Annotated in this window: 54 protein-coding genes, 1 tRNA gene and 3 pseudogenes (2 of these 58 only partly in view); 32 read left to right on the forward strand and 26 right to left on the reverse strand. The window is 60.0% G+C overall.

The window, feature by feature from the left end; translation table 11 throughout:
• A protein-coding gene (ggt, locus tag RGR602_RS17055; protein WP_039846060.1) for a gamma-glutamyltransferase crosses the window boundary here: on the forward strand, positions 1–393 show its 3' end. It extends 1353 nt beyond the left edge of the window; 393 of the gene's 1746 nt are visible here — the last part of the coding sequence; the start codon falls outside the window, past its left edge; it ends in the stop codon at positions 391–393.
• A gap of 91 nt (positions 394–484) precedes the next feature.
• Here the strand turns inward: ggt and RGR602_RS17060 are convergent, their stop codons facing one another.
• Positions 485–1075 (reverse strand): hypothetical protein, encoded by a 591-nt coding sequence (locus RGR602_RS17060; RefSeq protein WP_223843955.1) that lies wholly within the window; start codon positions 1073–1075, stop codon positions 485–487.
• A 190-nt stretch (positions 1076–1265) separates the two neighbouring features.
• Here RGR602_RS17060 and RGR602_RS17065 point away from each other — a divergent pair, with 190 nt between their 5' ends.
• Positions 1266–2336: a helix-turn-helix domain-containing protein gene (locus RGR602_RS17065; RefSeq protein WP_039846061.1), complete on the forward strand. Its 1071-nt coding sequence runs from the start codon at positions 1266–1268 to the stop codon at positions 2334–2336.
• A 70-nt stretch (positions 2337–2406) separates the two neighbouring features.
• Entirely contained in the window at positions 2407–3381 is a 975-nt protein-coding gene (locus tag RGR602_RS17070) for a threonine ammonia-lyase (protein WP_039846986.1), read from the forward strand.
• Between the two features lie 17 nt (positions 3382–3398).
• Here the strand turns inward: RGR602_RS17070 and RGR602_RS17075 are convergent, their stop codons facing one another.
• On the reverse strand, positions 3399–4316 hold the full coding sequence (locus RGR602_RS17075) for a LysR substrate-binding domain-containing protein (RefSeq protein ID WP_039846062.1): 918 nt from the start codon (positions 4314–4316) through the stop codon (positions 3399–3401).
• Between the two features lie 115 nt (positions 4317–4431).
• On the opposite strand from RGR602_RS17075, the pseudogene RGR602_RS17080 reads away from it, so the two are divergent.
• Together RGR602_RS17080 and RGR602_RS17085 are read left to right on the forward strand one after the other, a co-directional pair.
• Positions 4432–4859 (forward strand): annotated as a pseudogene (locus RGR602_RS17080) (tautomerase family protein).
• A complete protein-coding gene (locus tag RGR602_RS17085; protein ID WP_039846063.1) occupies positions 4856–5404 on the forward strand; it encodes a DUF4865 family protein in 549 nt (182 codons plus the stop codon). Before RGR602_RS17080 ends, RGR602_RS17085 begins: the two are co-directional and overlap by 4 nt.
• A 1-nt stretch (position 5405) precedes the next feature.
• On the opposite strand, the gene RGR602_RS17090 is transcribed toward RGR602_RS17085, so the two are convergent.
• From RGR602_RS17090 to RGR602_RS17100, 3 genes are all read right to left on the reverse strand, one after another.
• Positions 5406–6041: a LysE family translocator gene (locus RGR602_RS17090; protein WP_039846064.1), complete on the reverse strand. Its 636-nt coding sequence runs from the start codon at positions 6039–6041 to the stop codon at positions 5406–5408.
• 118 nt (positions 6042–6159) lie between these two features.
• Positions 6160–7599: a pyruvate kinase gene (gene pyk, locus RGR602_RS17095; protein WP_039846065.1), complete on the reverse strand. Its 1440-nt coding sequence runs from the start codon at positions 7597–7599 to the stop codon at positions 6160–6162.
• A complete protein-coding gene (locus RGR602_RS17100; protein ID WP_022715823.1) occupies positions 7599–8066 on the reverse strand; it encodes a DUF1036 domain-containing protein in 468 nt (155 codons plus the stop codon). Before RGR602_RS17100 ends, pyk begins: the two co-directional genes overlap by 1 nt.
• Positions 8067–8281: 215 nt before the next feature.
• Between RGR602_RS17100 and RGR602_RS17105 the strand changes: the two genes are divergently transcribed.
• From RGR602_RS17105 to RGR602_RS17120, 4 genes are all read left to right on the forward strand, one after another.
• On the forward strand, positions 8282–9073 hold the full coding sequence (locus RGR602_RS17105) for an N-formylglutamate amidohydrolase (RefSeq protein WP_039846987.1): 792 nt from the start codon (positions 8282–8284) through the stop codon (positions 9071–9073).
• Between the two features lie 11 nt (positions 9074–9084).
• Positions 9085–9390 (forward strand): DUF1244 domain-containing protein, encoded by a 306-nt coding sequence (locus RGR602_RS17110; protein ID WP_039846988.1) that lies wholly within the window; start codon positions 9085–9087, stop codon positions 9388–9390.
• 90 nt (positions 9391–9480) lie between these two features.
• The gene (locus tag RGR602_RS17115) at positions 9481–9744 is read left to right on the forward strand and encodes a DUF2312 domain-containing protein (protein ID WP_003585771.1); all 264 of its coding nucleotides are present in this window, start codon (positions 9481–9483) and stop codon (positions 9742–9744) included.
• A gap of 354 nt (positions 9745–10098) precedes the next feature.
• Positions 10099–10920, forward strand: coding sequence for an alpha/beta fold hydrolase (locus tag RGR602_RS17120; protein ID WP_039846066.1), 822 nt, complete (start codon positions 10099–10101; stop codon positions 10918–10920).
• A gap of 110 nt (positions 10921–11030) precedes the next feature.
• On the opposite strand, the gene RGR602_RS17125 is transcribed toward RGR602_RS17120, so the two are convergent.
• The 3 genes and pseudogenes from RGR602_RS17125 to RGR602_RS17130 all read right to left on the reverse strand — a co-directional run.
• On the reverse strand, positions 11031–12860 hold the full coding sequence (locus RGR602_RS17125; protein ID WP_039846067.1) for a DUF882 domain-containing protein: 1830 nt from the start codon (positions 12858–12860) through the stop codon (positions 11031–11033).
• Between the two features lie 180 nt (positions 12861–13040).
• Positions 13041–13256, reverse strand: a pseudogene (locus tag RGR602_RS39745) (helix-turn-helix domain-containing protein); the annotation flags it as partial.
• 74 nt (positions 13257–13330) lie between these two features.
• Positions 13331–14588, reverse strand: a pseudogene (locus RGR602_RS17130) (sigma-54-dependent transcriptional regulator); the annotation flags it as partial.
• A gap of 207 nt (positions 14589–14795) precedes the next feature.
• Here RGR602_RS17130 and RGR602_RS17135 point away from each other — a divergent pair.
• From RGR602_RS17135 to RGR602_RS17185, 10 genes are all read left to right on the forward strand, one after another.
• Positions 14796–16649 carry a M3 family oligoendopeptidase gene (locus RGR602_RS17135; RefSeq protein WP_039846069.1) on the forward strand — a complete coding sequence of 618 codons (1854 nt, stop codon included), beginning with the start codon at positions 14796–14798 and terminating at the stop codon, positions 16647–16649.
• Between the two features lie 288 nt (positions 16650–16937).
• A complete protein-coding gene (locus RGR602_RS17145; RefSeq protein WP_039846989.1) occupies positions 16938–18098 on the forward strand; it encodes an aminodeoxychorismate synthase component I in 1161 nt (386 codons plus the stop codon).
• The gene (locus RGR602_RS17150; protein ID WP_039846071.1) at positions 18095–18721 is read left to right on the forward strand and encodes an aminotransferase class IV family protein; all 627 of its coding nucleotides are present in this window, start codon (positions 18095–18097) and stop codon (positions 18719–18721) included. Before RGR602_RS17145 ends, RGR602_RS17150 begins: the two co-directional genes overlap by 4 nt.
• 88 nt (positions 18722–18809) lie before the next feature.
• Entirely contained in the window at positions 18810–19094 is a 285-nt protein-coding gene (locus RGR602_RS17155) for a YciI family protein (RefSeq protein ID WP_039846072.1), read from the forward strand.
• A gap of 209 nt (positions 19095–19303) precedes the next feature.
• A complete protein-coding gene (locus RGR602_RS17160) occupies positions 19304–20758 on the forward strand; it encodes a homospermidine synthase (protein WP_039846073.1) in 1455 nt (484 codons plus the stop codon).
• A 169-nt stretch (positions 20759–20927) separates the two neighbouring features.
• On the forward strand, positions 20928–21290 hold the full coding sequence (gene omp10, locus RGR602_RS17165; protein WP_039846074.1) for an outer membrane lipoprotein Omp10: 363 nt from the start codon (positions 20928–20930) through the stop codon (positions 21288–21290).
• Positions 21291–21497: 207 nt separating this feature from the next.
• Positions 21498–23357, forward strand: a complete 1860-nt coding sequence (locus RGR602_RS17170; RefSeq protein WP_039846075.1) for a 5'-nucleotidase C-terminal domain-containing protein — start codon at positions 21498–21500, stop codon at positions 23355–23357.
• A gap of 123 nt (positions 23358–23480) precedes the next feature.
• Positions 23481–24515, forward strand: coding sequence for a ferrochelatase (gene hemH / locus RGR602_RS17175; RefSeq protein ID WP_039846076.1), 1035 nt, complete (start codon positions 23481–23483; stop codon positions 24513–24515).
• Between the two features lie 127 nt (positions 24516–24642).
• On the forward strand, positions 24643–25653 hold the full coding sequence (locus RGR602_RS17180; protein ID WP_039846077.1) for an SPFH domain-containing protein: 1011 nt from the start codon (positions 24643–24645) through the stop codon (positions 25651–25653).
• Between the two features lie 3 nt (positions 25654–25656).
• On the forward strand, positions 25657–26112 hold the full coding sequence (locus tag RGR602_RS17185; RefSeq protein WP_039846078.1) for an NfeD family protein: 456 nt from the start codon (positions 25657–25659) through the stop codon (positions 26110–26112).
• On the opposite strand, the gene RGR602_RS17190 is transcribed toward RGR602_RS17185, so the two are convergent.
• A complete protein-coding gene (locus RGR602_RS17190; RefSeq protein WP_039846079.1) occupies positions 26113–27105 on the reverse strand; it encodes a KpsF/GutQ family sugar-phosphate isomerase in 993 nt (330 codons plus the stop codon).
• Positions 27106–27250: 145 nt separating this feature from the next.
• Between RGR602_RS17190 and RGR602_RS17195 the strand changes: the two genes are divergently transcribed.
• Entirely contained in the window at positions 27251–28795 is a 1545-nt protein-coding gene (locus tag RGR602_RS17195) for an outer membrane beta-barrel protein (RefSeq protein ID WP_039846080.1), read from the forward strand.
• A 2-nt stretch (positions 28796–28797) separates the two neighbouring features.
• Here RGR602_RS17195 and galU read toward each other — a convergent pair whose 3' ends face one another.
• Positions 28798–29685 (reverse strand): UTP--glucose-1-phosphate uridylyltransferase GalU, encoded by an 888-nt coding sequence (gene galU / locus RGR602_RS17200; RefSeq protein ID WP_039846081.1) that lies wholly within the window; start codon positions 29683–29685, stop codon positions 28798–28800.
• A gap of 203 nt (positions 29686–29888) precedes the next feature.
• Here galU and RGR602_RS17205 point away from each other — a divergent pair, with 203 nt between their 5' ends.
• Both RGR602_RS17205 and RGR602_RS17210 read left to right on the forward strand, forming a co-directional pair.
• Positions 29889–31112: a lytic murein transglycosylase gene (locus RGR602_RS17205; protein ID WP_039846082.1), complete on the forward strand. Its 1224-nt coding sequence runs from the start codon at positions 29889–29891 to the stop codon at positions 31110–31112.
• Positions 31113–31200: 88 nt separating this feature from the next.
• Positions 31201–32412, forward strand: coding sequence for an SGNH/GDSL hydrolase family protein (locus tag RGR602_RS17210; RefSeq protein ID WP_039846990.1), 1212 nt, complete (start codon positions 31201–31203; stop codon positions 32410–32412).
• 177 nt (positions 32413–32589) lie between these two features.
• On the opposite strand, the gene RGR602_RS17215 is transcribed toward RGR602_RS17210, so the two are convergent.
• From RGR602_RS17215 to gltB, 3 genes are all read right to left on the reverse strand, one after another.
• Positions 32590–34044: a glutamate synthase subunit beta gene (locus tag RGR602_RS17215; protein ID WP_039846083.1), complete on the reverse strand. Its 1455-nt coding sequence runs from the start codon at positions 34042–34044 to the stop codon at positions 32590–32592.
• Between the two features lie 19 nt (positions 34045–34063).
• Positions 34064–34237, reverse strand: coding sequence for a hypothetical protein (locus RGR602_RS37295; protein WP_166677315.1), 174 nt, complete (start codon positions 34235–34237; stop codon positions 34064–34066).
• A 64-nt stretch (positions 34238–34301) separates the two neighbouring features.
• Positions 34302–39023, reverse strand: a complete 4722-nt coding sequence (gene gltB, locus RGR602_RS17220; protein WP_039846084.1) for a glutamate synthase large subunit — start codon at positions 39021–39023, stop codon at positions 34302–34304.
• A 524-nt stretch (positions 39024–39547) separates the two neighbouring features.
• Between gltB and RGR602_RS17225 the strand changes: the two genes are divergently transcribed.
• A complete protein-coding gene (locus RGR602_RS17225) occupies positions 39548–40600 on the forward strand; it encodes a threonine aldolase family protein (RefSeq protein WP_039846991.1) in 1053 nt (350 codons plus the stop codon).
• Between the two features lie 13 nt (positions 40601–40613).
• Here RGR602_RS17225 and RGR602_RS39235 read toward each other — a convergent pair whose 3' ends face one another.
• Entirely contained in the window at positions 40614–40742 is a 129-nt protein-coding gene (locus tag RGR602_RS39235; RefSeq protein ID WP_267285075.1) for a hypothetical protein, read from the reverse strand.
• Positions 40743–40953: 211 nt separating this feature from the next.
• Between RGR602_RS39235 and RGR602_RS17230 the strand changes: the two genes are divergently transcribed.
• Complete coding sequence (locus RGR602_RS17230; RefSeq protein ID WP_039846085.1) at positions 40954–41442, forward strand: BA14K family protein; 489 nt, start codon at positions 40954–40956, stop codon at positions 41440–41442.
• A gap of 57 nt (positions 41443–41499) precedes the next feature.
• Here the strand turns inward: RGR602_RS17230 and RGR602_RS17235 are convergent, their stop codons facing one another.
• Positions 41500–42363 carry a LysR family transcriptional regulator gene (locus RGR602_RS17235; RefSeq protein ID WP_039846992.1) on the reverse strand — a complete coding sequence of 288 codons (864 nt, stop codon included), beginning with the start codon at positions 42361–42363 and terminating at the stop codon, positions 41500–41502.
• A gap of 93 nt (positions 42364–42456) precedes the next feature.
• On the opposite strand from RGR602_RS17235, the gene RGR602_RS17240 reads away from it, so the two are divergent.
• A complete protein-coding gene (locus RGR602_RS17240; protein WP_039846086.1) occupies positions 42457–43461 on the forward strand; it encodes a bile acid:sodium symporter family protein in 1005 nt (334 codons plus the stop codon).
• A gap of 71 nt (positions 43462–43532) precedes the next feature.
• On the opposite strand, the gene RGR602_RS17245 is transcribed toward RGR602_RS17240, so the two are convergent.
• Positions 43533–44000, reverse strand: a complete 468-nt coding sequence (locus tag RGR602_RS17245) for an Hsp20 family protein (RefSeq protein WP_039846087.1) — start codon at positions 43998–44000, stop codon at positions 43533–43535.
• 404 nt (positions 44001–44404) lie between these two features.
• On the opposite strand from RGR602_RS17245, the gene RGR602_RS17250 reads away from it, so the two are divergent.
• Positions 44405–45379, forward strand: coding sequence for an alpha/beta fold hydrolase (locus RGR602_RS17250; RefSeq protein WP_039846088.1), 975 nt, complete (start codon positions 44405–44407; stop codon positions 45377–45379).
• A 12-nt stretch (positions 45380–45391) separates the two neighbouring features.
• Here RGR602_RS17250 and hisN read toward each other — a convergent pair whose 3' ends face one another.
• Positions 45392–46165: a histidinol-phosphatase gene (gene hisN / locus RGR602_RS17255; RefSeq protein ID WP_039846089.1), complete on the reverse strand. Its 774-nt coding sequence runs from the start codon at positions 46163–46165 to the stop codon at positions 45392–45394.
• 251 nt (positions 46166–46416) lie between these two features.
• Entirely contained in the window at positions 46417–47298 is an 882-nt protein-coding gene (locus RGR602_RS17260) for an N-formylglutamate amidohydrolase (protein ID WP_039846090.1), read from the reverse strand.
• A 190-nt stretch (positions 47299–47488) separates the two neighbouring features.
• On the opposite strand from RGR602_RS17260, the gene cpdR1 reads away from it, so the two are divergent.
• Both cpdR1 and RGR602_RS17270 read left to right on the forward strand, forming a co-directional pair.
• Positions 47489–47851, forward strand: coding sequence for a response regulator CpdR1 (gene cpdR1 / locus RGR602_RS17265; RefSeq protein WP_003542883.1), 363 nt, complete (start codon positions 47489–47491; stop codon positions 47849–47851).
• Between the two features lie 84 nt (positions 47852–47935).
• Positions 47936–48010, forward strand: a tRNA-Val gene (locus RGR602_RS17270).
• A gap of 147 nt (positions 48011–48157) precedes the next feature.
• Here the strand turns inward: RGR602_RS17270 and RGR602_RS39240 are convergent.
• The gene (locus RGR602_RS39240; RefSeq protein WP_022715855.1) at positions 48158–48292 is read right to left on the reverse strand and encodes a hypothetical protein; all 135 of its coding nucleotides are present in this window, start codon (positions 48290–48292) and stop codon (positions 48158–48160) included.
• 315 nt (positions 48293–48607) lie between these two features.
• Between RGR602_RS39240 and RGR602_RS17275 the strand changes: the two genes are divergently transcribed.
• Together RGR602_RS17275 and RGR602_RS17280 are read left to right on the forward strand one after the other, a co-directional pair.
• Positions 48608–48805, forward strand: a complete 198-nt coding sequence (locus tag RGR602_RS17275) for a CrpP-related protein (RefSeq protein ID WP_063855995.1) — start codon at positions 48608–48610, stop codon at positions 48803–48805.
• A 194-nt stretch (positions 48806–48999) separates the two neighbouring features.
• Complete coding sequence (locus tag RGR602_RS17280) at positions 49000–49476, forward strand: hypothetical protein (protein WP_039846091.1); 477 nt, start codon at positions 49000–49002, stop codon at positions 49474–49476.
• A 3-nt stretch (positions 49477–49479) separates the two neighbouring features.
• Here RGR602_RS17280 and RGR602_RS17285 read toward each other — a convergent pair whose 3' ends face one another.
• Entirely contained in the window at positions 49480–50178 is a 699-nt protein-coding gene (locus RGR602_RS17285; RefSeq protein WP_039846092.1) for a hypothetical protein, read from the reverse strand.
• Between the two features lie 152 nt (positions 50179–50330).
• Here RGR602_RS17285 and RGR602_RS17290 point away from each other — a divergent pair, with 152 nt between their 5' ends.
• Entirely contained in the window at positions 50331–50849 is a 519-nt protein-coding gene (locus RGR602_RS17290; protein WP_039846093.1) for an MgtC/SapB family protein, read from the forward strand.
• A gap of 42 nt (positions 50850–50891) precedes the next feature.
• Here RGR602_RS17290 and RGR602_RS17295 read toward each other — a convergent pair whose 3' ends face one another.
• Both RGR602_RS17295 and RGR602_RS17300 read right to left on the reverse strand, forming a co-directional pair.
• On the reverse strand, positions 50892–51074 hold the full coding sequence (locus tag RGR602_RS17295; protein ID WP_039846094.1) for a hypothetical protein: 183 nt from the start codon (positions 51072–51074) through the stop codon (positions 50892–50894).
• A 71-nt stretch (positions 51075–51145) separates the two neighbouring features.
• Positions 51146–51382: a hypothetical protein gene (locus RGR602_RS17300; protein ID WP_039846095.1), complete on the reverse strand. Its 237-nt coding sequence runs from the start codon at positions 51380–51382 to the stop codon at positions 51146–51148.
• Between the two features lie 407 nt (positions 51383–51789).
• Between RGR602_RS17300 and RGR602_RS17305 the strand changes: the two genes are divergently transcribed.
• Positions 51790–52911: a DUF475 domain-containing protein gene (locus RGR602_RS17305; RefSeq protein WP_039846096.1), complete on the forward strand. Its 1122-nt coding sequence runs from the start codon at positions 51790–51792 to the stop codon at positions 52909–52911.
• Between the two features lie 105 nt (positions 52912–53016).
• On the opposite strand, the gene RGR602_RS37300 is transcribed toward RGR602_RS17305, so the two are convergent.
• From RGR602_RS37300 to RGR602_RS17320, 4 genes are all read right to left on the reverse strand, one after another.
• Positions 53017–53187: a hypothetical protein gene (locus RGR602_RS37300; RefSeq protein ID WP_166677317.1), complete on the reverse strand. Its 171-nt coding sequence runs from the start codon at positions 53185–53187 to the stop codon at positions 53017–53019.
• A 153-nt stretch (positions 53188–53340) separates the two neighbouring features.
• A complete protein-coding gene (locus tag RGR602_RS17310) occupies positions 53341–54858 on the reverse strand; it encodes a tripartite tricarboxylate transporter permease (RefSeq protein ID WP_039846994.1) in 1518 nt (505 codons plus the stop codon).
• A gap of 11 nt (positions 54859–54869) precedes the next feature.
• A complete protein-coding gene (locus RGR602_RS17315) occupies positions 54870–55361 on the reverse strand; it encodes a tripartite tricarboxylate transporter TctB family protein (RefSeq protein ID WP_022715865.1) in 492 nt (163 codons plus the stop codon).
• Positions 55358–56151 carry the 3' portion of a Bug family tripartite tricarboxylate transporter substrate binding protein gene (locus RGR602_RS17320; RefSeq protein ID WP_039846097.1) on the reverse strand. It continues 151 nt past the right edge of the window, so only the last 794 of its 945 coding nucleotides appear in the window; its start codon lies beyond the right edge, outside the window — the gene reads right to left on this strand; the stop codon is at positions 55358–55360. The genes RGR602_RS17315 and RGR602_RS17320 overlap by 4 nt, the downstream gene beginning before the upstream one ends.

Consider the following 56151-nt stretch of genomic DNA (forward strand, 5'->3'; position numbering starts at 1 on the left):
AGCCCGACGATCATCTCCAGGGACGGCAAGCCCTTCATGGTGATCGGCAGCCCCGGCGGCTCGCGCATCATCACCATCACTCTGGAAGCGATCCTGAACGTCATCGATTTCGGCATGGACATCAGCCAGGCCGTCAATGCACCGCGCATCCATCATCAATGGCAGCCGGACAGGATCTACCTCGAACCCTATACCCTTTCTCCGGATACGATAAAGACGCTCGCCGCCATGGGCTACAGCTTCGACGATGGCAGTGGTCCGCCCCAATGGGGCCAGGCGGCTGGCATCCTTGTCGGCGGCAAGAGCCTTGCCGATATCGGGAAGGGTGGCGGCGCACGCTATTATGGTGCGATGGATAGCCGCGCCACCGAGGGTGCGGCAAAGGGATATTGAGCGCCGGCTGGGCTACCGGATCCGGGCGCGTACATAATCTCCTTTGATGTTCACCAGCGGGCGCGTGCCCGGGACGCTTGGAACGAGGCTGTCAATGTAGGACGCCTTGGCGGTCACGGTGCAATCGACTGGGACATCCTTGCCCTATCGGAGATAGCCATCGAGCGACTGCGCGGCGATCTCGATCTTTTCGTCGCGTTTCGGCATCGTAGGTGAGGTTTGCGCGAACGGCAGCGCCGGAGATATCGACGCTGGAAGCGTGGCCGTCGAGTGTGATGTCCGCCGCCTTTCCCGATGTGCCAAGACTTGCCACGTCGCCGTTCAGTTTCGCCACGAATACCTCTTGCTCGATGCGCACGGCGCTGCCGAGCGGGACATTCGCCGATATTTCCGGCGAGCAATCGGCAATGTCGCTCCAGGCCGACATCGCTACGTCGATCGTCAATGTCGCTCCGTCAATTTCTGCCCGGCTTTCGTCCTTGCAGAGATTGAAGAACCAGCTCGAATACCAGGATGAAAACCAGCCGCTCAGGCGGCCGCTGGTTGCTGCACGATCGGGCTCATCGGATTTCGTGGTGATCTTGATTGAGCTTGCATCGCCAATGATCACGATCGTGCGGATGCTGGAAACATCAAGGGTCTCGCCGAGCGGCCTCACATCAGCGAAACTGGATATCAGCACATGAAAAACAGGGGAATGGACAGGACTATCGACATTGCTTTTTCCTTAATGGTGCCGTCGAAAAGACCGGCCATATCAGGTTGCCTTCAGTCCTCGTTGTTGAGACCTGAATCATGATCCGGGTCGCCTGCAATTGCGATCAGGGCCACTGTCGTGCTGATATCGAGCCATCGAACCCGGACGCCGCCTCATGATCTTTGTTCCGCTTCCCTTCGTCGTTGCCCTGCTGCTCTTCATCGTCCAGATCCGCCTGCTGCGGCAGGAGGACTGGCGTGCGCCGGAAAAGCGGCCGTTCCTGCTTCTCATCGGCATCTACGCGCTGCAGTCCGTGCTGATCGGAATTCGCTGGGGCTACGACGTCCTCGCGATCATGCCGGTACAAGCCATTCTGGCAGCGACGATTGCTGCACTCGCCTGGGTTAGCTTCCGGAGCCTCACGCTGGAAGGGCCGCGCTCATTCGCTCACTTGTGGCCTCACGCCCTTCCAGCGGTTCTAATCGCCGCCCTGCTGGTATTTTGGCGCGAGCCGATGGGCGTTGCCTTGATCTTCATCTTCCTTGGCTATGGAGCGGCCCTGCTCTGGCTCGCGCGCCATGGCCCGGACGGGCTTATCGCATCGCGGCTGGACGGCGCGCTACTTTCCTACCGTTCGCTCCTGATCACCGCAGCGGCGCTCATTGCTGCCGCAGTCGCCGATATCTACATCAGCCTGGATTTCGACCGCACCGGCGGCACACATGGCGGTGCCATCGTGGCGCTCGGCAACGTCATCACGCTCCTCGTTCTCGGGGGCGCCGCGTCCATCGCCAGCGGCGCCCAACCGGCGGAGGAGCAGAGCCTGGAAACACCGCCCGCCCCGCCGCTAATGCCGACGGAAGAGGACGGCGCAGTTGCCGCCTCCCTCGATGCACTGATGCAATCGCGCGAGATCTATCGCGATCCCGAGCTCAACCTTAACCGTATTGCGCGAAAGATGAGCCTGCCTGCCCGCCGCGTATCGATTGCCGTCAACCGTATCCACGGCGTCAGCGTCTCGCAATATGTCAATGAGTTCCGCATCCGTTCGGCCTGCGATCAACTGATCAAGACGGATGAACCGGTGACGCGCGTGATGTTCGATTCCGGCTTCATCAGCAAATCGAACTTCAATCGCGAGTTCCTGCGCGTGACCGGCACGAGCCCGACCGACTTCCGGCGCCGGCGCATCATCGGCATGGCTGACACCGCTGATGCGAAAGTGCCGGCTTTTGTGTCACGGTGACAAAGTCCGCGTTCACAAGTGAAGGCGGGCATCATATTCATGGATGAACTATCAGCCGAAAGAGCTCATAATGGCCAGCATTGAAATGATCGTCGCCGCTCGCGCCCGTCTCCGGGGCCATGCACGGCGAACGCCGCTTCTTTCTTCCCCATTCCTCAACGAGATCGCCCGAAGGCATGTCTTCGTGAAGGCGGAATGTCTGCAGCATTCGGGCTCGTTCAAGTTTCGCGGCGGCTGGTCGGCCGTTTCCGGCCTTGATCCTACAGTACGTGCGAAAGGCGTTATCGCCTTTTCGTCCGGCAACCACGCGCAGGGCGTCGCCCTTGCCGCAAAGCTTCACGGCATTCCCTCCGTTATCATCATGCCGTCCGACGCCCCGGCGCTGAAGATCGACAATACCCGCGCTTTTGGTGCCGAAGTCGTACTTTACGACCGCGCAAATGGGGATCGCGATGCGATCGGCGCCCGGTTTTCGGCTGAGCGCGGCCTCACTCTGATCAGGCCTTTCGACGAGCCGTTGGTGATTGCCGGCCAGGGCACGACGGGGCTTGAAATTGCCGAACAGGCAGAAGAGGAAGGCGTGAAGTCGGCAGAAGTGCTTGTTCCCTGCGGCGGCGGCGGGCTGACGTCCGGCATCGCGCTGGCGCTCGAAGCAAGTGCGCCGGGCTTTACCGTGCGGCCCTGCGAGCCGAAAGACTTCGACGACACCACGCGTTCACTTTCCTCCGGCAGGATCGAACGCAACGCGGCGATGACGGGCACGATCTGCGATGCAATCATGACACCGGAACCCGGCATGATCACCTTCCCGATCCTGCAGCGGCTCGCAGGGGCGGGCATTGTCGTCACCGACGACGAGGCGCTGCGCGCCATGGCGCTCGCGTTCAAACGGCTGAAGATCGTCGTCGAGCCCGGCGGGGCGGTTGCGCTTGCCGCTGCGCTTTTCCATGGCGAGGCCCTGGAAAGCGACACCGTCATCGCCGTGACCTCAGGCGGCAATGTCGAGGCGGATATCTTTGCCGCCGCTCTCGAGAAATACGGCTAACGCGGCGAAGTTAACGCCTACGCATTCTCCGATACCCGTTGCGGCAAGAAGTCCGAGATTGCCTCGCTGACAGCCCGCAGCAAGATCGAAGCGAGCCGTGCCGTCGCCGGATCAGGGTCAGCTTCGGAGCGGTGAAGCACGAGGCCCAACGACGGCAGCTCCGGCAACCCCAGTTCCGCAGGCTTCAGCGGCCTGACCTTTGCCGGCAAGCCGATCGGCGTGCGTATTGTCACCCCCAACCCGGCCGCGGTCGCTGCCCACAGCCCGCCGAGGCTCGGGCTGACGAAGGCAAGCCGCCAGGCAATATTGGCCCTGTCCAGCGCATTCGTCGCGGCGGTTCGCAGAAGACAGGGCGCCTCCAGCGAGGCGAGTGGCAGCGGCTCTCTGCTTGCGGCATTCCAGCCGGGCTCTCCTGCGGCAGGACCGATCCAGCGCATCGGCACCTCGCCGATCTTTTCGCAATGGGCGGTCAGCGTTGCATCGCTCCAAGCGAGCGCCAGATCGAGTTTCCCCGTTGTGACCCGCTCGAGCAGTTCCGCGTTGCGGACGACTCGCGCCTCGATCCGCACCTTCGGATGGGCGCGGGCGAAACGGCCGAGAACATCGGGAAGCAGATTTTCGCCGAAGTCCTCTTGTAGGCCAAGCCGCACCCAGCCTTCCAACTCGACGTTTTGGACGGCCACTGCCGCTTCGTCGTTAAGGTCAAGCAGCCGTCGGGTGTAGGCGAGCATCGTCTCGCCGGCCTCCGTCAACGCCAGGCCACGGCCAGCCTTGCGGAAAATCGGCGTACCGGCCTGCTCCTCCAGTTTCTTGAGCTGTGCGCTGACGGCCGAGGTGGAGCGCCCAAGCCGGTCCGCCGCCTTTGCAAAGTTCCCGAGTTCCATTCCGGTCGCGAAGGTTCGCAGTACATCGAGGTCGAAGACCATCCTACGCATTGCTTAATCCCATTTTTCAGGACAATTAATCCACAAAATTCTGATTTTCAGCATCATCGTGGCGTGCGAGGATTATGAAGTCAAGGTTGGATTAGCAAGGAAAAGGAGGCTCCAAATGCCTTTCGTTCGAATCTCTCTGCTGAAGGCAAGTCGCCGGATTATCTCCGTGCGCTCTCAGACAACATTCATCGTGCCATGGTCGAGACGTTCGACGTCCCTCCGAATGACCGCTTTCAGGTCATTCATCAGCATGAGCCTGGTGAACTGATCTTCGACCGCCACTATCTCGGGGGCCCGCGTTCGGACGATTTCGTGCTCTTTTCCATCACCGCGGGCAAGCCCCGCACGACCGGGATGCGCAAGGCCTTTTACCGGCGTGCGGCCGATCTGCTTGGGCAGTCTCCGGGCCTGAGATCTGAAGATGTGATGATCGTGGTCAATACCACCTCTCCGGAAGAATGGTCATTCGCCAATGGCGAAGCCTCGATGACGGAACCAGGTTGGCAAATCCGAGCGCGCGCGCCGATGGAGCCATCCCGATGATCGCCATGCAATACGGCTTCACGCTGCCGGCGGATTATGACATGACGATCATCGATCGCCGGATCCGTGACAAGGGGCCAATGCTGGACGGCTTTTCGAATCTTGGCTTCAAGGCCTACCTCAGCGCCCGCAAGGGCGAATTCGGCAGCCGGGAGAACCTCTATGCTCCATTCTATCTTTGGAGGCAGCCGGAAGGCGCCAGCGATTTCCTCACCGGGCCCGGTTTCGAAGGGCTGACGCAGTCTTTCGGCTGGCCGAAGGTAAGGCACTGGCTGGTATGGAATGCCGAGGTCGCGGACTTGCGAGCCGCAAAGTTTGCAAGCTGCGATATTCTGCCGATCCCGGCCTACGCGCCGCTTGCCGAAATCCGCAGGGAGGAGGTCACGCGGTCACATGCTGAAGCAGCGCGACGCGGCGTGCTGGCCTCGATATCCGCCTTCGAGCCGTCCGGCTGGAGCCTTGTGCGCTTCACGCTTTTTCGCGACATGCCGTTGATCTCCAACGGAGACCAGATCTATCGCGTCGGCCATGTCTCCTTGCCCTAGGTCAGGTGGTCGCGCGCCGATAAAATGCCAATGACCCGGCAAGCGCGATGAGTGCGCCGCCGCTGATACGATCAAGCCACATGGCGCCGGAATTCTTGAGCAGGCGGACAGCCTGCGCACCGAAGACGGCGTATCCGAACATGATCACGAAATCGATCGAGGCGAAGATGACGGCAAGCACCGCATACTGAGCAGGCTGCGGTAGCGCAGGATCGATGAACTGCGGCAGGAAAGCCGAGAAGAATAGGTAGCCCTTGGGATTCGTGACTGCCACCATGAAGCTTTTCAGCCCGATCGAAAAGGCTGAAGCGGCGCTGCCGGCGCTTTCCACCTTCATTGCCGTTTCGATCGTCCCTTGAGAGCGCAGCATCATGATGCCGAGAAAGGCAAGATAGGCGGCACCCAAATATTTCAGCACGGAGAACCAGAATTCGGAGGCCGCAAGCAGCGCGCCGAGGCCGATCGCCACAGCACCGATCAGAACGAAATCCGAAAGCACGGCACCGAGCATGCCGGCAATCGCCCGGCGAGTGCCGTAACGCGAACCGTTGGTCAGCGCCAGGAGCACGGTCGGCCCCGGCGTTGCGATACCGACAAAGGAAACGGCAGCGAAAGCAAGAAGCGTGACGATATCCATAAGTCCCTCCAGAGCTCGGATATCGGAAGCTTGCATTTGCCGGGACCGCGATCAAGCCGAAAACGAAAAACCCGTTTCCTTCCGGGGCAGCGAGCTGGTTCGAGCCAACGCGAACGGATCACATGCCGCTTTGGCCGTCCGAGCCGATATAGGCGATGCGGAGCATATTGGTGGCGCCCGGCGTTCCGAGCGGCACGCCGGCCGAGATGATGATACGGTCGCCCGGCTTGCCGAAACCTTCGCCGGCGACGATGCGGCAGGCCCGGTTGACCATGTCGTCGAGATCGGTCGCGTCATGCGTGACGACACAGTGCAGGCCCCAGACGATCGCCAGCCGGCGGGCTGTCTTGATGATCGGCGAGAGTGCCAGCACCGGCACCTGCGGGCGCTCGCGCGAAGCGCGCAGGCCCGTCGTGCCAGACGAGGTGTAACAAACGATCGCCGAAAGCTTCAGCGTCTCGGCAATCTGGCGGGCGGCGAGAGAAATCGCATCGGCACCGGTTGCTTCCGGCTGGGCGCGCTGGGCATAGATGATGCCCGGATAATGAGGTTCGCGCTCGATGGCGCTGGCAATCGACGCCATCGTCGCAACGGCTTCGACCGGATAGTCGCCCGAGGCGGATTCAGCCGAAAGCATGACGGCATCGGCGCCTTCGAAAACGGCGGTCGCGACGTCCGAGACTTCGGCGCGTGTCGGCACCGGCGCGGAGATCATCGATTCCAGCATCTGGGTTGCGACGACGACCGGCTTGCCGGAGCGGCGGCAGGCGCGGATCAACTGCTTTTGGATGCCCGGAACGGATTCGAGCGGCATCTCGACGCCGAGATCGCCGCGGGCGACCATCAAGGCATCCGAGAGTTCGATGATTTCTTCGATGCGCTCGATTGCCTGGGGCTTCTCGATCTTCGACATCAGGCCGACCCGACCCCTGGCGATCTTGCGGACCTCCGCGAGATCTTCCGGGCGCTGGACGAAAGAGAGCGCGACCCAGTCGACGTCATCGGTCGCCAGAACGGCATCGAGATCGGTACGGTCCTTGTCCGTCAAAACGCCGACGCCCAGCAGTGTGTCGGGAAGGCTGATGCCTTTGCGGTCCGATATCTTCGTGCCGGAAATGACCGTCGTAACGATGCTCTTTCCGTCGCACCTTTCGGCACGCAATGCGAGCTTGCCATCATCGATCAGCAGACGGTGGCCGGGTTTGACGGCTTCAAGAATTTCCGGATGCGGCAGGAAGACACGGCTTTCATCGCCGGGTGCGTCATTGTTGTCGAGCGTAAAGGTCTGGCCCGGCTTTAGTTCAACCTTGGTTTCCGCAAACTTGCCGACACGAAGCTTCGGTCCCTGCAAATCGGCCAGGATGCCGATCGGACGACCGGAGCGGGCTTCGACCGCGCGAATACGCTGGATCAGAGTGCGCATCACGTCATGGCTTGCATGGCTCATGTTGATACGGAAAACGTCGGCACCGGCCTGGTGCAGCTTTTCGATCATCGCTTCTTCGCTCGAGGCGGGGCCGAGCGTTGCGAGGATTTTCACTTTGCGGTTACGCTTCATCAATTCGGACTTTCTTGCGTGCCGGGAGTGTCGGAAAGTTGGACCATCCAGCTGCCTTGGCGGCCCGTGTCATATTCCTTGAATCCCATCCTCTGATAACCGCGGGCATAGCAGTCCTGCACGCCCGCGATCTTGAACTCGTTTTCCGCCACGCACATCTGGATGTCGCCCGTCCAACGTCCCCCCCGGGCGGCATCCTCTGCGTAGAGGTAATAGTATCGCGACTGCAATTCTCCTTCGATCAGCGTCGCGCAGGTCGTTGCCGGGACCTGCCACCAACCTTCAGTGATCCACCCGTCCTTGGCACGGTATCCAATCGCCACACCCACAAGGTTCTGCGTGCCGTTGCAGACGCGAAAATCGGCACGCGCAACATCGGCAGCGAAAAACGGTGAGAGGGCAGCGAATGCAAATAAGGCGAAACGGGCAATCCCGGACCGGGTGAGGAAACTTGGTGCGGCTTGCATCAACACGGCTTCCGAATGGCTCCCACGGTTATTCGTTGTCCGTGCCTTCTTGCGCCGCCATCAAACGAATGTCAACGCGATGCTAATCGATTATATTCCTTTCTAACCTGCTCGTGATCACTGACTTGCCGCGGGCTGGTGCGCATTGCGCTTGAACCTGAAGCATGCGCATGCGATCAGTGACGGCGAGCGCCATGACGATCGGCAATTCCCTGATGAGTCCCTTCCAATCCTTCGAAATTCTACCTGGAAATCATGACAGCGGCATGGTGATTCTGGGCGATCACGCGATGAACCGCCTGCCTGAACGGTATGGTAGGCTCGGGCTTGCCGAATCCGCCTTCTCCCGCCATATCGCCTATGACATAGGCATCGAAGGCCTGGTGCGGGAGCTTTCCGCGAGGCTGGGGGTACCGGCCGTTCTTGGCGGCTTTTCGCGGCTTTTAATCGACCCGAACCGCGGCGAGGACGACCCGACGCTGATCATGAAAATTTCCGACGGCGCGATCATTCCTGGCAATCATCCGATCACAGATGAGGAGTGGAACTATCGCATCGAGGCGTTCCACCGTCCCTATCACAATGCCGTTGCCGAGACGATCGACAAGGTCGCCAACGCGACCGGCAACGCGCCCCTCGTGCTCTCGCTTCATTCCTATACGCCTGCCTGGAAAGGCGTACCGCGGCCATGGCATGCCGCCGTCCTCTGGGACAGCGACCGCCGCGCCGTCGCCCCTCTGCTTGACATGCTGAGCCGCGATCCCGATCTCGTGGTTGGCGACAACGAACCGTATGACGGCGCACTCAAAGGCGATACGATGTACCGGCACTGCATGGTCACCGGCATACCGCATGCGCTCGTCGAGATCCGTCAGGACCTGATCAGAAACGAGGCCGGCATTTGCGAATGGGCCGAACGCCTGGCTCCGCTCTTCGCGGCCATGAATGCCGATCCGGCGCTGCACGAATACGATGTCCATGTGTCGCGCACCGGCCCTTACGAATGAAGGAGAGCGAGATGACCGCACACAGCAAGGAAGAGCAGACCGAATTCGAAGCTGCCGCCTTCCGCCGCCTTGTCGCGCATTTGCGCGAACGGAGCGACGTTCAGAATGTCGACCTGATGAATCTCGCGGGTTTTTGCCGCAACTGCCTGTCGAACTGGTATCGCCAAGCCGCCGAGGCTGCGGGCGTGCCGCTGTCGAAGGACGAATCGCGCGAGATTATCTACGGCATGCCGTACGAAGACTGGAAAAACCTGCACCAGAACGAGGCCTCGGACGCACAAAAAACTGCATTTGAACTGAACAAGCCGCACAAATAGCTTCATGACGCCCGATTGGACTTGACCGCGGCGCAGCTTCGCGGCAGTCACTCCCCACCGAATTCAAGACGAGAAAATCAGGAGAACACGATGTCCGATGCTCATGGCGTCGCCCGCGATCAGCTTCGCGCTTTCATCGAGCGCATTGAACGGCTGGAAGAAGAAAAGAAGACCATCGCCGACGATATCAAGGACGTCTACGGCGAGGCAAAGGGCATGGGTTTCGACACCAAGATCCTGAAGAAGGTCGTCGCCCTTCGCAAGAAGGACGAGCAAGAGCGCATGGAAGAGGAAGCCATCCTCGATACCTATCTGCACGCGCTCGGCATGATCGAGTCCCCGCCGGAAGGCTGAGGATTGCCGTTGGCAGTTTTCAAGCCGCCGGATTACCCCGGCGGCTTTTTTGAATCATGCTTTAGAATTAGCCCGCTTTTTCCCATTGTGGTTTGCATCCGGCGCGATAATATCCCTCCGCCGCATACTGGAGCCGCGTCCGGTTCCGCTTAATTTTCAGTTATTTGGCTTAATGGTAGCGAGCCGCTGCCGGTCTTTTCTCAACGCTGCTGCGCGTCGCGGGCACAATGCATGCATTCCTATTCACACATGCGCGAAGCCGCGAGCTTCGCTCACTCCCATCCGACGCCTCACGCACGGCGCCGAGATCAAAGCCGAAGCGAAAATCAACCCTGCTCAAGAGGAACTCAAATCATGTCGATGATTACCACGAAGGACGGAACGGAGATTTTCTACAAGGATTGGGGCAAGGGCCAGCCTATTCTTTTCTCCCACGGCTGGCCGCTCTCGGCCGATGCCTGGGATGCGCAGATGGTCTTCTTCGGCAATAACGGCTACCGCGTCATCGCACACGACCGTCGCAGCCACGGCCGTTCGAGCCAGACCTGGGACGGCAACCACATGGACCAGTACGCCGACGACCTGGCCGAACTGATCGAAACGCTCGACCTCAAGGACCTGATCATGATCGGCCACTCCACGGGTGGCGGCGAAGTCACCCATTACCTCGGCCGCCACGGCACGAAACGCGTCGCCAAGGTCGTGCTGGTGGGCGCCGTGCCGCCGCTGATGGTCAAGACGGACAAGAATCCCGGCGGCTTACCGCTTGAAGTCTTTGATGGCATCCGCAAGGGCACGCTCGAAAACCGCTCGCAGTTCTACAAGGATCTCGTGACGCCCTTCTACAGCTTTAATCGCGATGGCGCGACGTTCTCCGAAGGCATTCGCGACAATTTCTGGATGCAGGGAATGATGGGCGGATTGAAGGGGCAGCTGGATTGCATCCACGAATTCTCCGAGGTCGATTACACCGACGACCTCAAGAAGATCGACAAGCCGACGCTCATCATTCATGGCGACGATGATCAGATCGTGCCGATCGGTGCTTCCGCATTGGAGTCCTCGAAGATCGTGGAGGGCTCTGTTCTCAAGATCTATCCGGGCGCTCCCCACGGTCTTGCTGAGACGCATACCGACCGCTTCAACAAGGACGTACTCGACTTCCTGAAGGCCTGATCCTTCGGGCCATCAATCCTCCGCCTGAAGTGCGGGAGGATGTGCCCAGCGCATAAACAAAGACCGCCGGAATTTCTCCGGCGGCCTGTCGTTCATTTTGATTGATTCGCTCAGTTCGTATTGAACTTGCGCACTTCCATGAAGTTCACCGCCGAGCCACTGAAGCGGGCCGGGTCGATGGAAGCTGTCTTGACGTTGAAGCCTTCGGCGTAGACGGCGGTCGGCTGGGCGCGAAGCGTCTGGCTGACGAAACGGGGTGCCTTGACCGGCTTCGTGATCATCTCCATGCGAGAATTGGTCAGCGCCCACTGCGAAATTATCTTCTGGGTCAGCCTCGGCTCGGTACGGACCGTCGCGCGGCTTGCGTCGGCAGCGGCAGCAGCCTCCTTCGTCGGGCGCCCGCCCTTGGTTGCAACCCCATTGGCAGCGGAGTCTTCGGACGTCTGCTGTAGGTCGAAGGCGTCGCCGAAGCTTGCGGATTTGACAGGAGCGAGCGCGGCAAGTTGCACCGGCGCCTTATTCTCAGCCGGCTTGGCCGCAGGCATCGCTGCGCTGATGGCCTGCTCGACGGTGGCCGGCGCAAGGGCAGCCACCCGCCTATCGACTGCATTGTTCTGATCAAGCGCTTGAGCCAGTGCCGGAGAAAGCCGGTCCGTTTCGGCTTCGGCTTCGTCCGCATCCGCTTGTGGATCGATTGCTGCCGCCGCAAGCAGATTTTCGGCGACCGCCGGACGTTCGGCCGGGGTTGGAACCATCGGACCGTTGGATGCGAATTCCGCATCACCCGGCGCGTTGCGCGGGCCAAGCAGCGAGGGAACCGGAACGTGATAGGCGCTGAGATCGGCGAACTGCTGCGGCTGGCCCTGCTCTTCGGTGGCAGCGGCAAGTGCCTGCTGTGCAGCATTGCCGGAATTCGGCGAAACGAGGGCATTTGCAACTTCGCCGCCGGCAAGCTGACCGGCAAAGGCTGGACGAACCTGCGGCACCGGTGCATTCACGGCGGCAACCTCAGTCGGCTGCGGCTCGGCTGCGGCAGCAGGCGCTTCGGCCTTCGGCGGCGTTGCCCTTGCAACGGCGACCGGAGCGGAATCCTCCGCGCTATCCTCTTCCTCGTCTGCGCCGCCGCCAAAGAGTGCAGCGAACAATGTCTTCGGCTTTCTCGTCTCGGCATCGCCGCCGCTTGCCATGACAAGCTGATTGGTGCTCACCCGGCGCTTATAGTCGGCCATCGCCTGCTGGTAGCCCGGCAGGGGCTTGCCGTCCGACGGGATATGAATGGTGTTGCCGTTCGGGAAAAGCTGCGCCAGTTCCTGGCGGCTCATGCGCGGCCAGGCGCGAACGCCGCCGACATCCATGTGCACGAAGGGAGAACCGGACTTCGGATAGAAGCCAACGCCGCCGACCTGCATTTTCATGCCAATCGCACGCAGCTTTGCAAGCTTCACATCCGGAATGAAGAAGTCCATCGCCTTGCCGAGCATATGCTGGCTCTTCTCGGCAACACCGGAATTGCGCGAACGGGACTTGAGCATCGAATTGGTGGCGGGCGAACGGAAGCCGCAGACAACGTTGATGTAGTCCCTGGAACCGCTCTGGCGGTAGACTTCCCAGATCAGATCGAAAAGATGGGGGTCCATCTTCGTCGGCTGGTTCTTGCGCCAGTCGCGAAGGAATCGGTTCAGCTGCCCAAGACCCTTCGGGTCGAACCTGCCATTGCGTTTGTAGGTGATGACGGCCTTTTCGCCGGTATGGATGAAGTAGAGTTTCAGACTGCGCGTTTCGCCCGCTGCCTCGGACGGCGTACCAACGAATACTGGTGAGGAAACCGCGAGTGCGAGAAGGACAGCCAAGGCCGTCCTAACCGCCTTTCCGCCAATGTCGGCGCACACTGTACGCCAGCTCAAGCGCGAAGGCTTGGTGTTCTCATTCAGATCCGGCAAACTCAATCCCCGTCAGACTGCCCAGGTCCCCGAACTGTCCCAATGACTGTCAATTGCGGTGACACGATGGCAAAAATGCCACACACGATCAACCTTTTCTTTACATAGTCAACGATCGACTAACAAGTGGTTTATATCGGGTAACAAAACATGCTTGCGGGAATATTAATGGAACGCCGCTTATGCCGCATCTTTCTGGGGATTGTCGGGATCGATGCCGTAATCCTTGAGCTTTCTGTAAAGCGTTGAGCGTCCGATGCCGAGCTTTCTGGCCACTTGACTCATCTGGCCGCGATAGAATTTAAGCGCGAATCGAATCAATTCTTCCTCGACATCGGCAAGTTTGCGCACCTCGCCCGCCGGATTGACGCTTGCGATCGCATTCTCCGGCATCTCGTCGTGCTGCCCGCGCGACTCGCTCGCAGAGACCTGCGGAACGTGAAATTCCGCAAACTCCACCTCGTGCTCGCGAAATGTATTGTCGGCAACCAGCGCCAGGTGATCGACCACGTCATATTGCGGCAGCTGGGCAGCGATCTGCGGAAAATCCGATTCGCTGAGCTCGTGGCCCTCGGCGAGCACGACGGCACGGAAGATCGCGTTCTCGAGCTGGCGGATGTTGCCCGGCCAGTCATAGGCCGTCAGCAATGCCAATGCACCCGCGCTGACCGTCATGCGATGGCCATTTTTCTGTTCGGACGAGAAGCGGTCGGCAAAGACGCGCACCAGGTTCGGAATGTCCTCCTTGCGCTTGCGCAGCGCCGGAATGGTGATCGGAAAGACATTGAGGCGATAATAGAGATCTTCGCGGAAGTGGCCGTTTTTCACTTCCTCGATCAGGTCCTTGTTCGTCGCAGAAATGAGCCGGACGTTGACCTTGTGCGCCGTGCGTGCGCCGACGGTCTCGACTTCGCCCTGCTGCACGGCTCGCAGCAGCTTGACCTGCACGTCGAGCGGCAGATCGCCGATTTCATCGAGGAAGATCGTGCCGCCGTCGGCCTCCATGAACTTGCCCGTATGGCGCTCGGTTGCACCGGTGAACGCGCCCTTTTCATGGCCGAAGAGGATGCTCTCGACGAGGTTGTGCGGAATGGCGCCGCAGTTCACCGTGACGAAGGGCTTGCCCGAGCGGTCGCCGCCGGACTGGATGGCACGCGCAACCAGCTCCTTGCCGACGCCGGACTCGCCTTCGAGGACGACCGGGATGTTGGATTGCGCCGCTCGCTGCGCCAGATCGATGACGCGGATCATCGCCGGGCTTGCCGAAACAATGTCGTCGAAGCCGACGAGGCCGGAGCGCGAACGGCGGCCCGAGCGGGCCCGCACTTCACGCTGGTCCAGCTTCATTGCATTGGCGATCGAGGTTGCGATGCGCTCCGGTGAAACGGGCTTGACCACGAAATCGAAGGCGCCGGCACGCATGGCCTGCACTACCGTTTCAATGCCGCCCTGCCCGGTCTGCACGATCACCGGGATCTGCGTGCCGAGTTCATGGAGCGCTTCGAGGAATTCGAGGCCGGTCATTTCCGGCATCATCAGGTCGAGAAGGATGACATTGAACAGACCACTGTCACGCTTGACCATCTCCAGGCCGATGCGGCCGTTCTCAGCCTGATGGACGACATGCCCGTGGCGCTCGATTGCGTTCTTCAGCAGACGGCGTTGTACCGGGTCGTCCTCGACCACGAGAATCTGCCCTGCACCCTTGAGCTCACTATAACCGGTCATTGTCGCCTCACTTCATGCGAAACCTGCGGGCACTCTGGCAGAAAGGCTTGAACATCCAGTTTTGAGAAATAATTGCATTTTAACGATTGTGGCGATACCGAATCCGTATCGAAGCGGGGCCTCCAGCATCCCGAAAGCCCCTTGATACGGGGCCTTCCGGCGCTTAGACAGTCAGACCTGTTCGAAATGAGGAAGAGGAACCAAGCCATGAATTTCGTGCTCCCCGGCGCCGGTCTTAATTTTTCGGCAACAGTTGCCTCGGCCGCGGCTGATCCGGCGCTCGGCGACCTCCCGATCTGGAAGCTGCAGGATCTCTACCCTTCCGCCACCTCGACCGCCTTCACCAGCGACATGGAAAAGGCGGGCCGCAACGCGCTCGCCTTCGAGGAAAAATGGAAAGGCAAACTTGCCGATGCGGCGGCCCAAATAGGCGCTGGAGGCATCGGCGAGGCGCTGAAGGAATACGAGGCGCTGGACGATCTCATCGGCCGTCTCGGCTCTTTTGCCGGCCTCACCTATTTCTCGGATACGACCAACCCGGTCAACGGCAAGCTCTACGGCGACGTCCAGGCGAAGATCACCGAATTCTCCGGCCACCTTCTCTTCTTCGCGCTGGAGCTGAACCGCATCGACGACGCGGTGATGGATGCATGCATGGCAAACGACCCTGAGGCCGGCCATTACCGCCCCTGGCTGATCGACCTGCGAAAGGACAAGCCCTACCAGCTGGAAGACAAGCTGGAACAGCTCTTTCTCGAAAAGTCGATGACGAGTGCGGCTGCGTTCAATCGCCTCTTCGACGAGACCATGGCCGAGCTCCGCTACAATATCGACGGCGAGAAGGTGCCGCTCGAAGTCGCGCTCAATCTTTTGCAGGACAAGGATCCGGAAGCGCGCCGCAAGGCGGCAATGGCGCTCGCCGAAACCTTCAAGGCGAATATCCGCACCTTCACGTTGATCACCAATACGCTTGCCAAGGACAAGGATATTTCCGATCGCTGGCGCGGCTTCGAGGATATCGCCGACAGCCGTCATCTGGCAAACCGCGTCGAGCGCGACGTGGTCGATGCGCTGGCAGCTGCCGTCAAGCAGGCCTATCCGCGCCTGTCGCACCGCTATTACAAGATGAAGGCGAAGTGGCTCGGAATGGACCAGATGAATTTCTGGGACCGCAATGCGCCCTTGCCGGAAACCTCCAATGCAGTGATTTCCTGGGGCGAAGCGAAGGACACCGTTCTTTCGGCCTACGGCAATTTCGCGCCGGAAATGGCAGCCATCGCCAAGCGCTTCTTCGACGAGCAGTGGATCGACGCGCCCGTGCGTCCCGGAAAGGCGCCCGGCGCCTTCTCTCACCCCACGGTTCCCTCAGCGCACCCCTATGTGCTGGTCAACTACATGGGCAAACCGCGGGATGTCATGACGCTTGCCCATGAACTCGGCCACGGCGTTCATCAGGTGCTGGCGGGCGCACAGGGCGCGCTGATGTGCCAGACCCCGCTGACGCTTGCCGAAACCGCATCCGTCTTCGGCGAGATGCTGACCTTCCGCGCACTGCTTGACAAGACGACGGACAAGCGCGAGCGCAAGGCGATGCTCGCCCAAAAGGTCGAAGACATGATCAACACCGTCGTGCGCCAGATCGCCTTTTACGAATTCGAACGCGAGCTTCACACGGCCCGCAAGGCAGGCGAACTGACCGCCGAGGATATCGGCGAACTCTGGCTTTCGGTTCAGTCGGAAAGCCTCGGTCCGGCGATCAGGATCTCCGAGGGATACGAGACCTACTGGGCCTATATCCCCCACTTCATCCACTCGCCCTTCTATGTCTACGCCTATGCCTTCGGAGACTGCCTGGTGAACTCGCTCTATGCCGTCTACCGGAAAGCCGACAAGGACTTCCAGGACAAATATTTCGAGCTTCTCAGGGCCGGCGGCACCAAGCATCACTCTGAACTCCTGAAGCCTTTCGGCCTCGACGCCACCGATCCGTCGTTCTGGAGCAAGGGCCTGTCGATGATTGAGGGGCTGATCGATGAATTGGAAGCGCTTGATAAGGCTTAAGACGCAACTCAAGGTCAGGGGCTAGCCGAAGGCCCTGACCTTGAGCTTCGGCCGTCGGTGCAAGCAGCCAGGCATTGCGCAACGCTTACGAGGAACGATGAAGGTAATCCCTTCTCCCTCATTCCCGTGCTTGTCACAGGAATCCAGTGGGCCCAAGGCCTTGGGCGCGGGAGACTCTTTGAAACGAAAAAAGTCATTCGCGACGCGGATGCGCCGGGACTGGAACCCTGTGACAAGCACGGGAATGAGGAAATCGGGGGCGACCGATCTCAGCAAATGGGAGCGCGGATGACAATTTCTCGGTCTTGCATCCTCTTCCGCGACGACACGACCGGCGAAGTCATGCTCTTCGCCGATCCCGCCGAGATCATCATCGCCCGGACGCGTGCCGAATTCTTCGCCGGCCTCGCACGGATGGAGACGGCCAAGACGGAAGGAAAGTGGCTGGCAGGATATCTGTCTTACGAAGCGGGCTATCTCTTCGAGGAAAAACTCGCAGGCTTCGTGCAAGAGAACAGGCAGACGCCATTGCTCTGCTTCGGCATCTTCGACGCCCCAAAGAAGGATGGGCATCCGCTCGCGCAGCCGAAACAGCGTCTCGACAACGAGGAATTCCTAAAAGCGCCCAAAGCCGCTTGGGCATTCCCCGCATACAAAGAGCGCTTCGAGCGATTGCATCGTTATCTGCGCCAGGGCGATTGCTATCAAGCAAACCTCACCATGCCCATCGAAGCACGTTGGAATGGAGATCCGCGCGCGGCCTTCTGGTCGCTGATTGAACGTCAGCCGGTGAAATACGGTGCGCTGATCGATCTCGGCGGCCCCGTCATCCTGTCCCGCTCTCCCGAGCTCTTCTTCCGGACGGACGAGGAAGGCTGGATCGAGACGCATCCGATGAAAGGCACCGCCAAGCGCGGCGCCGATGCGGCCGAAGATGAAGCCATTGTCGCGGCGATGCGGCACGATATGAAGACACAGGCGGAAAACCGGATGATCGTCGACCTGCTTCGCAACGACATCTCGCGCATCACGAAGGTCGGTACGCTCGATGTTCCGAAGCTCTTCGAGATCGAGACCTACCCCACACTGCACCAAATGGTAAGCCATGTGCAGGCGAAACTTCTTCTTGACCTTTCCATCCTCGATATCTTCGCCGCCCTCTTCCCTTGCGGCTCGATCACCGGCGCACCGAAGCTCAGCGCCATGCACATCCTGCATGAACTCGAAGACACGCCACGCGACGCCTACTGCGGCGCGATCGGCATGATCTCTCCGGCAGGCGCCATGCGCTTTTCGGTTGCGATCCGCACGATCAGCCTTTTTGACGATGGCAAGGCAATCTTCAATGTCGGTGGCGGCATCGTCTTCGATTCCACTGCGGAAGCCGAATATGAAGAATGCCTTCTCAAGGCGCGCTTTGCGATCGGTGACCAGGAAATCGCGCGATGAGCGACTTCTCGCTGATTGAGACATTGCGGTTCGAACCGGGGACCGGCTTCATGCGCCTGCGGCTTCATCTTGCCCGTCTGACGCGCTCGGCCCGGCGGATCGGCTTTGCCGAGCCGCGACATGCGCTCGATGAGCTCAATGCCTCCGTCCAAGGCGCGACGGGCGCTCTGCGCATCCGGCTGACCTTCGATGCGCAGGGCCGCATAGAAGTCACGACCGCGCCTTTCACACCGCTTGCGCCAGGCACGGTGTGGAGCATCCGCATCGCTTCGACCCGCCTCGACAGCGCCGACAAGCTGCTGCGGATCAAGACCACCCGCCGCACGGTCTACGAAGCCGCCCGCGCCGAATACACGCCGCAGCAGGCGGACGAAGTGCTAATGCTGAACGAACGCGGTGACGTCTGCGAAGGCACGATCACTTCAGTCTTCCTCGGCGATGCTTCCGGCATCCTTCGCACCCCGCCGATTTCCTGCGGCCTGCTCGCTGGCGTGCTGCGCACCGACTTGATCTGTCAGCGCAAAGCCCGCGTCGGTCGCATCCGCCTGGACGATTTGCACAACGCCCAGATCTACGTTGGAAATTCGCTTCGCGGCCTCATCCCCGCACGGCTTGTCATCTAAGCCGCGCAACTCCTCAAAAGAAGATGGATGGCAACGTTCCAATCGAATATTCAACAGGTTCGCAACTATAGGGCGGAAGGATTTTGCCATGTTCATACTGGCGCTCACCTATGTGAAGCCGAACGAAGAGGCCGATAAGCACATGGAGCCGCATATGGCCTGGGTCAAGGAAGGCTATGCCAAAGGCTGGTTCCTTGCTTCCGGCCGCAAGGTTCCCCGCACCGGCGGCGTCATCCTCGCTATCGGCAGTCGTGCCGAGATCGAGACCTGTGTCGCCGCCGATCCATTCATAGTTCACGGCATTGCAAGATATGAGATCACAGAAGTCGCGGTGACGACGGTGGCCGCCGGGCTGGATATCCTGAAAAACTAGAGTCTCTTACAAAGGGGCTGACGCTGCACAGGGCCGACCTCGTTGCGGAGCTTGCCCATGTTCGCTCGCTGATAAATCCATTTCCGGCCCAAACGCTCTTTATTGTGACGCCGATTTATGGTTAGAGCCGGTCACCTCGCATTTCTCGCGCCATTGCAGAAGAATTCTTAAAGGTTCATCGCCTTCGTCACCTTCCATAGGAGAAAAGAATGACGGAACAGACCCACCCGGTATATGCCGAAATTACCGGTCCGATCGTGATGATCGGCTTTGGCTCCATCGGCCGCGGCACGCTGCCGCTGATCGAGCGCCACTTCAAATTCGACAAGAGCCGGATGGTTGTCATCGACCCGCGTGACGAGCCGGCCGACATGGAGATCCTGAAGAAGTACGGTGTCCTCCACATCAAAGAATACGTGACGAAGGACAACTACAAGGATCTCCTGAAGCCGCTTCTGACCAAAGGCGGCGGTCAAGGCTTCTGCGTCAATCTCTCGGTCGATACCGGCTCGCTCGACATCATGAAGCTCTGCCGCAAGCTCGACGTACTCTATATCGACACCGTCGTGGAACCCTGGCTCGGCTTCTATTTCGACAAGAACATGAAGAACGCCGATCGCACCAATTATGCGCTGCGCGAAACCGTCCGCAAGGAAAAGGCGAAGAACCCTGGCGGTGCTACCGCCGTTTCCACCTGCGGCGCAAACCCGGGCATGGTGTCCTGGTTCGTCAAGCAGGCGCTCGTCAACCTCGCCAACGAAATCGGCGTGAAGTTCGACGAGCCGGATCAGCACGACCGTGAAGGCTGGGCGAAGCTGATGAAGAAGGTCGGCGTCAAGGGCATCCACATTGCCGAACGCGACACGCAGCGCACCAAGCATCCGAAGCCGCTCAACGTCTTTTGGAATACCTGGTCGGTCGAAGGCTTCATCTCCGAAGGCATGCAGCCCGCAGAGCTCGGTTGGGGTACCCATGAAAACTGGATGCCGAAGAACGCCAAGAAGCAGAAGAAGGGCTGCAAGGCCGCGATCTATCTCGAGCAGCCGGGCGCCAATACCCGCGTGCGCACCTGGTGCCCGACGCCTGGTCCGCAATATGGTTTCCTTGTCACTCACAACGAGTCGATTTCGATCGCCGATTATTTCACGGTCCGCGACAAGGATGGCGAAGTCACGTTCCGCCCGACCTGCCACTATGCCTACCATCCGGCCAACGACGCGATCCTGTCGCTGCATGAGATGTTCGGTAACGGCGGCACGTCGCAGCCGGTCCACCACGTTCTCGACGAAGACGAGCTGGAGGACGGCATCGACGAACTCGGTGTGCTCCTCTACGGCCACGAGAAGAACGCCTATTGGTTCGGCTCGCGCCTGTCGCTCGAAGAAACCCGCCGCATCGCGCCCTATCAGAATGCGACCGGCCTGCAGGTGACCTCTGCGGTTCTCGCAGGCATGGTCTGGGCGCTCGAACATCCGAAGGCTGGTATCGTCGAAGCCGACGAGATCGACTACAAGCGCTGCCTAGAAGTGCAGCTGCCTTATCTCGGCCCGGTCGAAGGTCACTACACCGACTGGACGCCGCTTAATGGTCGCCCGGGCCTCTTCCCGGAAGACATCGACACCAAGGATCCCTGGCAGTTCAAGAACATCCTGGTTCGTTCGTAACCGGGCATTCAAATGCGCATCGATGCCCGCCGAAATGCGGGCATTTTTGTAACGCCTGCCGCGTAATTTCGCTTCATCGTTGCAGGAGGCTTGCCATGGCGGCGGGCTCGCGCCATGTTTTTCGAGAATTTCGCGGATAGAGTCCGCTCCGAATCGCCGGGAGAACCATATGACGTTCAGAAACATTCTCGTGCTTGCGGGTGCAGCAGCAGCGCTTGCCGCCTGCGTCTCAGACCGCCCCATGCCGGTAGCGACACGCGCTGCGCCGACCGGCGTCGAGGGTTCCTGGTCCGATCCGAACGGCATCATTTCTACCTTCCAGGCAGGCACCTTCACCACCCGCACGACCGACAGCAACCAGCTGCTCGCGTCCGGCACCTATATCAACACCTCGCCGTCACTGGTCGAAATCAGCATGACATCGCTGGTTCGCAAGACGCAGTCGAAGGTCAATTGCGCGCTCGTCAACCAAAGTCAGCTGAACTGCACCTCGGATGCAGGTTCGCAATTCACGTTGACGCGCCGCATGTAATTTCCCCCGCTTTCGATGAAGAAGCTCTCCTTTGCGGGAGCTTTTTTCGTTTCTGCCTCTTGGAAGGCACCCCGAGAACACCAGCTTTTTTGCACTTGCGGTCGGTCATCGTTGATGAAAACATCCGCACGCCGGGTAGCCGCCAAACGATTAAGGGAAGGACGAAGTCAGGGGTACGGGGCTTCGCCATTAAATCAGGAGAACAGTATGACCAAGTCATTTAGCTTCGGTCTGTTGACCGCATCGATGCTGGCGCTTAGCGCTGGCGCGGCCTTTGCGGACTACCAGCTCAATATTCTTCATATCAATGATTTCCATTCACGCATCGAGTCGATCAACAAGTTCGATTCCACCTGCTCGGCGGAGGACGAAGGCAAGAATGCGTGCTTCGGCGGCGCCGCCCGCTTGAAGACCGCCATCGACCAGCGCCGCCAGGCGCTCTCCGGCCAGAACGTCCTGCTTTTGAACGCCGGCGACAACTTTCAGGGTTCGCTCTTCTACACGACCTACAAAGGTACTGCGGAAGCCGAGATGCTGAACGCCATGAAGTTCGATGTCATGACCGTCGGCAACCATGAATTTGACGACAGCGAGGACGGCCTCGCCGCCTTCCTCGACAAGGTCCAGTTCCCGGTTATTTCCGCAAACGTCCTTGCCGCCGACGGCTCGAAGCTCGGCGATCGCATCAAGCCTTCGCTGGTGCTCGATGTCGGCGGACAGAAGATCGGCCTCGTCGGCGCCGTGGCCAATGACACCGAAGAGCTTTCCTCTCCCGGCCCCAAAGTGATGATTGCCGAGGACGTCCAGACGATCAGCGCGGCCGTCCAGGAATTGAAGGCCCAGGGCATCAACAAGATCATCGCGCTTACCCATGTCGGCTATCCGCGAGATCTCGCAGCCATCGCCAAGATTCCGGATGTCGATGTCGTCGTTGGCGGCCACTCGCACAGCCTGCTTTCGAACACCGATCCGAAGGCGGAGGGCCCTTACCCGACGATGGTGGACAATCCGGGCGGCTACAAGGTGCCCGTCGTGCAGGCGGCATCCTACAGCAAATATCTCGGTGATCTGGTCGTCGACTTCGATGACAGCGGCGTCGTCAAGAGCGCCAAGGGCGATCCGATCCTGATCGACTCCTCCTTTACGCCCGACCCTGCCCTTGTTGCCCGTATCCAGGAACTGGCGAAACCGATCGAAGAACTCCGCAAGAAGGTCATCGGCTCGTCCGAAGCCCCGATCGAGGGCGACCGCACCGTTTGCCGCGTCAAGGAGTGCTCGATGGGCAACCTCGTTGCCGATGCCATGCTCGATCGCACGAAGAACCAGGGCATACAGATCGCCATCCAGAACGGGGGCGGCCTTCGCGCCTCGATCGACGGCGGCGATATCACCCAGGGCGAAGTCATCACCGTGCTGCCGTTCCAGAACACGCTGGCCACCTTCCAGCTGACGGGCGCAGACATCGTCACGGCGCTAGAAAACGGTGTCAGCCAGATCGATGAGGGCGCCGGCCGCTTCGCGCAGGTCGCTGGCCTGAAATACAGCTTCGACAAGTCGAAGCCGGCGGGCAGCCGTGTCAGCGGCGTTGAGGTCAAGGAGGGCGACAACTTCGCACCGATCGATCCGGCCAAGACCTACGGCGTCGTCACCAACAATTTCATGCGCGCCGGCGGGGATGGCTATTCGATCTTCGAAACAGCCGGCAAGAATGCCTATGACTTCGGTCCGGATCTCGCCGACGTGACGGTCGAATATCTGGCGGCCCATAACCCTTACAAGCCCTACACCGACGGCCGCATAGCGCAAGCCGCCCCGGCTGCGACCGCTGCACCTGCCGCGCCGGCTGCTCCATCCGCTCAAGCTCCAGACGCAACTGCGCCAGCTGCCAGCGCACCGGCTTCGGCGACGCCTGCAGGCCATGTCATCGCCCCAGGTGATACCCTTTGGGATCTTGCCAAGCAGTTTTACGGCGATGGCGAGCTCTGGAAGAAAATCTCCGAAGCCAACGGCAATCCCGATCCGCGTCGCCTGATGGTCGGCAAGGAGCTGCAGGTTCCCGCAAAGTAAGGCAATTGTCTGGATGTTGAAGACCGGTCCGGGGTTCCCCGGGCCGGTTTTTCCACTTATAGGGATAGACCACCGCGCCGGCTGCCTATGAGCGGGAAGGGACTATCAAACGTTGGGGCCAAGATGACCATTGCACCTTCATACCTCCCGGCGGAGCATCCTCCGGTCAAATTCGGCAAGGTCGGAGTCCTTCTCGTCAATCTCGGCACGCCCGACGGCACCGACTACACGTCGATGCGGCGCTATCTGCGCGAATTCCTGACCGACAGGCGCGTCATCGAATGGTCACCGTTGAAATGGTACCCGATCCTCTTCGGCATCGTCCTGAACACCCGTCCGCAGAAGGTCGGCAAGGCTTACGAGACGATCTGGAACAAGGATAAGAACGAGAGCTTCCTGCGCACCTATACGCGCAACCAGTCCGATCTCATGGCCGCGCGTCTGAAGGACCTGCCGAATGTAAAGGTAGACTGGGCCATGCGTTACGGCACGCCCTCGATCGCTTCGCGCATCAACGCGCTGAAAGACGAAGGCTGCGACCGCATCGTTCTTTTCCCGCTCTATCCGCAATATGCGGCAGCGACGACCGCCACGGTCAACGACAAGGCATTCCGGCATCTCTTGAAGATGCGCTGGCAGCCGGCATTGCGCACGGTGCCGGACTATCACGACGACGAGACCTATATCGAAGCGCTCGCCAGTTCGGTGACAAAGCATCTTGCGGGGCTCGACTGGGAACCGGAGGTGATCCTCGCCTCGTTTCACGGCATCCCGCTCTCCTATTCCGAGCAGGGCGATCCCTACTTCTACCAATGCCAGGAGACGGGGCGCTTGCTTCGCGAAACGCTCGGGCTTGCGAAGGAGAAGTTCATGATCACCTTCCAGTCCCGCTTTGGGCCGGAAGAATGGCTGCAGCCCTATACCGACAAGACGGTCGAAAAGCTGGCGCAGGACGGCGTCAAACGCATCGCCGTTCTCAATCCCGGTTTCGTCTCCGACTGCCTGGAAACACTGGAAGAGATTGCCGAGCAGGCGGCCCATTCCTTTCATGAAAACGGTGGCGAGAAGTTTGCGCATATTCCATGCCTCAACGACAGTGAAGACGGGATGCGCGTGCTGGAAAAGGTCGTGCGCCGCGAACTGCTGGGTTGGGTCTGAGACGGACGTCTGCTGCCAGCCGCGCCCGGGTCTTCGTCCTGCTGCCTAAAACCTTGGCGTGCGCTTGTGAATATCCCGCTCGTTGAATAGGATCGCCGCGATCATGGGCGGTGAAGGAGAAAGCGTGATGATTTTAGGCGGGTTCGATATCGTCGTTATTGCTCTCGTCGTCTTCGTCATCCTTGTGCTTTTTGCAGGCATCAAGACGGTGCCGCAGGGCTATCGCTATACGATCGAGCGCTTCGGCCGCTATACGCGCACACTGGAGCCGGGCCTCAACATCATCACGCCCTTCATCGAGCGCATCGGCGCCCGCATGAATGTGATGGAGCAGGTGCTCGACGTCCCCACTCAGGAAGTCATCACCCGGGACAACGCCTCGGTCGCCGCCGATGCTGTCGCCTTCTATCAGGTCCTGAATGCCGCGCAGGCCGCCTATCAGGTCTCCAATCTCGAAAACGCCGTTCTTAACCTGACGATGACCAATATCCGTTCCGTCATGGGCTCTATGGACCTCGACGAGCTTCTGTCCAACCGCGATGCGATCAATGACCGGCTGCTGCGGGTTGTCGATGATGCCGTGCAGCCTTGGGGCATCAAGGTCACCCGTATCGAGATCAAGGACATCCGTCCGCCGACCGATCTCGTCGACGCCATGGCGCGGCAAATGAAGGCCGAGCGTGAGAAGCGTGCCCAGATTCTGGAAGCCGAAGGTTCGCGCAACGCTCAGATCCTTCGCGCCGAAGGTGCCAAGCAATCGGCGATCCTGGAGGCAGAAGGCCAGCGCGAGGCAGCGTTCCGCGAAGCGGAGGCCCGAGAGCGTCTGGCCGAGGCGGAAGCCAAGGCGACAAAGATGGTCTCCGAGGCGATCGCCGCCGGCGACGTGCAGGCGATCAACTATTTCGTCGCGCAGAAATATACAGAGGCGCTGTCTGCCATCGGTACGGCCGGGAATTCCAAGATTGTCCTGATGCCGATGGAGGCCACATCCATTATCGGCTCGCTGAGCGGTATCGGTGCCATCGCTAAAGAGGTCTTCGGCGACGGCAATAGTCCGCCCTCGCCCCCGCGGCCGCGCCAAGTGCCGCCGCGCACGACCCCGCCGGTCAATCCCTTCAACCAGGCCCCGGAGCGCTGACGAATGCTGACACGCGTCGTTGCCGAACTGGGACCATGGACCTGGTGGATTGTGGGCCTGGCGCTGCTTGCCGCCGAAATGATGGTGCCGGGCTTTTTCCTCGTCTGGATCGGTCTTGCCGCGCTCGCCGTCGGCGTTCTGTCGCTGCTGCTTTGGAATGCCACCTTCTGGATCTGGGAAACGCAGCTCATCGTTTTTGCCATCCTGGCCGTTGCTGCGACATTCCTTGGCCGCCGGCTGACGCTTCGCCATGATGCGACGGACGAACCCTTCCTCAATCAGCGGGGCGCAAGTCTCGTCGGCCGGACGGCAACGCTCTTAGAACCGATCGCCGAAGGCCGCGGCCGCATTCGCATCGATGATACGATCTGGCGGGTGACGGGCCCGAACCTCCCCATTGGAACGCAGGTGAAGGTGGTCGCAAGCAACGGGCGCGACCTGACGGTCGAGCCGCTCTGATCAGGCGACGCCGATCCGCAAGAGATCGTGAAAATGCACCAGGCCGGCCGGCTTGTTATCGTCATCGATGACGATCAGTGCGCCGATTTGATACTGCTCCAGCAAGGCCAGCGCGCTTGTCGCAAGCGCCGTCGGCCTGACCGTCTTCGGTGTGCGCGTCATGATGTCGTCGACACAAAGCTCGGACAGGTTGCGCGTCAAGTTACGGGCAATGTCACCTTCGGTAACGATGCCGCAAAGCCGCCCGTCCTCGTCTAAAACGCCGACGCAGCCGAAATGCTTGCGCGACAGCACGTGGATCGCCTCCGGCATCGGTGTCCCCTTCGCCACCAGCGGGACGCGCTCGCCGGTATGCATGACGTCGCCGACATGCATCAGGCTGGCGCCGAGCTTTCCGCCTGGATGGAAGACATGGAAATCCCGCGCCGTGAAGCCGCGCGCTTCAAGCAGCGCGATCGCGAGCGCATCCCCGAGGGCGAGCTGCATCAATGTCGATGTCGTTGGCGCAAGGCCGTTCGGGCATGCTTCCTGCTCGTTCGGGATCAGCAGTACGATGTCGGATGCCGTCGCCAGCGACGAGTGTATGCTGCACGTGAGCGCGACCAGCGGAATGGAAAATCGGCGCGTATAGGCAATGATGCTGCGCAGTTCCGCGCTTTCGCCGCCCTTGGATATGGCGAGCACAAGATCATCGCTCGCGATCATCCCAAGGTCGCCGTGATTGGCTTCGGCAGCATGAACGAAAAACGCAGGCGTGCCCGTCGAAGCAAAGGTAGCGGCCAGTTTCGTTCCGATGTGTCCACTTTTGCCGACACCCGTTACGATGACACGACCGCTGATACTGCCGATCGTCTCCACCGCTTGAGAAAACGGCTCCGACAGACCGTCGCTCAAGGCGCGCTCCAGCGCTTCCAGTCCACGTCTCTCCGTCTCGATCGTGCGTTTGGCGGATTCGAGCACACCGTTCTCAACAAGTTTGACTGCTTTCCTCATGGTCCTGCGTTAGCGCTTTTCATTTCAGGTGTCTACCCACATCGCTTTGCAACCTGTGAACAGAGCCTCGCGGCCGCAACGAATGATTAACCACGAGGCTTTACGTTCGGGTAACGAATTGAAGCATGCCACGCGCGGAATCCGGATGGCCAAGGAAAGAGAGACGAGCAGTTTGACGCCGCTCTGCGCGGCGCGCTTTGCCGTGTCTTCTTTCGCTTGCTTCGCTTTGTTTCTTCCACCTCACCCGAGTTTTGCTCAGTCCGCGCAAAACAGCACCGCCAGCGGCACATCCTACAGCAGTTCGCCGAATGCACAGCAGTTGCCCGACGATGGCGCAGCCGACGGTAGCGACATCGCAAATCCCTCAGCCGATGCAATGAGCGGCACACCGCCCAGCTCAAACCAACAAGCCGGAACAACGACGGCAAACGGGGCGGCTGATCAGGACCCGTCCAGCGAGACGACCGGCTCCATTCTCGATGAGGACATTCGTCGCCTGAATACCCGCGAACCGGCAATCGATGACAGAAGGGCGCCACGCAAGCCGGAGGAATACCTGTCAGATCAGGAGACGCCGGGCATCCGCATCGGCACCTTCGTGCTGCGCCCTTCCGTTACCCAGTCGATCAACACCGAAACGACGAAGGACGGAGAGACAAAGGAGACGCGCGCTTTCCTCCAAACCGACGCCCACGCAACGCTTGCCTCCGACTGGGCGCTCCATCAACTGATCGTCACGAGTGAGGGCACTTGGCAGCGCAATGTCAGCGGTACCGGCGAAGAGCAGCCCGCCTTCGACATCGACGGGGACCTTCGCCTCGACCTGCCGGACGACACGGTCGCTCATATCAAGGGCGGATACCGGTTTTATCGGGAAGATACCGACGATCCTGACGCAATCGCCGATGCCGAGCAGCAGTCGAATGTACAGGAGTTCTCAGCAGGCGCATCCGTCGAGCGCGATTTCGGTATCCTGCGCGGTACCGCGGCACTCGATCTGACCCGGACCATCTACTCCGACGCCGTGCTTTCGAACGGCACGAGGATCTCGCTCAGCGACCGCGACCAGACGTCCGGCACATTTCGGACCCGTGTCGGCTATGAGCTTTCGCCGGCCCTCATTCCCTTCGTCGAGGCCTCGGTCGGTAAGACTGTCTACGACGAAAGTCGGGATTCGGCGGGTTTTGCGCGCTCCGGCAACAGCTACGGCGCCAAAGCTGGCGTCGAGGTCGATCTGGGAGAAAAGTTGAAGGGTGAAGTCGGTCTCGGCTACGAAACCGCAACCTTTGACGATAGCCGCCTCGATTCGATCGATACCGCAACCGTCGATGCAAACCTCCTCTGGTCGCCGCTGCGTGGAACCGACGTTCTTTTTGATCTATCGACCAGCATCCAACCCTCAACGACAGCTGGTCAGAGCGGCTATATCTCGCACGTACTGACAACGGCGGTCACGCATCAGCTGCGCGACAATCTCCAGGCAACGGTGCTGGGTGGGGTGACCTTGCGGGACTATCCGTCCGGCGGCAGCAGCGACGAGACGGTCTATACGGCGAGCGGCGGGCTCACCTGGAACATCAACCGCTATCTCGATTTCACCACCACGCTGGGATACGAGCTGACGACGCGCGATGTGGGCGCCGACTCGCAGCAATGGCGAGCCGGCGTCGGTCTCAAGCTGAAACGCTAGGCTCAAAGGCCTTTCAGCAATGCCTTGAAACCGTCTTCGACGGTCGGGCGGATATCTGCACGTTCGAGTGCGAAGGCAACATTGGCAAGGATGAAGCCATCCTTCGCGCCGCAGTCATAGGTCGTGCCGCGGAAGTGGTAGCCTGCAAAATCCTGTTCCTTGAGCAGCTTCAACATGCCGTCGGTCAGCTGGATTTCGTTGCCGGCGCCGCGCTCCTGCGTCTCGAGGATCTTGAATATCTCCGGCTGCAGGATGTAGCGGCCGTTGATGAAGAAGTTGGAAGGTGCCGTCCCCTTGGCCGGCTTCTCGACCATGCCGGTGATGCGGAAGCCCTCGCCGACCGGTTCGCCGGCTCCCACGATGCCATATTTATGCGCTTGCTCGGGAGCACATTCCTCGACGGCGATGATGTTGCCGCCGCTCTGGGCATAGAGATCGATCATGCCCTTCATGCAGCCCTTGCCTTCGTTTTTCATGATCATGTCCGGCAGCAGCAGCGCGAAAGGTTCGTCGCCGACGATCTCACGGGCGCACCATACGGCGTGGCCGAGGCCGAGTGGCTCCTGCTGGCGGGTGAAGCTGACCGTTCCTGCTTTCGGAAGCTGATTGGCGAGCAGCGTCATTTCGGCCTGCTTGCTGCGTTCGCGCAGCGTCTGCTCGAGCTCGAAATGAATGTCGAAATAGTCTTCGATAATGTGCTTGTTGCGGCCGGTCACGAACACGAAGTGTTCAATGCCGGCTTCGAGCGCCTCGTCGATCACATACTGAATGATCGGTTTATCGACGACAGTCAGCATTTCCTTCGGAACGGCTTTGGTGGCCGGGAGGAAGCGTGTCCCCAAACCTGCAACCGGGAATACCGCTTTACGAACTTTTTTCTGCTGTCCCACTTAGACCTCCTAGGGGGGCTGGATCGCTTTTACACTCAAGCTATTTAGGGTGAACTAGATTAGAATCGCTACCGTTTTGCAAAGGATGACGGGAGAAGCCGGTCATGGTAAAGAATTTGTTGACTCCGTTCCGGTAGTGTCGGGTTTGGCCGGAAACTGCAACTCCGCCGCACGTGCAACGAAGATGACGGATACGACTGCCGATGACCCAGAACCGCAAATACTCCCTTCGTGGTCTTGCTCTCGCCCTCATGGTGACCGCTTCCGCAGGTCTGGCTCCCGATAGCGCGGCGGCCGACCAGCGGTTCCAGAAGTGGATCGCGGACTTTTATCAAACTGCCGCGCAAAATGGCATCAGCAAGGCAACCTATCGGAAAGCTTTCGCAGGCGTGACCGAACCGGACCCGACAGTCCTTGAAAAGGCGACCTTTCAGCCGGAATTCACGACCAAGATTTGGGACTATGTGGACTCCCGCGTGAACCCCTACACAGCCGAGATCGGCCGCAAAATGGCCACAAAGCATGCCTCGACCCTGACGGCAATCGAACGGCATTTCGGCGTCGACAAGAACATCATACTGGCGATCTGGTCGATGGAATCGAACTACGGCGCAGTCCTCACAAAGGACGACCGGCTGCACTATGTGCCACGTGCGCTTGCAACCCTTGCCTACGCGGACGACCGCCGCTCCAAATTTGCCAAGAAGCAGCTCGTCGCTGCGCTGAAGATCCTGCAGAACGGTGATATCTCTGCCGATGGCATGACGGGATCGTGGGCGGGCGCCATGGGCCATACGCAGTTCATTCCGACAAGCTATCTGCTTTATGCCGTCGATGCCGACCGCAATGGTCATCGCGACATCTGGAATTCCGTGCCGGATGCACTTGCGACCTCCGCCAACCTTCTCGCAAAGAACGGCTGGGACACCGGCAGGACCTGGGGCTACGAAGTCTCGGTTCCAGCGAGCCTGGCAAAGCAGGTAGGCAAGACACATACGATCGCGCAATGGGCAGCGATGGGCGTCACCCGCCCCAACGGCAAGGGTTTTCGAGACGGCTCAACAAGGGCGGTGCTGAAGATGCCGGCTGGCGCCGGCGGTCCCGGCTTCCTGATGACCGCGAACTTTTTCACGATCAAGAAATACAACGCTTCCGACAGCTATGCGCTTGCCGTTGGCCTGCTTGCCGATGAAATTGCCGGTTATGGTGGCATGAAACAGCGCTGGCCGCGCCCGGAGGGCACGCTCGACATGAAGGAAAAATTCGAGCTGCAAAATCGCTTGAAGACGCTCGGCTATTACAACGGCGAGGTCGACGGCAATTTCGGTTCAGGTTCGAAAGCCGCAATTTCGGCGGTTCAAGAACGCCTCGGCATGCAGGCCGATGGCAAACCCTCGCTCCCGCTCCTGAATGCGCTCCGGCGCTAGACAGGAGAAATCCACGACATAGCTTTCATGGAGAGTGGACGTGTGTGTCCCCTCCATGCGAAAATGTCGCGAGATGTGGGGCATGGCGATGCGTAGATCGGGTAACAGGCTGAAACTGGGCTGGAGGACGCTGCTTTCCGCCGCTCTGATGCTTTCCTTCGGCATCACCGCGCCCGTTGATTTTGCCGACGCGCAGGAGCGCTATTACTACCGCCGCTCGATCTTCGATTTCTTCACCGGCCGCCGCTACATCAACGAAGATTATGCGCCGCCGCCCGAGGTTCGACGCCCGCCGCAGCGTCAGCGCAAACGGCCCCCGCTCGCGCCCAAACCCCCAACCGTCGCCACTGCGCGGCCTGTAGCGCCCGTCCTCCAGGAGCCGGTGGTCCAGAAACTCGAGAATGCCCAAAAGATCCTGATCGTCGGCGATTTTCTCGCAAGCGGCCTGGGCGATGGCATGACGGAAGCATTCAAGACTTCGCCCGGCGTGATCGTAGAGGCCCGAGGCAACGTCTCTTCGGGCCTGGTGCGCGACGATTATTACGACTGGCCCGAACAGCTCCTGAAGATAATGGACGAACTGAAGCCGGCGATGGTCGTCGTCATGATCGGCGCCAACGACCGGCAGCAGATGGTCATCGGCGGCGCCAAGGAGAAGTTCCGCACCGACGCCTGGTATGGCGAGTATCAGAAGCGTGTGCTGAACTTCGGCAAGGAAATAACGAACCGCAAGATACCATTGCTTTGGGTCGGACTCCCTGCTTTCGAATCGCCCTCGATGACGGCCGACGCCGTTCAGATGAACCAGCTCTATCGCAAGCAGGTGGAAAGTATCGGCGGGGAATTCGTCGACATCTGGGATGGCTTCGTGGACGAGAACGGACAGTTCGTCGTTACCGGTTCCGACATCAACGGTCAGCAGGTGCGCCTGCGCACCTCGGACGGCATCAATCTGACACAGGCCGGACGCCGCAAGGTCGCTTTCTATGTTGAAAAGCCGGCCCGCCGCCTTCTCGGCGCGCAGGCAAGTCCCGATCTTGTGCGCCTCGACACCAGCAACCTGCCCCATCTCGGTCTGCCATCGGACCCTGTCGCGCATACGCAGCCGATCAGTCTTTCAGACCCCAACCTCGATGGAGGAGTTGAGCTTCTCGGCGGCAGGCAGCCTCCGGCCACTTTGGCGAACTCGCCACGCGACAAGCTCGTGCAGGAGGGCAAGATGGACCCGGCGCCTCTAGGACGCGTGGACGACTACAGTCTTCCCGCCCCGAAAGAGCCAAAGCAGGTCTCGACCAAATAAGCTTCAGTTCTTTGCCCGAGCGACCGTGCGCATGGAGATTAAATTTTCGTGACGCTCGCTTTCGAACTCGAAGCCGCCTTCGAAGCCCTTGGACAGATGCCCTACAGACTGATCAATAGACCGGCCGCCCGCATATCTTGCGAGCAGCGCGTTCTGTTCGGCTTTAAGCGAGAGCAATCAGCGCGGCAGAACCGTCGAGCCCATCAGCGCTTCGTCGATCGCACGCGCAGCCTGGCGGCCCTCGCGGATCGCCCAGACGACCAGCGATTGGCCACGGCGAACGTCGCCTGCCGTCCATAGCTTGTCGACCGAGGTCTTGTAGTCGTGGTCGTTGGCAACGACATTGGTCGAGCCACGGCGGTCGGTGTTGAGCGTCAGTTTGCCGTCCAGTTCCTTGAGTACGCTGTCAGTGAACGGTCCGCGGAAACCGATGGCGATAAAGGCGAGATCCGCCTTGATGACGAATTCCGTACCGGGAACCGGCTTGCGGCGTTCGTCGACTTCGCAGCACGTGACGCCTGTCAGCACGCCGTCCTCGCCGATGAACCCCAGCGTCGCCACCTGGAACTCGCGGACGGCGCCTTCGGCCTGCGACGAAGAGGTGCGCATCTTGGTTGCCCAGAACGGCCAAACGGCGAGCTTGTCTTCCTTCTCCGGCGGCTGAGGACGAATGTCGAGTTGCGTAACCTTCACGGCGCCCTGACGGAACGCCGTGCCGACGCAGTCCGAAGCGGTATCGCCGCCCCCGACGACGACCACATGCTTGGCGCCGGCCAGGATCGGGTCCGACGCCCAGCCGACGCTGTCGATGTTTTCGCGTCCGACACGCTTGTTCTGCTGCACGAGATAGGGCATCGCGTCATGGACGCCGGCAAGTTCGATACCGGGAATGCCGGCTTCGCGCGGCGTTTCGGAGCCGCCGCAGTAAAGCACGGCATCGTAATCGGACAGCAATTGCTCGACCTTCATGTCAACGCCGACATTGACGCCGCAATGGAAGGTAACGCCCTCGCCCTTCATCTGCTCGACGCGGCGATCGATGAAGTTCTTCTCCATCTTGAAGTCGGGAATGCCGTAGCGCAGCAAGCCGCCCGGGCGGCCTTCGCGTTCGTAGACATGGACCTCATGGCCGGCGCGGCCGAGCTGCTGGGCAGCCGCCATACCAGCGGGACCGGAGCCGATGACTGCGACCTTCTTGCCGGTATGGACCGTTGCCGGCTGCGGACGGATGAAGCCGAGCTCGTAAGCCTTGTCGGCAATTGCCTGCTCGACCGTCTTGATCGCAACCGGCGCATCTTCGAGGTTCAGCGTGCAGGCTTCTTCGCAAGGCGCCGGGCAGACACGGCCGGTGAACTCGGGGAAGTTGTTGGTCGAATGCAAGTTCTGGATCGCCGCTTCCCAATTGTTGTTGTAGACGAGGTCGTTCCAGTCCGGAATTTGGTTATGGATCGGGCAGCCGGTCGGGCCATGGCAATAGGGGATGCCACAGTCCATGCAGCGCGCGGCCTGTTTCTGCACTTCCTGGTCCGACATCGGGATCGTGAATTCGCGGAAATGCCGGATACGATCCGACGCCGGCTGATACTTCGCCACCTGCCGGTCGATTTCCAGAAACCCTGTGACCTTACCCATATTTTCGTCCCTCATCATCTTAAAGCCCAAGACCCGAAGGTCCCCAGTACCAGTAGGCCAGTCCCATGACTGCGCCCAGGGCTACGAATTCCGTTTCAAGGCCGCCGCCGGCAAAAGAAGTTCCGGCGGAAACTGCGGCGGCGAGGCACAGAGAGATGAAGGAATGAAGCAGCGAAAACCGATTTTTCATCATCGTTCTTTCCAGCATCCTCCATGCCGCTCGTCAGGGCAGTGGCCGATCTAGCGATTTAGAGCACTCACTCCGCGGCGATTCCCATCCGGCTCCGTTCCATTTCCTCGAGCGCACGACGGTATTCGACCGGCATGACCTTGCGGAATTTCGGACGGTAGTCGACCCAGTTGTCCAGGATCTGCTTGGCGCGGGTCGAGCCCGTGTAGTGCAGATGGTTGGAGATCAGCTGGTAAAGGCGCTCCTCGTCGTGACGCGTCATGTCACCGGAGACGTCGACGCGTCCCTTGTGCATGAGGTCGCCGCCGTGATGGTGCAGCTTCTCCAGCATGTCGTCCTCTTCCGGAACCGGTTCGAGTTCGACCATCGCCATGTTGCAGCGCTTGGCGAAGTCGCCGGCCTCGTCGAGAACGTAGGCGACACCGCCGGACATGCCGGCCGCAAAGTTGCGGCCCGTTGCGCCGAGCACGACCACCACGCCACCCGTCATGTATTCGCAGCCGTGGTCGCCCACGCCCTCGACAACGGCAATGGCGCCTGAGTTGCGCACCGCGAAACGCTCGCCTGCGACACCGCGGAAGTAGCACTCGCCCTCAGTCGCACCGTAGAGCACGGTGTTTCCGACGATGATGGAATCTTCAGCGACGATCCTCGAGTTCTCCGGGGGCCGGATGATGATTTTGCCGCCCGAAAGGCCCTTGCCGACATAGTCGTTGCCGTCGCCGATGAGAGTGAAGGTGACACCGCGCGCGAGGAAGGCACCGAACGACTGACCGGCTGTCCCCTTGAGTGTGACGTTGATCGTGTCGTCCTTCAGGCCGCGGTGGTTGTAGCGCTTGGCAACCTCGCCAGAGAGCATGGCGCCCGCCGAACGGTCGACATTCTTGATATCGACTTCGATGGCGACCGGCGTCTTCGAGGAGAGCGCAGGCTCGGCCTTTTCGATCAGCTTGCGGTCGAGAATGTCGTCGATCGGGTGCTTCTGACGCGCCGTCCAGTAAGTCTCTGCCTTTGCTGCATCAACCTTGTGGAAGATGCGGCTGAAATCGAGCCCCTTGGCCTTCCAGTGCGCCAGCATCTCGTCCTTCTCAAGCAGTTCCGAGGCACCGATGATGTCGTCGAGCTTGGTGAAGCCGAGCGAGGCCAGGATTTCGCGCACTTCGTTGGCGACGAAGAAGAAGTAGTTGATGACGTGCTCGGGTGTGCCTTTGAAGCGCTTGCGCAGAACCGGGTCCTGCGTCGCAACCCCTACCGGACAGGTGTTGAGGTGGCACTTGCGCATCATGATGCAGCCCGCGGCAATCAGCGGCGCGGTTGCGAAGCCGAACTCATCGGCGCCCAGCAGCGCGCCGATGATGACATCGCGGCCGGTCTTCAGGCCGCCGTCCACCTGCAGGGCGACGCGCGAACGCAGCCCGTTCAGCACCAGCGTCTGCTGGGTTTCGGCAAGGCCGATTTCCCAAGGGCTGCCGGCATGCTTCAGTGAAGTGAGCGGCGACGCACCCGTGCCGCCGTCAAAGCCGGCAACGGTGATGTGGTCGGCGCGCGCCTTGGCAACACCGGCGGCGACCGTGCCGACGCCGACTTCCGAGACGAGCTTGACCGAGACGTCGGACGTCGGGTTGACGTTCTTCAGGTCGTAGATGAGCTGCGCCAGGTCTTCGATCGAATAGATGTCATGATGCGGCGGCGGCGAAATCAGCCCGACGCCGGGCGTCGAATGACGGGTCTTGGCGACCGTCGCATCGACCTTGTGACCCGGCAGCTGGCCGCCTTCGCCGGGCTTTGCACCCTGCGCGACTTTGATCTGCAGCACGTCGGCATTGACAAGATATTCGGTCGTCACCCCGAAGCGTCCCGAAGCGATCTGCTTGATCGCCGAGCGTTCCGGGTTCATCGAGCCGTCGCGCAGCGGCATGTAGCGGTCGGACTCTTCGCCGCCTTCACCGGTGTTCGACTTGCCGCCGATCTTGTTCATGGCGATTGCGAGCGTCGTGTGCGCCTCGCGGCTGATCGAGCCGAAGGACATCGCACCCGTCGAGAAGCGCCTGACGATATCGGCAGCCGGTTCGACCTCGTCGATCGATACCGGCTTACGGCCGAGCTCATCTGCGCTCTTGACCTTGAACAGGCCGCGGATGGTGTTCATGCGCAGCGCCGTGGTGTTCACCATTTCGGAGAATTCGCGGTAGTGATCCTCGGCATTGCCGCGAACGGCATGCTGAAGGGCTGCAACAGCGTCCGGTGTCCAGGCATGGCTTTCGCCACGCATGCGAAAGGCATATTCGCCGCCAATGTCGAGCGTGCTTGCAAGCAACGGGTCGCGGCCGAAGGCGGCCGTATGGCGAGCAACGGTTTCCGTGGCGATCTCTTCCAGGCCGACGCCTTCGATCATCGTTGCGGTGCCGAAGAAATACTTGTCGACGAATTCCGACTGCAGTCCGATCGCATCGAAGATCTGCGCACCGCAATAGGACTGATAGGTCGAGATGCCCATCTTCGACATGACCTTGAGGATGCCTTTGCCGACCGCCTTGATGTAGCGGTAGACGATTTCGCTGGCGTCCACTTCCTTCGGAAATTCGCCCTTGGCATGCATGTCAAGCAGCGTGTCGAAGGCGAGATAGGGGTTGATCGCTTCAGCACCATAGCCCGAGAGCAGGCAGAAGTGATGCACTTCGCGCGGCTCGCCGGTCTCGACGACAAGACCGACCGACGTTCGAAGCCCCTTGCGGATCAGGTGATGGTGGACGGCAGCGGTCGCCAGCAGCGCCGGGATCGCGATGCGATCTGGCCCGATCTGACGGTCGGAAAGCACGATGATGTTGTAGCCACCCTTGACTGCCGCTTCGGCGCGCTCGCAGAGACGGTCGAGCATATCCGGCATGCCGTCGGCACCACGCTCGACATCATAGGTGAAGTCGAGTGTCTTGGTATCGAAACGGTCTTCCGTGTGACCGATCGAGCGGATCTTTTCGAGATCGCCGTTGGTCAGGATCGGCTGGCGCACTTCGAGACGCTTGGCGTTCGCCATGCCGGTATGGTCGAGGATGTTCGGCCGCGGCCCGATGAAGGAAACCAGGCTCATGACAAGCTCTTCGCGGATCGGATCGATCGGCGGGTTCGTGACTTGGGCGAAGTTCTGCTTGAAGTAGGTGTAGAGCAGCTTCGACTTGTCGGACATCGCCGAAATCGGCGTATCCGTACCCATCGAGCCGATCGCTTCCTGACCCGTCGTCGCCATCGGCGACATCAGGATTCTCGTGTCTTCAGTTGTGTAGCCGAAGGCCTGCTGGCGGTTGAGCAGCGAAACATCGCGGCGCAGCGCACGCGGTTCGACCGGCTTCAGGTCTTCCAGGATAAGCTGAGTACGGTCGAGCCAGCTGCGGTAGGGATGCTGTGTCGCAAGCTGCGACTTCACCTCGTCATCCGAGATGATGCGGCCTTCTTCCATATCGATCAGCAGCATCTTGCCGGGCTGCAGGCGCCACTTCTGGATGATGTTTTCTTCCGGAACCGGCAGCACACCCGCTTCCGACGCCATGATGACACGATCATCATTGGTGACGAGATAGCGCGCCGGACGCAGGCCGTTGCGGTCGAGCGTCGCGCCGATCTGCTTGCCGTCGGTGAAGGCGACGGCAGCCGGCCCGTCCCATGGCTCCATCAAGGCAGCGTGGTATTCGTAGAATGCCTTGCGCTCGGCCGCCATCGACTGGTTGCCGGCCCAGGCTTCCGGGATCAGCATCATCACCGCATGCGACAACGAATAGCCGCCGCGCACGAGGAATTCGAGTGCGTTATCGAAACAGGCTGTGTCCGACTGGCCTTCGTAGGAGATCGGCCAGAGCTTGGAGATGTCCTCGCCGAAAAGCGGCGAAGACACCGACGCTTGACGCGCCGCCATCCAGTTGACGTTGCCGCGCAGCGTGTTGATTTCACCGTTGTGGGCAACCATGCGATAGGGGTGCGCCAGCTTCCAGGACGGGAAGGTGTTGGTCGAGAACCTCTGGTGCACGAGGGCAACCGCGCTTTCGAACCGCGGGTCCGACAAGTCCTTATAATAAGCTCCGACCTGATAGGCGAGAAACATGCCCTTGTAGACGACGGTAGATGACGAAAGCGACACCGGATAGAAGTTGCTCTCCTCGCCTTCAAACTCGTCGTAGATGCGGTTGGAGATCACCTTGCGGAGCGTGAAGAGGCGGCGCTCGAACTCGTCGTTCGTCGCGGCATCCTCGCCGGCACCGATGAAGACCTGAACATGATGCGGTTCGGTGGCGGCGATATCCGGCGCCTTGGAGAGCGAGGAGTTGTCGACCGGCACGTCGCGGAAGCCGAGGAAGACCTGGCCCTCCTCGGTGATCACATCCTGGATCACTTTCTTGAAGTGCTCGATCTGCTGTTCGTCGCGCGGCATGAAGATATGGCCCATGCCGTATTCACCGGCCTTCGGCAGGATGACGCCCTGCTTTGCCATTTCCTCACGGAAGAAACGGTCGGGAATCTGCACGAGAAGACCGGCGCCATCGCCCATCAGCGGGTCAGCACCGACGGCACCGCGGTGCGTCAGGTTTTCGAGGATGAAAAGACCGTCCTTGACGATCTGGTGCGACTTCTGGCCCTTCATATGTGCGACGAAGCCGACGCCGCAGGCGTCATGCTCGTTGCGCGGATCGTAGAGACCCTGTTTTCGCGGCAAACCGGAGGCGGATTTACGCGTATTGGCCGTTGCGCGCATGTCTGCTGCTGCGAACTGGTCAAAACCCGTGGATGGCGTCTTCGTCATCTTTCCCTCCTGTCAAAGCCCGCGAGCGGGCGTCTCTTTGTCGCGCGCCGTCCCTTGATACGGGGTTCGGCGCGTGACAGCGCTGTTGCATTATCGAAGATCCGGTCGCGTTGGCCCGCCAAAAGCGAGCCGCCGCGCTCCGCGCCTGCCAGTCGCCGCAGCGCTGCCAAGGCTGCGCTTAAGGGGACTATAGCGTGAAACCCTGCAAAGGTCAGGGCTTTCGGCGCCTCTTCGGCCGCAAAGGCCAAAATAGGACAGCAACACTGTCCTAATTCATCAGTTCTATGCCAGAAACCTATGCGCTCCGCAAGAGCGCGCAATTAAAAAATCGTCGATTTGCGACGGAAGATTGCCAAACTGACGAAAATGACGAAATTAAATTACACGGCGCCGCACTATTTTGTTTATTGATTGCGGAATTCAATTTTTGTGATGCATTGCGACTGAGATGTTTGATCGCGTGAAGCTTTGGCGTAATGTCCCTGCCGATCTTGCCAACCCCACATTTCCTAACGGTTCTTCCCATGAATTTTGCTTCCGACAACTGGGCCGGCGCCCATGAATCTATTGCCCAACGCCTGCTCGCGGCTTCCGCCGGCTTCGCGTCCGCATACGGCACCGGCGATCTCGATAAAAAAGTCGAGGCACGCTTTTGCGAGGTCTTCGAGCGTGAAGTCTCCGTGTTCTTTGTCGCGACGGGTACGGCTGCGAATTCCCTTGCGCTCGCCAGCGTCCAGCGCCCCGGCGGCATCACCTTCTGTCATTCGGAGGCCCATGTCATCGAGGATGAATGCGGGGCACCGGAATTTTTCTCCGGCTCCGCCCGCCTTGTTGCCGTGCCCGGTGCGTCCGGCAAGATCGATCCGGCAAGGCTTTCGTCGAAGATAGCAGACTTCCCTGAGGATGCGGTGCATCACGGCCGCGCCAGTGCAGTTACCATCACCCAGGCAACCGAGATTGGTACGGTCTACACGTTGCCGGAAATCGGCGAGATTTCAGCCATCGCAAAGAAGCGGAACCTGGCTCTTCATATGGACGGCGCCCGCTTCGCGAATGCGCTCGTCGCACTTGGCGCAACGCCTGCCGAAACGACATGGAAACGCGGGGTGGACATGCTTTCCTTCGGTGGCACCAAGAACGGGTGCTGGTGCGCGGAGGCGATCGTCTTCTTTCATCCGGATCAGGCCAAAGAGATGCCTTTTATCCGAAAACGTGCGGCACAGCTCTTCTCCAAGTCGCGCTTCATCGCCGCCCAGTTCGACGCGTATTTCGACAACGATCTCTGGCTCGATCTTGCCCGCCATGCGAACAGCATGGCCGATGGCCTCCGTGGCGGCATCGGCGCCAGCAATACCGCCAGGCTCGCCTGGCCCACCGCCTCCAACGAAGTCTTCGCCGTCGTCACCAAGGGCGCGGCGAGAACTGCTGAACATAGGGGGGCGACGTTCTACGAGTGGCCGATTCCGGCCGCAACGCCTGACCTCGTCGACGACAACGAGACGCTGATCCGTCTCGTCACCAGCTTCGCCACGACAAAAGCCGATGTCGACGGCTTCTTGAAGTGCCTGGCGGCATAAAACCCGGCAGCACCTAGTTCTGATGGCCATAGACGGCAGATTGCGGGGCACCGTGATCCGCCTTTTCCGCTTCGTGCCCGATCACGAGGATCATCATTACACAGGCCACCAGCCCGGATACGAATAGTGCGCCATACATCATCGGTCCGTCCTTTCTTGCCCCGAACGACGACCAGATTGGCTTCTAACGTAGAAGCCGGAATCTAACCAAATAGCTAAGCGACAAGGTTGAGAGGGGCTTAAAATGGCAGGCAACCGGTTAACCGCTGACAGCGACCGCCGCTTAAAATTCGTCCACTGCTGCTGGAACTTTTCAGGAACAACTTCATTGATAGCTAGAAAGGTGAAAAGCCATGAAAAAGTTAGCTGTCGTGCTCATCTCAGCTGTGACTGCCTTGACCAGTGTTCCGCCTGCCGAGGCATTTCCTGCGATCAATCTCGAAAAGCCGAAAGTCGTATCGAACATAGAGCAGGTTCGGGATCGCGACTGGAGCGGATGGAGCAATTTTGCTAGGCGCCGCTATCTTAAGAGTATGCGTAGCAATCGCGGCGCATACTATGGCGGTTCTCGTGGTTATCGCTACAACAGATATTATGGCCGCCGCTACCGCGATTATGACAATGACAACGACGCGGCCGCAATCATCGGCGGATTGGCGCTCGGCGCGATCGTCGGCGGTGCGTTGGCTCAGCCAGGCTACTATGGCCCACCGTCCTCCTATGCTTACGGCGGCAACGGTCATACGAGCTGGTGCTACAGCCGATATCGCTCCTATAGGGCCTGGGACAATACGTTCCAGCCATACTATGGCCCGCGCCGGCAGTGCGTTTCGCCCTATTGATCGCAGGCAACCGAAACTTGATCGGCAAGCAACCGAAACCCGCCGCCCGGCGGGTTTCTATTTTTGTGCGCCCGATCGCAGACCCCGCACCTTCCCAAGAATGTCCTCCGAAAGCGCCGACACCAGCGCCTGATCGGCCCCTTTGCGCGGCACGAGCACGAATTCCACATCCTCCAGCAGCGGCAGCCTTGCCGTGCCGATCTCTTTCAATCCCGAAGGGGCCATGCTGCGCGGCTGCACCAGTACTCCCATTCCTGCCCGCGCCGCGGCCGTAAGTCCGCTCAGGCTGCCGCAGGTGCAGACGATCCGCCAAGGCACCTGCATTCGGCTGAGGGCCTCGAGCGCAATACTGCGCGTCACGCTTGGCGGCGGAAAGGCGATCAGCGGCAGCGGCGCTTGTGCGAGCACATGGTCGGGATCGCGCGCCAGCCAGACCAGCGGCTCGCGATAGACAAGCCGGCCGCGGGCATCGCCGAGCCGGCGTTTGGCAAGCACAAGATCGATCTCGCCATTGTCCTGCATCTCGTAAAGCGCACCCGACAACGCGACTGTCAACTCCAGATCGACCGATGGATGCGACCGCACGAAATCCTCCAGCACGGCCGGGAGCTGGCTGGTCACAAAATCTTCCGAGACCCCGAGGCGGAGGCGGCCGCGCAGACTGCTCTCCTTGAAAAGCGATTGAACCTGCCCTTCGATCGAAAGCATCAGGCGCGCATGCGACAGCAGCGCCTCGCCATCTCCGGTGAGCACGACCTTGTGGGTGTCGCGCGCGAGAAGCCTTCGCCCGAGTGAAGTTTCCAGCCGCTGGACGTGCTGACTGACGGTCGATTGACCGAGACCCAAACGCTCTGCGGCGAGCGTGAAACTGCCCATCTGCTCGACGGCAACGAAGCTGCGCAACTGCGTCAGATCAAGCATTGACATCCCACTTCGCGATAACTGTTATTTCTTGCATCCTGATTCATAATGGGTGACAAAACAACGAAATTCTGAAAATGCCGAGGAAGCATCATGCGCCGCTTCTTGCCCGATACCTTCACGATCCTGCTCGTTTTAACCGTCATTCTTGCCTCGCTGCTTCCGGCAAGCGGCATTTTCGCGGATTATTTCGGCGTCGCCACCGGACTTGCCATAGCCCTGCTGTTCTTCCTGCATGGCGCCCGGCTATCCAGCGACGTCGTCATTGCAGGCATCCTGCACTGGCGGCTGCACGTCGTCATCCTTCTGACGACATTCGCCATCTTTCCGCTACTCGGCATGGCGCTCGGCCTCATCCCGGATTCGATCCTGCCGCAGCCGCTTTACCTCGGCATCCTTTTCCTGTGCGTCCTGCCATCCACGGTGCAATCCTCGATCGCCTTTACCTCGATGGCAGGCGGCAATGTGCCGGCCGCCATTTGCTCTGCCTCCGCTTCCAACATCTTCGGCATGTTCCTGACGCCGCTTCTCGTCGGCCTGCTCTTTGCCGTCGGCGGCCATGGCGGCTTTTCCTGGGACGCGCTGGAGCAGATCCTGCTGCAATTGCTTGCTCCCTTCGTGGCAGGCCAGATCCTGCAGCCCTGGATAGGCAATTGGATCCGCGCGAAGAAGAAAATCCTGATGCCGGTCGATCGCGGATCGATCCTGATGGTCGTCTATCTCGCCTTCAGCACGGCGGTCGTCGAGGGCCTGTGGCATACATTCTCAGTAAGAGACATCGGGGTCGTCGTCTTGCTCGACATGTTGCTGCTCGCAATCGTCCTTTTGCTCACCATGCACGGCAGCCGCCTTCTCGGCTTCAACAAGGCCGACGAGATCACCATCACCTTCTGCGGCTCGAAGAAGAGCCTGGCAAGTGGCGTGCCGATGGCAGGCGTCATCTTCGCCGGCCAGTCGATCGGTGCCATCGTTCTGCCGCTGATGCTCTTCCATCAGATCCAGCTGATGGTCTGCGCGGTGATCGCGCAAAAATATGCCGCAGCGGCTGCGCATCGGATAACAAAAGAGGAAGCCGAAGAGGCTGCGAGCCCAGCCTGATCTGCAGCCAACAAAAAGGCGGCGCCCCAACGGAGCGCCGCCTGTCTTTTCCTATCCTGGAAGGGGATCGATTAGTTGGCGACCTGAGCCTCGATAGCCTTCGGCGCGCTTACCGGCTCTGCGGCAATCGCGATCTTGCGCGGCTTCATGGCTTCGGGGATGCTGCGAAGAAGGTCGATATGAAGCAGGCCGTTCTTCAGCGAAGCGGCGGTCACCTCGACATGATCGGCGAGCTGAAAGCGGCGCTCGAAGGCGCGCTTGGCAATGCCGCGATAGAGGAACTCGCTGCCCTCGGCGTTGTCTTCGCTCTTTACGCCCTTGACGGTCAGTGCGTGAGCTTGAGCCTCGATCAAGATTTCGCTTTCGTCGAAACCGGCAACGGCCATGGTGATGCGATAGGTGTTCTCACCGGTGCGCTCGATATTGTAGGGCGGATAGGTATTGCCCTGATCCGGCTGAGCCAGGCTGTCGAGCATGGTGAAGAGACGGTCGAAACCGACGGTCGAACGATAAAGTGGAGAAAAGTCGACGTGACGCATGATGTCCTCCTTAAGGAAGCGACGTGTTGCGATAATTGCCCCTGAAACCCCATATTCGGCAGCTTCGGGACGGTTAAGCGGACCCGTTTGGCACCCGCAGAATTCAGATGGTGATCGACTTTCGGCAGTTCAAGACCCTTTTGCAACTAGGTGAACGGGGCATGAACACGAGGTTCGGCATGCGTTCAGCAGCACCTCTGTAGAAGTAGTAACTGTCGGGGGATTAAACCGCCCGATGGCTGAAGTGCATCGTCCCTTCTTCTTCAGTCCGATTTTACGGCCGGCGCCGGGCACCCCTCAAATCGCCCCGCCGGTCTCTTTTTATTCGCTCCGCGCTTAACAGTTGATTTTCCCTCTGCGTGCATTATCCCCTAGACTCAAGGCGGCATCGAAAGCAGCGGCTCATGGACAGCGTCCTTATTTCGACACCTGACAATCCCGTCCCGGAAAACCGTACCGAAGGCTATTTCGAGACGCATGACGGCTGGAAGCTGCGCCATGCGGTGTTCCGCTCCGATGCCCCCGTTGCAAAAGGCACGGTCGTCATCCTGCAGGGACGCAACGAATACATTGAGAAATATTTCGAGACGATCCGCGATCTAACGGCGAAGGGCTTCTGGGTTGCGATCTTCGATCTTCGTGGCCAGGGCGGTTCGCCACGGCTGATCAAGAAACGACAGCATGGCCATGTGAGGCGCTTTTCCGATTACGAGCGAGACCTCGACACCTTTCTGGAAACGGTGGTGCTGCCCGACACCCGCCTGCCCTTCTACCTGCTCGGCCATTCGACCGGTGGCCTGATTGCGCTTTCGGCCGCCCCCTATCTTGCAACACGCATTGAACGCATGGTGCTTTCCGCGCCCTTCATCGGCCTGATCGGCCAGGCAGCGTCCGCATCGACCATCCGCCGCTTGGCCGCCACGGCTTGCTCGCTCGGACTTGGCTCGTTGCCCTTGAGCCGCAAGCTACGGGAGCTTCCTTTCCAGGACAATCCGCTGACATCGGACGAGGTGCGTTTCGAGCGCAACATTGCAATGATGAGGGAGCATCCGGAACTGATGCTCGGCCCGCCGACCGCACGCTGGGTCCATGAATCCTTCAAGGCGATCGACAAGGCACTCATGCCGAGCCACCTCTTTTCGATTACCATCCCGACGATCGTCATTGCCCCGACCCGCGACGGCGTCGTGCCCTATATCGCGCAGGAACGGCTTTCGCGCTATTTCCGCGCAGCCCAGCTCGTGCCCATCAATGGCGCGCGGCACGAGATTTTTCAGGAGCGCGACGCCTACCGCGCCGCAGCACTCGCCGCGTTCCATGCGTTTATTCCAGGCAGCGACGCCGAGGCCGCTGAAGAGGTCGAAGGGTTCGGCGTCTAAACGGATGGCGACTTAGCGCTGCAGGATCGCAAGTGCCTGGTCGTAAACAGCACGGCTGCCGGCGGCGATGATCGAGCCACCGTCTTCCGGCCGCCCGCCGTCCCAGGTGGTGATGATGCCGCCCGCATTTTCGATCACCGGAATGATCCCGCCGACATCGTAGGGCTTGAGGCCGTTTTCGATCACGAGATCGACATGGCCGGCCGCGAGAAGTGCATAGGCATAGCAATCCGTGCCATAGCGGAAGAGCCGGACCTGGCGTTCGATCTCACGATATTTCTCCATTTCCAAGCCGGTGAAGAGATGCGGCGAAGTGGTGAAGAGGATCGCGTTCGAAAGCGTGCCGCAGTCACGTGTTTTCAAGCGCCGTTCGCCCTCCGGTCCGCAATAGATCGAGCCGTTCTGATCCGCGAAATAGCGCTCGCCGGTGAAGGGCTGCTCGATCATGCCCATGATCGCCCGGCCGTTCTTCTGTAGCCCGATCAGCGTTCCCCATACCGGCACGCCGGAAATGAAGGCCCGCGTGCCGTCGATAGGATCGATCACCCAGACATAATCACGGTCCAGGCCAACATTTCCGTGTTCCTCGCCAAGAATGCCATGATTGGGAAAATGCTCTTCAATCAGCTTGCGGATTGCCGCTTCCGCTGCCCGATCGCCCTCGGTAACGGGATCGAAGCCACTCGAAAGCTTGTTCGTCACATCGAGGCCGGATCGGAATCGCGGCAGTGTCTCGGCCTTGGCGGCTTCCGCCAGGCGATTGAAGAACGAGCGGTCAGGAAGCATGGATGATCCGTTTTCTGGGCCGTGTGGCACGCATTCCTTAGCGCAAATGCGTTCAAATGCAAATCGACCAGGCATTTTCTCGATATCTGCCTAAAGATTTTGCATTGCAAAATAATGATTGACAATTGTGCAGCGCAGCAGTAGCTTCTTCATACAGTCTTCTGACTGTAAATACCCTCCTTGGGTGTTTCCTCCCTAGACTTAGCCGCGCTGTACAGCGCGGTTCTTTTTTTGAGCGTCTGTCCGGGAGCTTATTCTGCAGCAAGCGCCGTATCGGTTGCAAACTGGTCAACGTAGCTGGCCATCTGCCGCATGAAGCCTGTGACGGCGTTGACAATCAGCGGAAAATCCGTGTGCTTTTCCAGCGTCCCTTCGTCCACGTAGATCGCCCGATTCACCTCGATCTGCAGGGCGTGCAGCCCGCGCGCCGGCCGGCCGTAATGCTCGGTGATGAAGCCGCCGGCATAGGGCTTGTTGCGGATGGCGGTGAAACCCATCTCCTCGAGAATACTGATCGCCGTACGCGAAAGGTCGGCCGATGCGCTGGTACCATACCGGTCGCCGATGATGAAGTCGGGCCGCGCATTGCTGCCTGCGACGCGGACATTGCCCGGCATCGAGTGGCAATCGATCAGCACGCCGAAGCCGAATTGCACGTGGGTGCGCGCAATCAGCCGGCGCAGCGCGGCGTGGTAGGGTATGTAGATGCTCTCGACCCGATCGAGTCCTTCCTGCACCGGCAGCCGCCGGGCATAGATTTCCATATTCTCGGCAACAATGCGCGGAATGGTGCCGAGCCCGCCTGCCACGCGCAGCGAATTGATGTTTGCATAAGGCGGCAACAGGCCATCGAACATGCGCGGGTCGAGCTCGTAAGGTTCGCGGTTCACATCCAGATAGGCGCGCGGGAAATTGGCGAGAAGCAGAGGCGCGCCAAGCAGGCTGGCGGCTGAAAAGAGCTCGTCGACATAGTGATCCTCCGACCGGCGGATGGAAATGCCTTCGAGCCGCGACTGGGCGATAAATTCCGGTGGATAAATACGGCCGCTGTGGGGAGAATTGTAAACGAAGGGAATGGTCTGCGACACGGGCTCACGGATCTCAAAAAGCTCGTACTCGCGAATTTCCGGCACCTTTTTCCCTCTTAACCATGTCACAGGACGGCTGCTTGGCCCATGTTGCCAGTTGCCTCACCGCAAGTCCATACTATGTAGCGGGGATGACAGCCTTGGGCAGGCAATTCACCGGTTGTTTACCGGCTAAAGTCTAGTGTAAATAGCTGGCGCCTCCCACCAAAAACCTATTCACCAATCGGTCTGGATAATGACTCAGAAGATACTGCTCGCCGAAGACGACAACGACATGCGCCGCTTTCTCGTAAAGGCGCTCGAAAAGGCCGGTTACAAGGTTCTTTCCTACGATAACGGCGCAAGCGCCTATGACAGGCTTCGGGAAGAGCCCTTCTCCCTGCTCCTGACCGATATCGTCATGCCGGAAATGGATGGCATCGAGCTCGCACGCCGGGCGACCGAGCTCGACCCGGACCTCAAGGTCATGTTCATCACCGGTTTTGCAGCCGTTGCACTGAACCCTGATTCGAAGGCGCCGAAGGATGCAAAGGTGCTTTCAAAGCCTTTCCATCTTCGCGATCTCGTCGATGAAGTGAACAAAATGCTTGCCGCATAAGGCTTGCGGGCGGCGGGTCACAAAACTTCAAAAAAGCCTATTGACGGCTCCCAAGGTTTTGTGATCTATGCGCCGCCATCGGATGGGCGTGTAGCTCAGCGGGAGAGCACTACGTTGACATCGTAGGGGTCACAAGTTCGATCCTTGTCACGCCCACCATTCGATCCTCTTGAAATTACAGAGGAATTCGTCAAACCGCTGATTGACGAGTGATATCCAGGACGTGAGCAGTCGTGCGTTACGACGCAAAATTGCGCCCTTGCCCAACACGGCTCACACAAGCCAGCCAAAACCCCATCAAATACTTTACTTCGTAAGCGTGGCGTCTTCAGATAGAGTTGCTGCGGTTTGCAAGTTCGGCGTCTCAGGGATTGCTGCGATGAAAAACATCGTGAACGCATAAACTGAGAACAACGTCAGCACCGCGGTCAATCGAATCATTCAGTATCTCCTTATTAACAAGGACAGCTTGACCCATATCCGGGTTTTCCAAAACCGTTTTCTGAACGGGAGATGAACAAAAACATGTGACGGGGCATTTTAACGATATTTTTACAACACATTTTGAAGAGTCTCCCTCTTCCCGCGGGTGCTTATAAGCCGGAAGAAGGAGGGTTTTTTGATCGCGAAGGAGGTATTGCTCCATTCGAGCTAATCCTGTGAATAGCGGGAATCGGCGCCTTCGGCCTGGACATTAACAAAGAGAAATGTTTGCCTTCGAAGGCTGGCTGAGGGGCCGGCGGTTAGGGGCAAGCGATGAATATCGAAGAACTGCTCGACATGCAGGAGCGCGGAATACGCGATCGGATCCTCGGCTACGATTTAAGCGACAATCCCATGTCCCGACCGGAATTGATGCCGATCCGCGATGCTTGGGAGCTTGAAGTCTGGTACGCCCGCTACGAGGCATGGCGCTTCGGCTGGGCCGTCGAGGACGCCAGCCGGCGCCACTGAGCGTTTGCATGGGCGAAGGCTCCGCGCAAACAAGAGGTACGATACAGAGGCCGGCTGTCGCTGTTGACGGCCACGCTTCCCGGAACGGGCCGCCATCCCTGCAGCGGCCCGTTTTCTTTGTAGCGCGGCAAATTTCGGACACAGAAACATGCGACCCCCGTCCGGTAAACCAGCATGACAGGATTCCTGAACAGATGAGACTGACAGTGATTGCAGCTGCGGCGCTTTCCGCCGCAGCTTTCGCCTCCGGCGCCAACGCCGCCTCCCAGAATTTTCCAGGCGCCGGCGTTTCGACGCTTACAGGCAAATGCGCAAAGCTCGTCGTTGGCAACGTGGACGCAACGAAGGGGTGCAAGGGCGAACTCGCCAGCGTGGGACTGCCGAACGGCCAGGTGACCTTCATCTTCACCTCAGGCGGGAAGATGCTTGGCTTCCAGGGCGATGGCACCGCGATCAAGCCGGCATCTAATGGCAATGCCAGGATTCCGCTCAAGATGGTGACAACCGGCGTGGGCGAGAAGATGACGGGCCAGGTCAAGGTGGCAGGCACCTGCACATTCGGCAACCCATACGGCGGCAAGCCGGTCGTGATCGAATGCTCCGCGGAAAGCAAGGATACGGCCTTTACCGGCAGCTTCCGCACCAGCGGCAAGGCTCCGAAGCAGAAATAGACCTCAGGCGCACCATCCACCGGGGGCGCCAGGCTTGCGGGCAAGACCCTCGGTAATCAGTTGAGTGCCCAAGGAGCGGCCGCCGCGCGAAATCACGTGCGGCGCGCCGGAACTGGCGGGCTTGCCGGCAGCGTTCATGACGAAGGGCCCGGCATTCAGAAATTTGAGCAGCTTCGATTTTGCGGCAAAGCCGATCCTCCGCTCGCCTTCGCAGCGCGCGGCGCCGACATCCGGCACTACCATGTCGGCGACCAGGATCTTCTCGCCCTTGTACCAGAATATCCCACCGTCTCCGACGCAGTTCATATGCTCACCCTGCCCGCAATAGCCGAACGCGGCGCGCGCGTTTTCCGGGCCGGCGGATGATGTCGCCGTTGAGGAGAGCTTCACGGGCTGCGCGGCAGGAACAGGAACGGCTTCGGGCGGCACGGGACGCTGCGGCTGCGAAGCAATGGCCTGCCTCGGCGCGTTCTTGGCAACAGCCGCTTTCGGCGCGTCTGCCTTGATGGCAGCGGTAATCGCGGCCGTGTCCGGCGCCCGTGAGGCAAGAATCGGGCGCACGGTCTTCCAGTTGTCGTAAAGCGCGATACTGCCTGCGGCAACGACACCGGCAAAGAGCCAGGGCAAGGCTCCACCATGGCCCCTGCCCTTCGATTTTGCGGATGATTTGCGGCGGCGGCCGCGAGGTGCAGTTCTAGCCATCTGGTCCGAATCCCGTGATGGGCCGATTATCGCCTCCCAATCCTTTCCGAAAGGTTGGCATGGAGCCCCAACGTCGAAACGGACGAACAAAGAGCCGCAGAAGACGTTAGCCCCCCGCGAAGAAATGTTTACCCGAAGGGAGCGCCTTTTCCATGGATATCGTTTTTGCCGACATGTTCCCTGAATCCCGTATTCATTACCCGGTGATCTTTGCCCGGCTCATCGGCGCGATTGTGCTGGGCGGCATCATCGGCTTCGAACGCGAGGCGCAAAACCATGCGGCGGGTCTGCGGACCCATATTCTGGTGAGTCTTGCGGCAGCGCTTTTCGGCATCATTTCCATCGAATCGGTGCATATGCCGGGCTTTGCCAACGATCAGCAGGTCCGCATCGACCCGCTGCGCGTCATCGAGGCGGTGACGGCGGGCGTCGCGTTTCTGGCCGCGGGCATGATCGTCTTTTCCAGAGGCAGGGTAAAGGGCTTGACGACGGGAGCAGGCATGTGGCTCTCAGGTGCGATCGGCCTTGCCATGGGCTTCGGCTATTGGCCGGTCGCCTTCTTCGCGACGGCGGCGGCGGTCTGCGTGCTCTTTGCTCTGGGCAAAATGGAGCAGCGCCTGGAGCGGAATTCCGGAAAGCAGCCGCCGCCGGAAGGCGATACCGACTCATAAAAAACGCCCGGCATGCCGGGCGCGCTTTATCGGCGATGAGAATTAGCCAGTCTTCCCTCTTGAACTGTCCTTGTCTCCATGCGCGCTGGTTTCGCCATGAGCAATAATTCCGGATGCCGCTTCGCGCTTCTGGATATCAATGCCGTTCTCGGAGGCCTCTTTAAGAGCCTGCCATTCGTTTTCGTGTTTCAGATAGATGTCTTGCGGCACGAGATTAGTCGTCATGGAGTCCTCACAACTTTGTCCGGGCCTTAAATGCAAAAGCCCCGACGTCGGTTCCCGCGCCGCCTGAAAAATCATAAGGCGCGCCCTTTGCGGCCTTTGGAGGTTGCAAGGTCTGGACCGCCTTTTGAAAGATCGCCGCCGGTCACATGAGCCGGAACATGAATGTCGTCCATCGGCGTCTGCGGCAGCGTCAGATCGACATGGTGCGGCGGCAGCACCTGCACCTTCTGCATGCGGTTCGGCTTTGCCCGCTTCATGCGATCTGCCGCTTCCGTACGCTTGTCGGGAGAATGAGTCGAAGTCTGCATAAATGGTCCCTCCTTTTTTGTCGCGCCGGCAATGGCATTCCATTGCCTTAACCAGAGCCTAACGGGCGGGCGACCGCATGGTTCCAAAGAAAAGCCTCGGCGCAGACTGCGGCCGGCTTGACTGGCGCCACAGGTTGACTACCTAGAAGGCTGATCCGCGGCCAAAACGATGCGCATGGTTGCCCCCCGTGCAAAAGCATCGGCTGCCGGACAAACACTGGTGCCGGGCCCCTCTGGCGAGAGTTTTTACGGCGCTCTCGTGATGTCGGTACCGCCTGCAAACAGCCGGCGGATTTTCACTCGATGAAAAAGCTCACAATGCCTCACGCGCATATCCCTTACGATATGCCGCATTTTTCACTCACATCATCCTTCAAGAACGATGTCCGCATTAAAGAGGTGCGGCCATGAAGCAACCCATCAGCCATCAATCCACGCTCGGCTATTTCCGCTGGGCTTTCATCGTCACGGCCGTAGGCCTGGCGCTCGGCGCTTTGCTGGGCTGGCAGTCCACCGGCACGATTAGCGGCATGGCGACTATCTTCTTTATCTGTACGGTTCTGGCCGTGCTGGAGATTTCCCTCTCCTTCGACAACGCGATCGTAAATGCCAACAAGCTCAAGGAAATGACGCCTGTCTGGCAGCATCGGTTCCTGACCTGGGGCATTATCATTGCCGTCTTCGGCATGCGCATCGTCTTTCCGCTGGCAATCGTGGCGATAGCCGCAAGTATCGGCCCGATCGACGCCGTGATCCTCGCCGCCCGGCAACCGGCTGAATATGCGCGCATCATGAACGAAGCCCATCTGCCAATCGCCGCCTTTGGCGGAACCTTTCTTCTGATGGTCGGCCTTTCTTACTTCTTCGACCCGGAGAAGGACGTCCATTGGATCGTCTCTGTTGAAAAACTGATGTCGCGCGGTGCGACGGTCAAAGGCATCGAAATCGCCTTCGTTCTCTTATTGATCCTCACTTTCGCTTCATTGCTTGAAGGCCAAGAAGCGACGACCTTCGTCTACAGCGCGATCTACGGTCTTGTCACATTTTTGGTTGTCGAAGTGATTGGCGCGATGCTGGACGCTTCGCAAAAGGCCATGGCAGAAGCGGCACGCGGTGGGCTTGGCGCATTCATCTATCTTGAGGTTCTGGATGCAAGCTTCTCGTTCGACGGCGTCATTGGCGCCTTCGCCCTGACGCAGAACCTTTTCATCATCGCCATCGGTCTGGGCATCGGCGCGATGTATGTACGCTCGATGACGATCATGCTCGTCGAAAACGGAACGCTGACGCATTACCGCTACCTGGAGCATGGCGCGTTTTACGCGATCCTGATCCTTGCGATCATCATGTACGTCCAGACCCTCTTCCATATTCCCGAAGTCGTCACCGGTCTCGGCGGTGCAGCGCTTATCGGTGTCTCGCTCTGGTCCTCTATCCGCCACAACAAGCGGAAGGAAGCCCGTGCGCAAGCGGAAGCGAGGGCGCAGGCCGAAGTCCATTCACCTGCCCGCGAGCGGCTGGAGGCCTGACATTTCCAAAGCCGCAGCGCTTGTACGCGTTGCGGCCTGACGGACAAGAATAAAGCCCGCGACCAACCGGTTGCGGGCTGTTTCATGCGTGATGTAATCGGGAAACTAGCGGCCGAAATGGTCGAAGGCGTCCGGTGCGATACCGAGAACCTTGAGGTCCCGGGGCTTTGGACGGCGACCCGCTTCGAATGCAGCGCTTACAGCATTTGCGGCGCCGATGACAGCGAAGGCACGGCCGAAGAAACCTTCCCGAATGGACTTGCTGTAGGAGGACATTGTCTTTCTCGCTTTGGCTTCATTATTGACGCCTCATACATGATGCGCTGCAGCATTCTCCACAAGTGACGGGATTTCAGGCCTGCCATGCAAAAACAAGCGGCCGGCTCATGTTCAGGGCCGGCCGCAAGAAAGGGTTCGAGCAGTCTTGGCTTAGTCTTCGCTTGCAGCAAGTTGCGACAGAACTTCGCCGCGGCCGCGTATTCTCAAGATCAACGGGATGATGAAGGCCGCAGCCGCAACGATCAGCAACCCGGCTGCGATCGGCGACGTGACAAGCGTCGTCACATCGCCCTGGCTGATAGCAAGCGCCCGGCGGAGCTGCTGTTCGGCAAGCGGCCCGAGAATCAAGCCGACAACCACCGGGGCGATCGGATAGCCGAAGAGCCGCATGATATAGCCAAGTACGCCAAAGGCGAGCAGCATGCCGAGCTCGAACACCGAGGGATTGGCGCCGATGGTACCAAGCGTCGCAAACAGCAGGATGCCGGCATAAAGCCAGGGCTTCGGGATCGTCAGCAGGCGGACCCAAAGCCCGATCAGCGGCAGGTTCAGAACCAGCAGCATGGCATTGGCGATGAGCAGGCTGGCGATCAGGCCCCATACGAGCTGCGGATTGTTCGCAAACAGCAGCGGACCGGGTTGCAGGCCGTATTGCTGGAAGCCGGCGAGCATGATCGCCGCCGTTGCCGTCGTCGGCAGGCCGAGCGTCAGGAGCGGCACCAGCGTACCGGCTGCCGATGCGTTGTTTGCCGCCTCCGGGCCTGCTACGCCTTCGATCGCACCGTGACCGAATTCTTCGGGGTTCTTCGCCAGGCGTTTCTCGGTCGCGTACGACAGGAAGGTGCCGATTTCGGCACCGCCAGCCGGCATTGCACCTATCGGGAAGCCGATCAAGGTGCCACGCAGCCATGCCTTCCAGGAGCGGCCCCAATCCTGGGCCGTCATCCAAAGAGAACCCTTGACCGCCTCGACCTTGTCCTCGCCGCGATTGCCTTGGGCTGCGATATAGAGCGTCTCCCCGATCGCGAACATGGCAACGGCAAGCGTGGTCACTTCGATGCCGTCCAGAAGATCGGGAATGCCGAAGGAAAGACGTGCCTGGCCGGTCTGCTGATCGATGCCGACCATCGCCAGCGCAAAGCCGATGAAAAGCGACGTCAGCCCGCGAAGTGCCGAATCGCCGAAAGCGGACGAAACGGTCACGAAGGCGAGTATCATCAGAGCGAAATATTCACGCGGCCCGAAGATCAGCGCCAGTTTGACGATGTAGGGCGCGATGAAGGCAAGGCCGAGCGTGGCTATGAGGCCGGCCACGAACGAACCGATCGCCGCTGTCGCCAGCGCCGGACCGCCGCGACCCGCGCGCGCCATCTTGTTACCCTCGAGCGCAGTCACGATCGAGGCGCTTTCACCCGGCGTATTGAGCAGGATGGAGGTCGTCGAGCCGCCATACATGCCGCCGTAGTAGATACCAGCAAACATGATCAGCGAACCGGCTGGGTCGAGCTTGTAGGTGACGGGGAGAAGAAGGGCAACGGTCAGCGCCGGGCCGATGCCCGGCAAAACGCCGACCGCAGTGCCAAGCGTGACACCGACGAACGCGTAAAGAAGGTTCATCGGCTGCATGGCGACCAGGATGCCCTGGAAGAGGAATTCGAAGGTGCTCATCGCATCCAATCCTAGAAGAAGAGTCTCTCGAACGGTCCGGCAGGCAGCGTCAGCTGCAGCAGCTGCGAGAAAATGATCCAGACGACGAAGCTGAAGACGATACCCGCCGGGATCGAGAGCCACAGCTTGCGACGCCCAAAACCGCGCGCCGTGAAGGCAAAGAGAATGCCTGTGGCAATCGAGAAGCCGGCCGTCTTCAGAAGCAGCATTTGCGCTGCAAGCCCGGCAACAATCCAGATGACGGGAGCGACTTCCTGATGTTCTCGCTCGGGAAACTCATTGCGCAACGCCTCGAAGACGGTCCAGATGCCGAGGCCGATCAACCCGAACGCCACGACCTTGGGCGCGGTAGCCGGCCCGATGCGAGCATATTGGGCGATCGCTCTCATATGCGTGGCGTCCCAAAGCATGACGGCCGCAACGACGAAAAGACAGATAGCAATGATCAGCGCCGCCCAATCCGGGCGACGCTTCGTTGCCAAGGGTGCGTTGCCCCTGCTCATTTAACAAGCCCGATCTCTTTGAGGATGCCTTCGGTTGCGGAGACGTCCTTCTCGAGCTGCGCCTTGAAGGCATCGCCGGCGAGGTATGTGTCGGCCCAGCCCTTCGTCTTTAGGATTTCCTGCCAGCCTGCCGACTTGGAAAGCTTGTCGAAATCAGCGGTGACGGCAGCCGTCTGCTCAGGCGTCAGGCCGGGAGCGGCGGCGACCATCCGCCAGTTCTGCACGCTGACATCGACGCCAGATTCCTTCAGCGTCGGAGCGTCGACACCGTCAATGCGCTTATCGCTCGAGACGGCGAGCAGGCGGAGCTGCCCGGCCTTCACCTGCGATTCGAACTCACCATAGCCCGAAATGCCGGCCGTCACCTGTCCGCCGAGGATAGCGGCAAGCGCCTCACCGCCGCCCGAGAAGGCGACATAGTTGATCTTCGTCGGATCGACGCCGGAGGCCTTCGCGATGAGACCGACCGCGATATGGTCGGTACCGCCGGCCGAGCCGCCGCCCCAGGACACCGAACCCGGATCAGCCTTCAGCTTGGCAACGAGGTCACCCATCGTCTTGATGTCGGACGATGCCGGAACGACGATGGCCTCATACTCGCCGGTCAGGCGAGCGATCGGTGTGACGTCCTTCAGCGTGACAGGCGACTGGTTGGTGAGAATCGCGCCGACCATGACATAGCCGCCAACGATCAGTGCGTTCGGGTTGCCGTTATTCTGGCTGGCGAACTGCGCCAGACCGATGGTGCCGCCGGCGCCCGGAACGTTCTGAACCTGAACATTGCCAGAGA

This window comes from Rhizobium gallicum bv. gallicum R602sp, assembly GCF_000816845.1.
In the GTDB taxonomy this organism is placed as follows: Bacteria; Pseudomonadota; Alphaproteobacteria; order Rhizobiales; family Rhizobiaceae; genus Rhizobium; species Rhizobium gallicum.

Bases quoted from the DNA above. Each gene is read 5' to 3' on its own strand.
- omp10 (WP_039846074.1), top strand. From the start codon at position 20,928: ATGACGTTCAGAAACATTCTCGTGCTTGCGGGTGCAGCAGCAGCGCTT.
- RGR602_RS17245 (WP_039846087.1), bottom strand. From the start codon at position 44,000: ATGCGTCACGTCGACTTTTCTCCACTTTATCGTTCGACCGTCGGTTTC.
- RGR602_RS17190 (WP_039846079.1), bottom strand. From the start codon at position 27,105: ATGAGGAAAGCAGTCAAACTTGTTGAGAACGGTGTGCTCGAATCCGCC.
- RGR602_RS17250 (WP_039846088.1), top strand. From the start codon at position 44,405: ATGGACAGCGTCCTTATTTCGACACCTGACAATCCCGTCCCGGAAAAC.
- RGR602_RS17070 (WP_039846986.1), top strand. From the start codon at position 2,407: ATGGCCAGCATTGAAATGATCGTCGCCGCTCGCGCCCGTCTCCGGGGC.
- RGR602_RS17280 (WP_039846091.1), top strand. From the start codon at position 49,000: ATGAGACTGACAGTGATTGCAGCTGCGGCGCTTTCCGCCGCAGCTTTC.
- RGR602_RS17115 (WP_003585771.1), top strand. From the start codon at position 9,481: ATGTCCGATGCTCATGGCGTCGCCCGCGATCAGCTTCGCGCTTTCATC.
- hemH (WP_039846076.1), top strand. From the start codon at position 23,481: ATGACCATTGCACCTTCATACCTCCCGGCGGAGCATCCTCCGGTCAAA.
- RGR602_RS17170 (WP_039846075.1), top strand. From the start codon at position 21,498: ATGACCAAGTCATTTAGCTTCGGTCTGTTGACCGCATCGATGCTGGCG.
- RGR602_RS17275 (WP_063855995.1), top strand. From the start codon at position 48,608: ATGAATATCGAAGAACTGCTCGACATGCAGGAGCGCGGAATACGCGAT.
- gltB (WP_039846084.1), bottom strand. From the start codon at position 39,023: ATGACGAAGACGCCATCCACGGGTTTTGACCAGTTCGCAGCAGCAGAC.
- RGR602_RS17065 (WP_039846061.1), top strand. From the start codon at position 1,266: ATGATCTTTGTTCCGCTTCCCTTCGTCGTTGCCCTGCTGCTCTTCATC.
- cpdR1 (WP_003542883.1), top strand. From the start codon at position 47,489: ATGACTCAGAAGATACTGCTCGCCGAAGACGACAACGACATGCGCCGC.
- RGR602_RS17305 (WP_039846096.1), top strand. From the start codon at position 51,790: ATGAAGCAACCCATCAGCCATCAATCCACGCTCGGCTATTTCCGCTGG.
- RGR602_RS17135 (WP_039846069.1), top strand. From the start codon at position 14,796: ATGAATTTCGTGCTCCCCGGCGCCGGTCTTAATTTTTCGGCAACAGTT.
- RGR602_RS17240 (WP_039846086.1), top strand. From the start codon at position 42,457: ATGCGCCGCTTCTTGCCCGATACCTTCACGATCCTGCTCGTTTTAACC.
- RGR602_RS17160 (WP_039846073.1), top strand. From the start codon at position 19,304: ATGACGGAACAGACCCACCCGGTATATGCCGAAATTACCGGTCCGATC.
- RGR602_RS39240 (WP_022715855.1), bottom strand. From the start codon at position 48,292: ATGATTCGATTGACCGCGGTGCTGACGTTGTTCTCAGTTTATGCGTTC.
- RGR602_RS17085 (WP_039846063.1), top strand. From the start codon at position 4,856: ATGATCGCCATGCAATACGGCTTCACGCTGCCGGCGGATTATGACATG.
- RGR602_RS17210 (WP_039846990.1), top strand. From the start codon at position 31,201: ATGCGTAGATCGGGTAACAGGCTGAAACTGGGCTGGAGGACGCTGCTT.
- RGR602_RS17300 (WP_039846095.1), bottom strand. From the start codon at position 51,382: ATGCAGACTTCGACTCATTCTCCCGACAAGCGTACGGAAGCGGCAGAT.
- RGR602_RS17075 (WP_039846062.1), bottom strand. From the start codon at position 4,316: ATGCGTAGGATGGTCTTCGACCTCGATGTACTGCGAACCTTCGCGACC.
- RGR602_RS17090 (WP_039846064.1), bottom strand. From the start codon at position 6,041: ATGGATATCGTCACGCTTCTTGCTTTCGCTGCCGTTTCCTTTGTCGGT.
- RGR602_RS17105 (WP_039846987.1), top strand. From the start codon at position 8,282: ATGAGTCCCTTCCAATCCTTCGAAATTCTACCTGGAAATCATGACAGC.
- RGR602_RS17180 (WP_039846077.1), top strand. From the start codon at position 24,643: ATGATTTTAGGCGGGTTCGATATCGTCGTTATTGCTCTCGTCGTCTTC.
- RGR602_RS17285 (WP_039846092.1), bottom strand. From the start codon at position 50,178: ATGGCTAGAACTGCACCTCGCGGCCGCCGCCGCAAATCATCCGCAAAA.
- RGR602_RS17110 (WP_039846988.1), top strand. From the start codon at position 9,085: ATGACCGCACACAGCAAGGAAGAGCAGACCGAATTCGAAGCTGCCGCC.
- RGR602_RS17205 (WP_039846082.1), top strand. From the start codon at position 29,889: ATGACCCAGAACCGCAAATACTCCCTTCGTGGTCTTGCTCTCGCCCTC.
- RGR602_RS17295 (WP_039846094.1), bottom strand. From the start codon at position 51,074: ATGACGACTAATCTCGTGCCGCAAGACATCTATCTGAAACACGAAAAC.
- hisN (WP_039846089.1), bottom strand. From the start codon at position 46,165: ATGCTTCCTGACCGCTCGTTCTTCAATCGCCTGGCGGAAGCCGCCAAG.
- RGR602_RS17290 (WP_039846093.1), top strand. From the start codon at position 50,331: ATGGATATCGTTTTTGCCGACATGTTCCCTGAATCCCGTATTCATTAC.
- RGR602_RS17230 (WP_039846085.1), top strand. From the start codon at position 40,954: ATGAAAAAGTTAGCTGTCGTGCTCATCTCAGCTGTGACTGCCTTGACC.
- RGR602_RS17195 (WP_039846080.1), top strand. From the start codon at position 27,251: ATGGCCAAGGAAAGAGAGACGAGCAGTTTGACGCCGCTCTGCGCGGCG.
- RGR602_RS17310 (WP_039846994.1), bottom strand. From the start codon at position 54,858: ATGAGCACCTTCGAATTCCTCTTCCAGGGCATCCTGGTCGCCATGCAG.
- RGR602_RS39235 (WP_267285075.1), bottom strand. From the start codon at position 40,742: ATGATGTATGGCGCACTATTCGTATCCGGGCTGGTGGCCTGTGTAATG.
- pyk (WP_039846065.1), bottom strand. From the start codon at position 7,599: ATGAAGCGTAACCGCAAAGTGAAAATCCTCGCAACGCTCGGCCCCGCC.
- RGR602_RS17120 (WP_039846066.1), top strand. From the start codon at position 10,099: ATGTCGATGATTACCACGAAGGACGGAACGGAGATTTTCTACAAGGAT.
- RGR602_RS17315 (WP_022715865.1), bottom strand. From the start codon at position 55,361: ATGAGCAGGGGCAACGCACCCTTGGCAACGAAGCGTCGCCCGGATTGG.
- RGR602_RS17215 (WP_039846083.1), bottom strand. From the start codon at position 34,044: ATGGGTAAGGTCACAGGGTTTCTGGAAATCGACCGGCAGGTGGCGAAG.
- RGR602_RS37295 (WP_166677315.1), bottom strand. From the start codon at position 34,237: ATGATGAAAAATCGGTTTTCGCTGCTTCATTCCTTCATCTCTCTGTGC.
- RGR602_RS17145 (WP_039846989.1), top strand. From the start codon at position 16,938: ATGACAATTTCTCGGTCTTGCATCCTCTTCCGCGACGACACGACCGGC.
- RGR602_RS37300 (WP_166677317.1), bottom strand. From the start codon at position 53,187: ATGTCCTCCTACAGCAAGTCCATTCGGGAAGGTTTCTTCGGCCGTGCC.
- RGR602_RS17155 (WP_039846072.1), top strand. From the start codon at position 18,810: ATGTTCATACTGGCGCTCACCTATGTGAAGCCGAACGAAGAGGCCGAT.
- RGR602_RS17225 (WP_039846991.1), top strand. From the start codon at position 39,548: ATGAATTTTGCTTCCGACAACTGGGCCGGCGCCCATGAATCTATTGCC.
- RGR602_RS17150 (WP_039846071.1), top strand. From the start codon at position 18,095: ATGAGCGACTTCTCGCTGATTGAGACATTGCGGTTCGAACCGGGGACC.
- RGR602_RS17235 (WP_039846992.1), bottom strand. From the start codon at position 42,363: ATGCTTGATCTGACGCAGTTGCGCAGCTTCGTTGCCGTCGAGCAGATG.
- RGR602_RS17185 (WP_039846078.1), top strand. From the start codon at position 25,657: ATGCTGACACGCGTCGTTGCCGAACTGGGACCATGGACCTGGTGGATT.
- RGR602_RS17100 (WP_022715823.1), bottom strand. From the start codon at position 8,066: ATGCAAGCCGCACCAAGTTTCCTCACCCGGTCCGGGATTGCCCGTTTC.